The 56,615-nt window shown below is 69.4% G+C and carries 48 protein-coding genes, 3 tRNA genes and 1 pseudogene (1 of these 52 running past the window's edge); 24 read left to right on the forward strand and 28 right to left on the reverse strand.

All coding sequences use genetic code 11. The features are described from left to right. The first annotated feature begins 133 nt into the window (after positions 1-133). The 4 genes from ESO89_RS06875 (at position 134) to hisH (ending at position 4,063) form a co-directional block, all read left to right on the forward strand. A complete protein-coding gene (locus ESO89_RS06875; RefSeq protein ID WP_128904830.1) occupies positions 134-1,303 on the forward strand; it encodes a PhnD/SsuA/transferrin family substrate-binding protein in 1,170 nt (389 codons plus the stop codon). 28 nt (positions 1,304-1,331) lie between these two features. Then, positions 1,332-2,117, forward strand: a complete 786-nt coding sequence (locus ESO89_RS06880) for a phosphonate ABC transporter ATP-binding protein (protein ID WP_128904831.1) — start codon at positions 1,332-1,334, stop codon at positions 2,115-2,117. 22 nt (positions 2,118-2,139) lie between these two features. After that, positions 2,140-3,228, forward strand: coding sequence for a phosphonate ABC transporter, permease protein PhnE (phnE, locus tag ESO89_RS06885; RefSeq protein ID WP_128904832.1), 1,089 nt, complete (start codon positions 2,140-2,142; stop codon positions 3,226-3,228). A gap of 121 nt (positions 3,229-3,349) precedes the next feature. Then, positions 3,350-4,063 carry an imidazole glycerol phosphate synthase subunit HisH gene (gene hisH / locus ESO89_RS06890; protein ID WP_128904833.1) on the forward strand — a complete coding sequence of 238 codons (714 nt, stop codon included), beginning with the start codon at positions 3,350-3,352 and terminating at the stop codon, positions 4,061-4,063. Between the two features lie 27 nt (positions 4,064-4,090). Here hisH and ESO89_RS06895 read toward each other — a convergent pair whose 3' ends face one another. Next, complete coding sequence (locus ESO89_RS06895) at positions 4,091-5,104, reverse strand: aldo/keto reductase (RefSeq protein ID WP_128904834.1); 1,014 nt, start codon at positions 5,102-5,104, stop codon at positions 4,091-4,093. Positions 5,105-5,246: 142 nt separating this feature from the next. Further along, a pseudogene (locus ESO89_RS18945) lies at positions 5,247-5,408 on the reverse strand (cation:proton antiporter); the annotation flags it as partial. 75 nt (positions 5,409-5,483) lie between these two features. Here ESO89_RS18945 and ESO89_RS06905 point away from each other — a divergent pair. From ESO89_RS06905 to ESO89_RS06920, 4 genes are all read left to right on the forward strand, one after another. Beyond that, positions 5,484-5,792 carry a DUF7562 family protein gene (locus ESO89_RS06905; protein ID WP_128904835.1) on the forward strand — a complete coding sequence of 103 codons (309 nt, stop codon included), beginning with the start codon at positions 5,484-5,486 and terminating at the stop codon, positions 5,790-5,792. 46 nt (positions 5,793-5,838) lie between these two features. Beyond that, positions 5,839-6,702, forward strand: coding sequence for a hypothetical protein (locus ESO89_RS06910; RefSeq protein ID WP_128904836.1), 864 nt, complete (start codon positions 5,839-5,841; stop codon positions 6,700-6,702). A gap of 89 nt (positions 6,703-6,791) precedes the next feature. Continuing rightward, entirely contained in the window at positions 6,792-8,093 is a 1,302-nt protein-coding gene (locus tag ESO89_RS06915) for a ribonuclease catalytic domain-containing protein (protein ID WP_128904837.1), read from the forward strand. 90 nt (positions 8,094-8,183) lie between these two features. Continuing rightward, positions 8,184-9,563 (forward strand): MmgE/PrpD family protein, encoded by a 1,380-nt coding sequence (locus ESO89_RS06920; RefSeq protein ID WP_128904838.1) that lies wholly within the window; start codon positions 8,184-8,186, stop codon positions 9,561-9,563. A 51-nt stretch (positions 9,564-9,614) separates the two neighbouring features. Here ESO89_RS06920 and ESO89_RS06925 read toward each other — a convergent pair whose 3' ends face one another. The 3 genes from ESO89_RS06925 to ESO89_RS06935 form a co-directional block, all read right to left on the reverse strand. After that, positions 9,615-10,067, reverse strand: coding sequence for a universal stress protein (locus tag ESO89_RS06925; RefSeq protein WP_128904839.1), 453 nt, complete (start codon positions 10,065-10,067; stop codon positions 9,615-9,617). Positions 10,068-10,114: 47 nt separating this feature from the next. Continuing rightward, complete coding sequence (locus ESO89_RS06930) at positions 10,115-11,401, reverse strand: MFS transporter (protein ID WP_128904840.1); 1,287 nt, start codon at positions 11,399-11,401, stop codon at positions 10,115-10,117. Positions 11,402-11,506: 105 nt separating this feature from the next. Further along, positions 11,507-12,700: an MFS transporter gene (locus tag ESO89_RS06935; RefSeq protein ID WP_128904841.1), complete on the reverse strand. Its 1,194-nt coding sequence runs from the start codon at positions 12,698-12,700 to the stop codon at positions 11,507-11,509. 164 nt (positions 12,701-12,864) lie between these two features. On the opposite strand from ESO89_RS06935, the gene ESO89_RS06940 reads away from it, so the two are divergent. Beyond that, positions 12,865-14,127, forward strand: a complete 1,263-nt coding sequence (locus ESO89_RS06940; RefSeq protein ID WP_128904842.1) for an acyl-CoA dehydrogenase family protein — start codon at positions 12,865-12,867, stop codon at positions 14,125-14,127. Positions 14,128-14,312: 185 nt separating this feature from the next. Here the strand turns inward: ESO89_RS06940 and ESO89_RS06945 are convergent, their stop codons facing one another. The 9 genes from ESO89_RS06945 to ESO89_RS06985 all read right to left on the reverse strand — a co-directional run bounded on the left by ESO89_RS06945 (position 14,313) and on the right by ESO89_RS06985 (position 24,646). Next, positions 14,313-14,966, reverse strand: a complete 654-nt coding sequence (locus ESO89_RS06945) for a 30S ribosomal protein S7 (RefSeq protein WP_128904843.1) — start codon at positions 14,964-14,966, stop codon at positions 14,313-14,315. Beyond that, a complete protein-coding gene (locus ESO89_RS06950; RefSeq protein WP_004048726.1) occupies positions 14,963-15,391 on the reverse strand; it encodes a 30S ribosomal protein S12 in 429 nt (142 codons plus the stop codon). The genes ESO89_RS06945 and ESO89_RS06950 overlap by 4 nt, the downstream gene beginning before the upstream one ends. Positions 15,392-15,614: 223 nt before the next feature. After that, positions 15,615-16,427: a DUF7537 family lipoprotein gene (locus tag ESO89_RS06955; RefSeq protein ID WP_128904844.1), complete on the reverse strand. Its 813-nt coding sequence runs from the start codon at positions 16,425-16,427 to the stop codon at positions 15,615-15,617. A 44-nt stretch (positions 16,428-16,471) separates the two neighbouring features. Beyond that, entirely contained in the window at positions 16,472-16,891 is a 420-nt protein-coding gene (locus ESO89_RS06960; protein WP_128904845.1) for a NusA-like transcription termination signal-binding factor, read from the reverse strand. Then, on the reverse strand, positions 16,891-18,105 hold the full coding sequence (rpoA2, locus tag ESO89_RS06965) for a DNA-directed RNA polymerase subunit A'' (RefSeq protein ID WP_128904846.1): 1,215 nt from the start codon (positions 18,103-18,105) through the stop codon (positions 16,891-16,893). Before rpoA2 ends, ESO89_RS06960 begins: the two co-directional genes overlap by 1 nt. Beyond that, positions 18,098-21,019 carry a DNA-directed RNA polymerase subunit A' gene (locus tag ESO89_RS06970; protein WP_128904847.1) on the reverse strand — a complete coding sequence of 974 codons (2,922 nt, stop codon included), beginning with the start codon at positions 21,017-21,019 and terminating at the stop codon, positions 18,098-18,100. Before ESO89_RS06970 ends, rpoA2 begins: the two co-directional genes overlap by 8 nt. Positions 21,020-21,025: 6 nt before the next feature. Then, positions 21,026-22,855 carry a DNA-directed RNA polymerase subunit B gene (rpoB, locus tag ESO89_RS06975; protein ID WP_128904848.1) on the reverse strand — a complete coding sequence of 610 codons (1,830 nt, stop codon included), beginning with the start codon at positions 22,853-22,855 and terminating at the stop codon, positions 21,026-21,028. A 1-nt stretch (position 22,856) separates the two neighbouring features. Further along, a complete protein-coding gene (locus ESO89_RS06980) occupies positions 22,857-24,422 on the reverse strand; it encodes a DNA-directed RNA polymerase subunit B'' (protein ID WP_128904849.1) in 1,566 nt (521 codons plus the stop codon). Continuing rightward, a complete protein-coding gene (locus ESO89_RS06985) occupies positions 24,419-24,646 on the reverse strand; it encodes a DNA-directed RNA polymerase subunit H (RefSeq protein WP_128904850.1) in 228 nt (75 codons plus the stop codon). The genes ESO89_RS06980 and ESO89_RS06985 overlap by 4 nt, the downstream gene beginning before the upstream one ends. A gap of 353 nt (positions 24,647-24,999) precedes the next feature. Here ESO89_RS06985 and ESO89_RS06990 point away from each other — a divergent pair. Both ESO89_RS06990 and ESO89_RS06995 read left to right on the forward strand, forming a co-directional pair. Beyond that, positions 25,000-25,072: transfer RNA gene (locus ESO89_RS06990), tRNA-Asp, on the forward strand. A gap of 29 nt (positions 25,073-25,101) precedes the next feature. Next, a tRNA-Asp gene (locus ESO89_RS06995) sits at positions 25,102-25,174 on the forward strand. Between the two features lie 229 nt (positions 25,175-25,403). Here the strand turns inward: ESO89_RS06995 and ESO89_RS07000 are convergent. From ESO89_RS07000 to ESO89_RS07010, 3 genes are all read right to left on the reverse strand, one after another. Continuing rightward, on the reverse strand, positions 25,404-26,408 hold the full coding sequence (locus tag ESO89_RS07000; protein WP_128904851.1) for a histone deacetylase family protein: 1,005 nt from the start codon (positions 26,406-26,408) through the stop codon (positions 25,404-25,406). Next, a complete protein-coding gene (locus tag ESO89_RS07005) occupies positions 26,409-26,840 on the reverse strand; it encodes a histone (RefSeq protein ID WP_128904852.1) in 432 nt (143 codons plus the stop codon). A gap of 159 nt (positions 26,841-26,999) precedes the next feature. Further along, positions 27,000-28,511: a single-stranded DNA binding protein gene (locus tag ESO89_RS07010; protein ID WP_128904853.1), complete on the reverse strand. Its 1,512-nt coding sequence runs from the start codon at positions 28,509-28,511 to the stop codon at positions 27,000-27,002. Between the two features lie 337 nt (positions 28,512-28,848). Here ESO89_RS07010 and ESO89_RS07015 point away from each other — a divergent pair. After that, a tRNA-Arg gene (locus ESO89_RS07015) sits at positions 28,849-28,921 on the forward strand. A gap of 597 nt (positions 28,922-29,518) precedes the next feature. Here the strand turns inward: ESO89_RS07015 and ESO89_RS07020 are convergent. Further along, positions 29,519-31,360, reverse strand: coding sequence for a cation:proton antiporter (locus ESO89_RS07020; protein WP_128904928.1), 1,842 nt, complete (start codon positions 31,358-31,360; stop codon positions 29,519-29,521). A 303-nt stretch (positions 31,361-31,663) separates the two neighbouring features. On the opposite strand from ESO89_RS07020, the gene ESO89_RS07025 reads away from it, so the two are divergent. Beyond that, complete coding sequence (locus tag ESO89_RS07025) at positions 31,664-32,410, forward strand: DUF309 domain-containing protein (RefSeq protein ID WP_128904854.1); 747 nt, start codon at positions 31,664-31,666, stop codon at positions 32,408-32,410. 12 nt (positions 32,411-32,422) lie between these two features. Here ESO89_RS07025 and azf read toward each other — a convergent pair whose 3' ends face one another. From azf to mutS, 3 genes are all read right to left on the reverse strand, one after another. Continuing rightward, complete coding sequence (azf, locus tag ESO89_RS07030; RefSeq protein ID WP_128904855.1) at positions 32,423-33,325, reverse strand: NAD-dependent glucose-6-phosphate dehydrogenase Azf; 903 nt, start codon at positions 33,323-33,325, stop codon at positions 32,423-32,425. Between the two features lie 70 nt (positions 33,326-33,395). Beyond that, positions 33,396-33,746 (reverse strand): cell division protein SepF, encoded by a 351-nt coding sequence (locus ESO89_RS07035; RefSeq protein ID WP_128904856.1) that lies wholly within the window; start codon positions 33,744-33,746, stop codon positions 33,396-33,398. Between the two features lie 61 nt (positions 33,747-33,807). Then, positions 33,808-36,603, reverse strand: a complete 2,796-nt coding sequence (gene mutS, locus ESO89_RS07040; RefSeq protein ID WP_128904857.1) for a DNA mismatch repair protein MutS — start codon at positions 36,601-36,603, stop codon at positions 33,808-33,810. A gap of 163 nt (positions 36,604-36,766) precedes the next feature. Here mutS and ESO89_RS07045 point away from each other — a divergent pair, with 163 nt between their 5' ends. Continuing rightward, positions 36,767-37,564, forward strand: a complete 798-nt coding sequence (locus ESO89_RS07045; protein WP_128904858.1) for a ZIP family metal transporter — start codon at positions 36,767-36,769, stop codon at positions 37,562-37,564. Positions 37,565-37,611: 47 nt separating this feature from the next. Here the strand turns inward: ESO89_RS07045 and thiD are convergent, their stop codons facing one another. Continuing rightward, entirely contained in the window at positions 37,612-38,466 is an 855-nt protein-coding gene (gene thiD / locus ESO89_RS07050) for a bifunctional hydroxymethylpyrimidine kinase/phosphomethylpyrimidine kinase (RefSeq protein WP_128904859.1), read from the reverse strand. 85 nt (positions 38,467-38,551) lie between these two features. Here thiD and ESO89_RS07055 point away from each other — a divergent pair, with 85 nt between their 5' ends. After that, entirely contained in the window at positions 38,552-39,226 is a 675-nt protein-coding gene (locus ESO89_RS07055; RefSeq protein WP_128904860.1) for a DsbA family oxidoreductase, read from the forward strand. Between the two features lie 28 nt (positions 39,227-39,254). Here the strand turns inward: ESO89_RS07055 and ESO89_RS07060 are convergent, their stop codons facing one another. From ESO89_RS07060 to ESO89_RS07075, 4 genes are all read right to left on the reverse strand, one after another. Continuing rightward, positions 39,255-40,109 (reverse strand): phosphatase PAP2 family protein, encoded by an 855-nt coding sequence (locus tag ESO89_RS07060; protein WP_128904861.1) that lies wholly within the window; start codon positions 40,107-40,109, stop codon positions 39,255-39,257. Continuing rightward, positions 40,106-42,106 (reverse strand): ABC transporter substrate-binding protein, encoded by a 2,001-nt coding sequence (locus ESO89_RS07065; protein ID WP_128904862.1) that lies wholly within the window; start codon positions 42,104-42,106, stop codon positions 40,106-40,108. The genes ESO89_RS07060 and ESO89_RS07065 overlap by 4 nt, the downstream gene beginning before the upstream one ends. Before the next feature lie 119 nt (positions 42,107-42,225). Then, entirely contained in the window at positions 42,226-43,440 is a 1,215-nt protein-coding gene (locus ESO89_RS07070; protein WP_128904863.1) for a hypothetical protein, read from the reverse strand. Positions 43,441-43,527: 87 nt separating this feature from the next. Beyond that, the gene (locus ESO89_RS07075; protein WP_128904864.1) at positions 43,528-43,830 is read right to left on the reverse strand and encodes a DUF7091 family protein; all 303 of its coding nucleotides are present in this window, start codon (positions 43,828-43,830) and stop codon (positions 43,528-43,530) included. A 290-nt stretch (positions 43,831-44,120) separates the two neighbouring features. Here ESO89_RS07075 and ESO89_RS07080 point away from each other — a divergent pair, with 290 nt between their 5' ends. The 7 genes from ESO89_RS07080 to lpdA all read left to right on the forward strand — a co-directional run bounded on the left by ESO89_RS07080 (position 44,121) and on the right by lpdA (position 51,779). Further along, positions 44,121-45,047 carry a replication factor A gene (locus ESO89_RS07080; protein ID WP_128904865.1) on the forward strand — a complete coding sequence of 309 codons (927 nt, stop codon included), beginning with the start codon at positions 44,121-44,123 and terminating at the stop codon, positions 45,045-45,047. Further along, entirely contained in the window at positions 45,048-45,740 is a 693-nt protein-coding gene (locus ESO89_RS07085) for an RPA family protein (RefSeq protein WP_128904866.1), read from the forward strand. 103 nt (positions 45,741-45,843) lie between these two features. Continuing rightward, on the forward strand, positions 45,844-46,248 hold the full coding sequence (locus tag ESO89_RS07090; protein ID WP_128904867.1) for a CopG family transcriptional regulator: 405 nt from the start codon (positions 45,844-45,846) through the stop codon (positions 46,246-46,248). A gap of 286 nt (positions 46,249-46,534) precedes the next feature. Then, entirely contained in the window at positions 46,535-47,638 is a 1,104-nt protein-coding gene (gene pdhA, locus ESO89_RS07095; RefSeq protein WP_128904868.1) for a pyruvate dehydrogenase (acetyl-transferring) E1 component subunit alpha, read from the forward strand. Beyond that, positions 47,639-48,625: an alpha-ketoacid dehydrogenase subunit beta gene (locus ESO89_RS07100; protein ID WP_128904869.1), complete on the forward strand. Its 987-nt coding sequence runs from the start codon at positions 47,639-47,641 to the stop codon at positions 48,623-48,625. 2 nt (positions 48,626-48,627) lie between these two features. Then, entirely contained in the window at positions 48,628-50,352 is a 1,725-nt protein-coding gene (locus ESO89_RS07105) for a dihydrolipoamide acetyltransferase family protein (protein WP_128904870.1), read from the forward strand. After that, a complete protein-coding gene (gene lpdA / locus ESO89_RS07110; RefSeq protein WP_128904871.1) occupies positions 50,352-51,779 on the forward strand; it encodes a dihydrolipoyl dehydrogenase in 1,428 nt (475 codons plus the stop codon). The genes ESO89_RS07105 and lpdA overlap by 1 nt, the downstream gene beginning before the upstream one ends. A 29-nt stretch (positions 51,780-51,808) precedes the next feature. On the opposite strand, the gene ESO89_RS07115 is transcribed toward lpdA, so the two are convergent. Then, complete coding sequence (locus ESO89_RS07115) at positions 51,809-52,006, reverse strand: CopZ family metallochaperone (protein ID WP_128904872.1); 198 nt, start codon at positions 52,004-52,006, stop codon at positions 51,809-51,811. A 131-nt stretch (positions 52,007-52,137) separates the two neighbouring features. Here ESO89_RS07115 and ESO89_RS07120 point away from each other — a divergent pair, with 131 nt between their 5' ends. Both ESO89_RS07120 and ESO89_RS07125 read left to right on the forward strand, forming a co-directional pair. Further along, on the forward strand, positions 52,138-52,737 hold the full coding sequence (locus ESO89_RS07120) for an AsnC family transcriptional regulator (protein ID WP_128904873.1): 600 nt from the start codon (positions 52,138-52,140) through the stop codon (positions 52,735-52,737). 546 nt (positions 52,738-53,283) lie between these two features. After that, positions 53,284-56,076, forward strand: a complete 2,793-nt coding sequence (locus ESO89_RS07125; protein WP_128904874.1) for a heavy metal translocating P-type ATPase — start codon at positions 53,284-53,286, stop codon at positions 56,074-56,076. Here ESO89_RS07125 and ESO89_RS07130 read toward each other — a convergent pair. Continuing rightward, a protein-coding gene (locus ESO89_RS07130; protein WP_128904875.1) for a hypothetical protein crosses the window boundary here: on the reverse strand, positions 56,049-56,615 show its 3' portion. It continues 162 nt past the right edge of the window; 567 of the gene's 729 nt are visible here — the last part of the coding sequence; the start codon falls outside the window, past its right edge; its stop codon occupies positions 56,049-56,051. The two genes, ESO89_RS07125 and ESO89_RS07130, sit on opposite strands and share 28 nt — an antisense overlap.

Here is a 56,615-nt window from a genome sequence, read left to right on the forward strand (position 1 = left end):
GAGGATGTAGACTGACTCCCTGCTGGCAGACCATGTGTCTGTCATAGGCCACCACCTACGAGATAGTGACGAAATCAGACGGGGCTAAACACGTACGAAAATAATATACCATGCGAGTCGAACGCACAACTGTATGTCCGACAACAGGTGGTCGGCGAATCGGCGAACATTTGTCAAGACGGCCGGTGCGGCCGGGGTAGTCGGACTCGCCGGCTGTTCCGACAGCAGCGGCGGGGACAGTGGCGATGGCGGCGACGGCAGCGATGGCGGGTCGGGCGACGGGAGCGACGGTTCGGACGGCGGCACGGCGGGGGACTCCGGGAACTCCGCGACGGAGGTTACGTGGGTGTTGAACCCCGCGGAGGAGGAGATCGACATCCAGGTGCAGTACCAGCCGCTGTTCGAGTACCTCGAGTCCGAGCTCGACGTGGAGATCGTCGAACAGCCGACCGCGAGCTACTCCGGCACCGCACAGGAGCTCCGACGCGCCGCGGAGGGCGACCGGCTCTTCGCGGACGTGTCGCCGGGCGCGGTCGCGCAGATCCCCGGCGAGCTCGACGTGACGGGGATGCGGGTGGCGTACGGCGCGGAGCAGTACTTCTCGCTCATCACGACGACGACCGACAGCGGTATCGAGTCGCTCTCGGATCTGGAGGGCGAGGTCGTCGCGTCGGCCGCGCCCACCTCGGTCTCCGGGACGCTGTTCCCGCTGTACATGCTCAGCAACGCCGGGATCGACATCGGGAGCGCCCCCTCCGGCTCGCCCGAGGACTTCGAGCTCCGGACCTCCGACCACACCACGGCCCGCGAACAGCTCATTCAGGACGACCGGATCGCGGCCGCCGGGACGGGCGCGTTCTCCACCGCGGCGCACGTCCCGCAGGAGCAGTTCGACGAGATGTCACAGGAGTTTGTCGAGGTCTCGGCCGAGTACGACGGTGCGGGCGAAAGCGACCCCGAGATGCAGCTCCTCGCGGTCTCCGACCCGATCCCGCGCGCGCCGATCGTGAGCAACGCCGCGTGGGAGGAGTCGCTCAAAGACGACCTCCGCCAGCTGATGATCGACGCGCCACAGGAGGCGTTCGAACACGAGTCGCAGGCGGACATCGCCGAGGCGCTCAACGTCGACCCCGCGATCCTCGACATGGACGAGTCCGAACTCAGCGAGGACCAGCAGGACGACTTGGAGCTAGTCGAGGCGCACGCGCTCTGGTTCAGCGGCGTCGTCGAGGCGAGCGTCGAGGACTACGACCCCGTCGCGGAGCTCGGTCAGGAGCTCGGCTTGGAGTGGAGCACGCTCTAGGCTGAGCGGCTACTCACACGCTTTCTTTATGACTCACATCGAAGTAGACGGCCTTACGAAACGGTTCGGCGACACAGTCGCGCTCGACGACGTGTCCTTCGAGGTCCCCGCCGGCGAGTTCGTCATCGTGCTCGGGGTCTCGGGGTCCGGGAAGTCGACGCTGCTGCGAACGCTGAGCGGGCTGCTCTCGCCGACCGAGGGCGAGATCCGGATCGACGGCGAGCCCATGATCGAGCCGCGCCCGTCCGTCGCGATGATCTTCCAGCAGCACAACATCATCGGCGACATGACGGCGTACTCGAACTCGCTTTCCGGCGGCGTCCACCGCTCGGGATTCGTCTCCAGCGTGCTGCAGCTTCAGGATACCGAGGAGAAGCACCGCGCCCTCGACGCCCTCGACACGGTCGGGCTCTTGGACGAGGCCGAACAGAAGGCACGGAGCATGAGCGGCGGCCAACAGCAGCGCGTGGGGATCGCCCGCGCGCTCGTCCAGCGGCCGGAGGTCTTGCTCGCCGACGAGCCGGTCGCGAGCCTCGACCCCGGCAGCGCACAGAGCGTGATGGGGTACCTCCGGACCGCCTCCGAGGACCGCGATCTGACGACCTTCTGTAGCCTCCACCAGGTGAACATCGCCCGGAAGTTCGGACACCGGTTCATCGGGCTGCGAGACGGCAAGAAGGTGTTCGACGGGTACCGGGACGACCTGACGATCGACGTCATCGACGACCTCTACGGCGACATCGACACCGAGGGGATGTTCGTCCGCGACGACGGTGACGGTAGCGGCGCGACCGACGAGGTCGCGACGACGTGACGAGAACGGAGCTGATCTACGAGTGACAACAGACACCACGGATTCCGACGGGACGCGCTCGGAGGCGGTCGGCGTCGACGACGCCGCCGACGTTCCGGACCGCATCGCCGAACAGTTCGAGAACATCAAACGGACCCGTCGCCGTCGGGCGCTCGGGTGGCTCGGGCTCGCGGCCTTCCTCGTGTTCACGACGCTGCAGGCGTTCGCCGCGACGGAGCTTTTGAACCCCGACGCGCGCCTCGAAACGTTCACCGAGTCGTTGACCGGGTTCTTCCCGATCACGGACCACTTCGGCGTGCTCCCGTTCCTCGACATCGGCCAGTACGTCGGGTTCATCAGACAGGAGAACCTGCTGTACGACCCCGCGATCGGCGGGCTGCTGTTCCAGTTCCCCCCGAACCCGACGGACATCTACGCGTTCTTCTTCCAGGAGCTCGGGATCTTCCAGATATTCGGGGAGGCCGGCATCACGCTCGCGATGGGGTTCGTCGGGACGATCCTCGGGTTCCCGTTCGCGCTGATCTTCGGGACGCTCGGCTCCGAGCGCGTCACCCCGTTCCCCTTCAACTTCATCTTCCGCGGGACGATGTCCTTCATCCGGGCGATTCCCGCGATCATCTGGACGCTCATCTTCATCCCGTTCCTCGGGCTCGGTCCCGCCTCCGCCGCGCTCGCGATCGCGTTCGATACGATCGGGAACCTCGGCCGGCTGTTCGTCGACGAGCTCGAAGAGATCGAGGACGGGCCGATCGAGGCGATGCGAACGACCGGGGCGAGCAAGCCCCAGATCGTCTTCTTCGGCATGCTGAGTCAGGTCCGGACCGGGTTCATCGCGTGGACGCTGTACATCTTCGAGATCAACGTCCGCGCCGCCGTCACCGTCGGCGTCATCGGCGCCGGGGGGCTCGGCTACGTCCTCACCTCCCAGCAGAACCTGCTGCGGTTCACCGAGATGATGGCGACGCTGCTCGCCATCTTCCTGCTCATCATCTCCGTCGAGCTGTTCAGCCAGCGGCTCCGGTCGCGGCTGCGCTCCGACGACGTGGAGATGAGCATCTGGGAGCTCATCACCGGCTTCCCGCGCCGGATGATGGAATCGGCGATGAAGTGAACGCGGGAGCGCTCCGCCCGCCGCGCCCCGTTCGAGGCGGACCGCGGCCGTCGGAGTGGACGACCGCCCATCGAACTGTCACAAGGGAAACCGACTTTTCCGTCCCCCTCCGAGGGGACGTATGAGCACCTTCGAACCGCCCGCGGAGACGCTGGCGGACGTGGTTCTTGTCGACTACGGCCTCGGGAACCTCCGGTCGGCGACCCGCGGGTTGGAGCGCGCGGGCGCGTCGGTCGAGATTACCGACGATCCCGAGGCGTTCGCGGCCGCCGACGGCGTCGTCCTCCCGGGCGTGGGCGCGTTCCGCGAGGGGATGGAGAACGCCGGCCCGCTGCGCGAGGCGCTGACCGACCACGCCGACGCCGGCCGCCCCCTGTTCGGGATCTGTCTCGGGATGCAGATGCTCCTCACCTCCAGCGAGGAGGCCGACCACGAGGGGGAAGGCGAGGTGACCGGCCTCGATCTGGTCCCCGGCACCAACGTCCGGTTCGACGTGGACCGCAAGGTGCCGCACATGGGGTGGAACGAGCTCGAAGTCGCGCGCGATCACCCGCTGGTCGAGGGCGTAAACAGACGGGGGTCGGAGACCCCGCAGGCAGACGGACCCATGGGAGGGTCCGTCGACGGCGAGTACGCCTACTTCGTCCACTCGTACTACGCCGAGCCCGACGACCCGGACGCGGTCGTCGCCACCGCGGACTACGGCGTCGACTTCCCCGCGGTCGTCGCCAACGAGGCCGGCAACGTGTTCGGCACGCAGTTCCACCCCGAGAAGAGCGGGGAGACCGGGCTCCGCATCCTCCGGAACTTCGTCGAGTACTGCGCGGAGCGGTAAGCCCCCCGAGTCAGCGGTCGGGAGGATTCACAGCCCGTCGTACGGGCCGGGCTTCGCGGCGGTGAGCCGGTCGACCTGCTCGTCGGAGAGGTCGATCGAGGCGGCCGCGAGGTTCTCCGCGAGCTGGTCGGTCGTGCGCGCGCCGACGATGGGCGCGGTGACGCCGTCGCGGTGGGCGAGCCACGCGAGCGCGGTCTGTGCGGGCGTCGCGTCGACTTCGTCGGCGACGGCGTCGAGCTCGTCGTGGAGGTCGAAGTTCTCCTCGGTGAGGTACGCCTCCTGGAAGCGGCTGGACTCGGCGGCCTTCGACTCCTCGGGGAGGTCCTCGTCGCGGTCGTACTTCCCGGTCAGGAACCCCTGTCCGAGCGGGCTCCACGGGGAGACGGCGAGGTCGCGCTGGCGCGCGAACTCCAGGTAGTCGCCCTCGACCTCGCGGTCGACGAGGTTGTAGCGCGGCTGGAGCACTTTGAACGGCTCCCAGCCCTCGTTGCGGGCGATCTCGTTGGCGCGGGCGACCTTCCACGCGTTCGGCCGGAGCGTGGAGGCGCCGAGGTAGTGGACCGTGCCGGACTCGACGAGCCCGTTCAGCGTCTTCATCAGCTCGCGGGCCGGCGTCCCGTCGTCCCACCGGTGGATGTAGAGGACATCGATGTAGTCGGTGTCGAGCCGGTCGAGGAGGGCGTCGACGCGGTGGCGGACGTTCTTGCGGTTCGTGCCGCGGCTGTTCGGGTCGCCGTCGCGGATCTGCCAGTACACCTTCGACGCGATCGTGTAGCGCTCGCGGTCGCGCTCGGCGAGCCAGTCGCCGATCCAGCGCTCGCAGTCGCCGCCGCCGTACACGTCGGCGGTGTCGATGTAGCGCCCGCCGGCGGCCTCGTACCCGTCGAGCAGCTCGCGGGCGCGGGCCTCGTCGATCTCCACGTTGCCCGCCTCGGTGACGCGGCCGAACCGCCACGTGCCGAGCTGCAGCTCGCTCGTGCGGAGGCCGGTTCGACCGAGGGGGACCGTACCGAGGTCGATCTCGTCGAGTTCTGGAGCCATCGGTCGATCGGTAGTGCCCGTCGCCGCAAAAACTTACAGCAATCGGATGCGACGTGTGAACGCGTGTCGGACAACGGTGGCGGTCCGACGGTGAGCCGGAGTGGGGGAGCCGGACCGGCGTCCTCGGCGACGCCGACGCCGACGACACCCAGTCGCCCGCCGCGTCCGGTCGACCCGGCCACGAGGCCGCGGTCGACTCGAACGGCTCGGAGTACTGCATCAGCGTCGTGCCGAGGATCGCCATCACGAGCACGTACCCGACGGCGAAGGCGTTGATCGTCTCCGCGAGCGCCGGGTCGTACGCCTCCGAGCGGGACACCGTCCGACGGGCGTCTGCCGCGCACCAAACGCTAAGTGCGCCCGGTCCGAGGGAACGGGTATGTGGCGCTCCCGGAAGAGCCGGGACCGGCGAACGGTGATCTGCATCGCGTGTGGCGACTCGGTGCTGCGCGAGGACGCGCGCGAGTACGACAAGGAGGGGAACCGCTGGGACCGGCGCGACAAGGCGTTCGAGTACCCCTGTACCGACTGCGACGACGAGATCTGTCACCAGCCGCGCGACGGGCTCGAATCGATGATCCTCTCCATCGAGTCGGACGGGCTCTCCCGCGAGGAGTTCCTCGACCGCTACGCCGACGCGGTCGCCGACGCCGGCGAATCGCCCGGTCGTTCGGAGCGCGACCGGTAACGCAACCGACACGCCTTCCTCCCGCGGTTCGAAACCCGACTGACACATGCTCCTCCGTTCGACGCCCGCCGCCCCTTCGGCTCCGATCCAGACCGCGATCGATCCCCTCCCGACCCTGATCGGCGTCGCCGCGCTGCTCGTCGGCCTCGCGTTCCTCGCCCACGGCGGGCGAGGCTCGCTTGACGCGGTCCGCATCGCCCGCGCGGCCGCGACCGACCCTCGGTCGCTGCACGCCGGCGACCGCCGGGTGCGAATCACCGGACGCGCCGAGCGCGCGTCGGACGCTCACGGCGGATCTGCCGTCGATGAAGACGGGTCCGAGACGCTCCCCGCCCCGTTCACCGACGAGGGGTGCCTCTGTTGCGCGTACGACGTGTCGGAGTACCGGAGTCAGGGGAAGGGCCGGTCGTGGGTGTCGATCGACTCCGGCGAGGCGGGGGTCCCGTTCCGCGTCGTCGTCGACGGCGTCGGCGTCCGCGTCGACCCCGCGGCCGCCGACTTCGCGTTCGGCGTCGACGAGGACGTCGAGGTCGCGGCTGACGAGACGCCGCCCGAGCGCGTCCGGCGGTTCACGGACGCGGTGGAGGCCGTCGACGAGTCCGAGACCGGGTGGGAGCTCGGCCCGCTCACCGTCGGCAACGATCCCAAGCGCCGGTACCGCCAGCGCGTTCTCCGTCCCAGCGACGACGTGACGGTCGTCGGCGACGCGACCGCCTTCCCGGACGCGCCGGTCGGCGAGGTGAAAGCGCGGATCGACGGTGGCTCCCCCTTCGTGGTCGGCGACGCGAGCGCGCGCCGCACCGCGCTCCGGCTGGTCGGCCGGTCGGCGGTGCCGGTCGTCCTCGGCCTCGTCTCGCTGACGGTCGCGGCGTTCGCGCTCTCGCCAGTCCTCGGTGCGGTCGTCGGGTGAGACCGGGGACGCTTCGTCTCGCCCTCGGTCGGTCGCCGCCGCCTCTCCGCCCCGACAGGCCTTTCTAACGGACACGCGTTGGTCACCGTATGTCAGACGACGAGCCGAAACCGGGGTCCGCGGAGGACCAGGGTCCCGTGACGATCACGCCGGAGCTGGCCGACCGCCTCGCCGAGAAGCGGGCGGAACTGTTCGAGGAGTTCGAGATCCGCGACGAGTTCCCGAGCGAGGTCCTCCGCGAGGCCGAGGCGCGGACCGAGGGCGTGTACGACGAGATCGAAGCCGAGATCGACGAGCGCGAGGACCTCCGCGACCTGACGACGTGGACCACCGACCCGATCGACGCGCAGGACTTCGACGACGCCATCTCGATCGAGCGGGAGGAGGGCGCCTACCGGTTGTGGGTCCACATCGCCGACGTGACCCACTACGTCACCCCCGACACCGCGATGTGGGAGGAGGCGGTCGAGCGGGCCAACACCGTCTACCTGCCCGACTACACGATCCACATGCTCCCGCCGGTGCTCGCGGAGACCGTCTGCTCGCTCGTCCCGAACGAGGACCGCCTCGCGCACACCGTCGAGATGGAGATCGACGACGAGACGCTCTCCTTCGAGAACATCGAGATCTACAAGTCCGTCATCAACTCCGACGAGCGGCTCACCTACAACGAGTGTGAGGAGCGGCTGGAAGACCCCTCGCTCCCCCTCGGCGAGGAGAACGCCCTCGCCTTCGAGCTCGCCGACCGCATGCACGAACAGCGCAAGGCGGACGGCTCGCTCGTCCTCAATCCCCGCCGGGACCGCGCGCACACCATCATCGAGGAGTCGATGCTGAAGGCGAACAAGGCGGTGACGCACACCCTGATGTGGGACCGCGGCGTCGAGGCGATGTACCGCGTCCACCCGCAGCCGACCCCCGATCAGTGGAGCAAGGCGTTAAAAGAGATCCAGGAGCTCGACTCCGTCTCCATCCCGGGCGACGCGTGGGGCGACGACCCGCGGAAGGCGGTCAACGCCGCCCTCGAAGAGTCGCCCGGCCGCCAGCTCAACAAGATCCAGCGCGCCGTGCTGAAGGTGATGCCCCGCGCGAAGTACATGAACGACCCGTTCGGCGGCCACCACGCGCTCAACTTCGACATCTACGGCCACTTCACCTCGCCCATCCGCCGGCTCTCGGACACGATCAACCACTGGATCGTCCACGAGAACGACGTGCCGGAGAACCTCATCGAGCTGTGCGACCACGCCAGCGACAAGCAGAAGGACGGCGAGACCGCCGAGCGGCACTACAAGCAGTTCCTGCAGGAGGTCGGGCTCGACCCCCACGCCGTCAACAACCGCGGCGTCGAGATCGTCGACGACCCCGAGGAAGCGAAACACACGGTCTGAACCTCTCGGACATCTCTTTGCGTTCGCGTTCTCGCGCCTCCCGCCTGCCGTCGGCCGAACCTTGATGCGGTCGGCCGTCCATCCGCCGGCATGGTAATCGACCGCATTGTCGATCGCTGCGAGACCGTCGACGGCGACCGCCCCGACCTGCCGGCGCACCTCCTCGACTGGTTCGCCGTCGCGATCGGCGGGGCGGCCCACGCCGACTCCTCGCCCGCGATCCGCGACGGGATCGACCGGATCGCCGGGCCGACCCCCGACCCGGCGACGGACGAGACGGCCACCGTCATCCCGACCGGCGAGCCGATGACGCCCGCGGACGCCGCGTTCGCGAACGGCGCGTTCGCGCACAGCCTCGACTTCGACGACACGCACCTCCCCTCCTCGCTGCACCCGGGCGCACCGACGATCGCGGCCGCGCTCTCGGCCGCCGAGGCCGCCGAGGCGAGCACGGACCGGTTTCTCGCGGCGGTCGCGGCCGGCTACGACGTGGCCTGCACCGTCGGCGAGGCGGTCGGCCCCGACTCCCACTACGACCGCGGCTTCCACGTGACCGCCACCTGCGGGACCTTCGGCGCGGTCGCGGCCGCCGGCGTGGCGCGCGGGCTCGACGCCGACGGGCTCCGGAACGCCCTCGGGATCGCCGGGAGTCAGGCGGCCGGCTCCCTCCAGTTCCTCGCGAACGGCGCGTGGAACAAGCGGCTCCACCCCGGGCTCGCCGCCCGCCGCGCGATCGAGGCGACCGATCTGGCCGCCGCTGGCGTCGTCGGCGCGGCCGACCCCCTCGACGGGGAGCACGGCTTCCTCGCGGGGTACAGCGACGACCCGAACCCCGCGGCGTTCGACCGGCTGGGCGAGCGCGACGCGGTCGCGGAGACGGGGCGCAAGCCGTACCCCTGCTGTCGGTACCTCCACTCCGCGATCGACGGGCTCCGGGAGATCGCGCCCGCGGTCGACCCCGCCGACGTGGAGTCGATCCGGATCGCGATCCCGAGCGCCGGCGTCCGGCTCACGGGCGACCCGATCGAGGCGAAACGGCGCCCCGAGAGCTTCGTCGACTGCCAGTTCTCGGCGCCCTTCGCCGCCGCGCTCACCCTCATTGAAGGGTCGGCCGGCGCCGAGTCGTTCCTGCGGGCCGTCGGTCGGTTCGACGACCCGCCGCGCTGGGACGACCCCGAGATCCGGCGGCTGATGGAGGCGACGACCGTGACGACCGACGAGGCGATCGAGCGCCGGTTCCCCGCAGAGTGGGGCGCCGACGTGGCCGTGACCGCCGCGGGCGAGACTCGCGAGCGCTCCGTGAGCATCCCGCTCGGCGAGCCCGCAAAGCCGATGTCCGACGCCGACGCGCGGGCGAAGGCCGAGGGATTGCTCGCCGGCACCGGCGTCGACGCCGACCGCCTGACGGCGGTGATCGAGTCGCTCGACGGGCGATCGGTCGCGGAGCTGGTGGACGCGGCGACGGTGTGAAAGGAATGAGGTCTAGCGGTTCTGTCGGCGACCTCGCGGTCAGCCGGAGCGCTACTCGTCCTCGCTCGGCTTCCCGACGATCACCGGGCGGTCGGCGTTGAGCAGGACGGTCTGGCTGACGCTGCCGAACAGCGCCTTCCCGACCGGCGAGCGCTTGCGCATCCCGATGACGATCGCGTCCACGTCCCGGTCGTCGGCGACTTCGAGGATCGCCTCGGCCGCGTCCCCGACGTGGAGCTCCCGGTCGTGAACGATCCCGAGCTCGTCGAGCCGCGCCTCCACGTCGGTGAGTGAGTCGGGAATTCCGCGGAGCTCCTCGATCGACTCGTTGACCTCGTCGATGACGGACGACCCGGCCTCGTCGGCCGGCGCGTCGACCGACTCGTACACGTGCAACAGGGTGACCTCGATCTCCGCCGGCTCGACGGGGAGCGATTCGAGGATGCCGGCCTGCGAGAGCGCGCGCTTCGACTCGATGTCGACCGGCAACAGGACGTGGTACATACCCCACGATTCAGCACGGCTTCCCTTAAAAGCGACCGTCGGAGCAATCAGTCCCGCCGCGTCGCGAACCGGGTGACGGCGGCCGCCGAGAGCGCGCCCATGACCGCGATGCCCGCGAGGACGACGAACAGCTCGCGCGGCCCGGCCCGGGTGAGGACCGCGCCCGAGAGCGCGGCGCCGAGCGACCCGACGCCGAAGATCCCGAGGTACGTGTAGCCGAACGAGATGCCGCGCGCCTCGCTCGGGGAGTAGGCCGCCACCGTCGCCTGCGAGAGCGGCTGGACCGTGAACAGCGCGACGCCGAGGGCGAGCGAGGCCGCGAGGAACGTCACCGTGGTCCGCCCCGCGGGAACGAACAGGAGCGCGAGGGCCGCCAGAATCCCCATCAGCGCCATCAGTCCGCGCTCGGGCGGCACGCGGTCGGCGATCCGCCCGCCGAGGTATTGCCCGAACACGCCGACGGTGAGGACCGCCACGTACAGGTACCGGCCCACGTCGAACTCCTCGGCGTACGGGCTCTCCGGATCGATGAGCTGCACGTCGATCAGCCCGCCGAGCACGTCGCTGAGGAGATCCGGCAGGAACGTGAGGAACGTTCGGTAGTAGAGTCCGCTGAACGTGACGAACGCGAACACGATCAGGAACCCGCCGGCGAGCAGCACGCGGGTGTCGTCGACGATCGTCGCCGCCGAGATCTCGCCTTTGGTGCCGCCGCCCTCTCCGTCACCGTCGCCGTCACTGTCACCGTCGCCGTCACCGGCCTCGGCCCCCCGGTCGGTCATCGCGGCGCCGACGTCGACGGTCGCCCCGTAGGCGGCGACGACGACCACGGGAGCCGTGAGCGCGGCGGCGACGATCCGCCAGTCGAACGCCAACAGCAGGAGCGCGGTCGCCAGCGGTCCCAGAGCGATCCCGAGGTTCCCGCCGATCCCGTGGTAGCCGAGCGCGGTCCCTCGCTGGTCCACCGTCTTCGAGAGCAGCGACAGCCCCGCCGGGTGGTAGACGCTCGCGGTGATCCCCCACGCGCCGATCGCGACCGCGAGCGTGAGGAGGTTGGGCGCGACGCTCACGAGCAGGAACGAGCCGGCCATCCCCGCGAGACACGCGAGGATGAGCGGCTTCGATCCGAAGCGGTCGACTAGGATTCCGCCGGGCAGCGCCCCGACGCCGAACAGCCCGTAGCCGACCGTCACGACGAGCCCGAGGGCGGCCGCCGTCGTCGAGAACTCCCCGATCCACACGGTCAACAGGATCGGGATCGACAGCTCGTAGGTGTGGACGAGCCCGTGCGAGCCGGCGGTGAAGGCCACGATCCGTCGTTCGGCGCGGTCCATTGGGGACGGGTTCTCTGTCGGCCGGCATAGGTCCGAGGGTACCCGCCGCGGTTGCCGCGAGACGGGAGGCGGCGGGTGCGGGTGCGAGGGGCGCCAGGAGCGGGATCACTCCGCCATCGCCGTCTCCCCGACGGGCGGGTCCGACCGGATGACGGCGACGACGAGGACGGCGGCGACGAGACACACCCCGGACAGCAGCGTCCAGCTCGCCCGGTAGTCGAAGGCGTCCGCGAGGTAGCCGAAGGCGGGCGGCGCGAACAGCGCCCCCGAGGTCAACGCGAGCTGGCACCCCGCGGTCGCGCTTCCCATCTGCTCCGAGGGGACGAGCGTCGCCATACAGGAGTAGTAGACGCCGGTGAACCCGAGGACGAAGAAGCCGAGCGCCGCGAACGCGATCCCGGCGTTCGTCTGCGTCGAGGTCCGCGCGACGACGAGAAACAGGGCCGCGCTGGCGACCGTCTGTACGAGCAGGATCGCCCCGATCCGGGTCTGCGGGTCGCCGGGGAGGTGATCGGAGAGCCAGCCGCCCAGCAGCCGCCCGCCGCTTCCGAACAGCTGGACGATCGCGAGCACGACGCCGCCGAACGCGACCGACGCGCCGATCGACTCTTCGACGTAGAGCACGGTGTACCCCGTGGTCGTGAACAGCGCGGCGCCGAGAAACAGCCCGGAGACGGCCAACAGCACGTACGGCCGGTTCGACGCCAGCCCGCGGAGGTCCGGATAGCTGCTCGTGCCGCCCCCCGCGCCGCGGTAGAGGACGTAGAAGCCGGCCGCGACGACGACGCCGACCCCGGCCGCGATGAGGAACCCGATCTCCCAGAAGAAGTAGCCCGCGAGCCCGGTGACGAGCAGGGCACTGATCCCGCTGCCGCCGGTGACGCCGACCTGCTTGATCCCCATTGCGGTGTTCTGGCGGCCGGGCGCGATGCTGTCGTACACCGCCTTGTTCGTCCCGGGCATCGCGGTGCTGTACACCGAGCCGAGCAGGAAGACGGCCGCCAGAAGCAGCGCGTACGTCGGCGCGCCGGCGACGAGCACCATTCCGGCGGCGAGCCCGACGAGCCCGAGCGAGAGCGTTCGCCGCTCGCCGAACCGGTCCGTGAGCGCGCCGACCGGCAGCAGGAACACCGCGTAGCCGAGCGTGAGCGTCGTGACGACGATGCCGACCCTGAACCGTGAGAGCCCGAACTCGTCCCGGAAGAAGGGGGTCGCCGCGAAGACGGTGTAGTAACAGATGCTCGCCGACACCTGCCACAGCGTGACCAGCGACACCGTCCGCCAGTAGGCGCGATCCATTCACCGTCAGCCACCGCATCCCGATCCATAAGCGGTCCGCTCTCGGCAATCGGCGGTCGCCGCGGCGGCCGGCGGAACTACGGGACCCCAGTCCCCCGCCACCGGTCCGAGCACGGATCGCCACGACGCGAATCCTTATGCGACGCGGCGGTGCACGTCAGCGTATGCCACGAGACTGGCGCGATTCGGTCGATCTCACCGAACGGCAGGCGCTCGTTCGGCGGAGCATCCGCGACCTCTGTTCGGAGTTCGACGACGAGTACTGGCGGGAGCGCGACCGCACGGCCACCTACCCGCAGGAGTTCGTCGACCGGCTCGCCGCCGACGGCTGGCTCGGCATGCTGATCCCCGAGGAGTACGGCGGCGTGGGGATGTCGACCAGCGAGGCGGTCGTGATGATGGAGGAGATCGCGGCCAGCGGCGGCGGGTTCGCCGCGCCCCAGTCGATCCACGGCGGGATCTACAACTCCGTCCCCATCGTGAAGTACGCCGACGAGGAGCTGAAGGCGGAGCTACTTCCGAAGGTCGCCGCGGGCGAGGAGACGATCCAGGCGTTCGGGCTGACCGAGCCGAACGCCGGCTCCGACTCGACGGCGATGACGACGCGAGCGGAGCGCGAGGCGCGGAGCGCCTCGGACCGAAGCGCCTCGGAACGGAGCGGCACCGCCGCGGAACGCGACGGCGACGAGTACGTGATCAACGGCGAGAAGGTGTGGATCTCCCGCGTGGAGGACAGCGACTACCTCGTGTTGATGGCGCGGACGACCCCCCGCGAGGAGGTCGACAAGCGGACCCGCGGCATCTCGATGATCCTCGTCGACCTGGAGGACGCCTACGCCGACGGGCTGGAGATCGAGCGCATCCCCAAGACGGCGAGTCGAGCGGTCCACTCCTACCAGCTCTACTTCGACGACGTGCACGTGCCGGCGTCGAACCTGATCGGGGAGGAGGGCGAGGGGTTCTACCAGGTCCTCGACGGACTCAACGAGGAGCGGCTGGTGATCGCCGCGGAGTGTCTCGGCCTCGGCGAGACCGCGCTGGAAAGCGGGATCGACTACGCCACCGAGCGCGAGGTGTTCGGCGGGCCGATCGGCGCCAATCAGGCGATCCAGCACCCGCTCGCGGAGGCGTACGCCGACCTGCTCGCCGCGAAGAAGGTGATCTACGACGCCGCCGACCGACTCGACGACCTCGACCGGACCGAGGCCGGCGCCGAGGCGAACGTCGCGAAGTACCTCGCGGCCGAGGCCGCGTTCGAGGCCGCCGACGCCGCGGTCCAGACCCACGGCGGGTTCGGCGTCGCGCGCGAGTACGACGTGGAGCGGTACCTCCGCGAGGCCCGGCTGACCCGGCTCGTCCCGGTGACCCAACAGCTCGCGCTCAACTACCTCGGCGAGCGCGTGCTCGGGCTCCCGCGGTCGTACTGACCCGGCTGTTAGCCCAGAGTCGTCGAGCGCGTATAAACAGCCGCCGGCACCACTCGATCGCGTATGGACACCAACCCCAATCGCGCACAACACCCACTCCCGATCTCAAGCCGTCGCTCCGCATCCCCGGTCGAAACGAGAGAACCGCGAAAACGCGTCCCGTCGGTCCGAGGTCGAAACCGGCGTTAGCGGGCCGCGGCGGCGACGCGCTCGCGCTCCTCCTTCTGCGAGATGGAGTAGGAGCGCTCGGGGTCGTAGTCCGCGGCCGTGACGAGCTCGTTGGCGAGCGCCTCGGCGGCGGCGGTGCTCGACTTGTACGTCGCGTTGGCGACGCCGTCGGAGATGAACAGCAGGGCCTGATCGACGCGGCGCTGGGGAGCGACGTCGACCGCCTTGGGGACGGAGATCCCGCCGTACTTCAGCCGAACGGTCTCCTCGCGGGGCGCGGCGTTCTCGACGGCCGTCACGAGGATCTGGACCGGGTTCCCCTCGGTCCGCTCGTGGATGATGTCGAAGGCGTCGCGGACGATCCGGGTCGCCTGCTGTTTCTTGCCCGTGTTCTCGTCGGTCTGCATCAGGCGGTTGATCATCCGCTCGACCAGGGAGATCTCGCTTTTCTTGAACTGTTTTGACGCGTGACGGCCCATGGTGTGGGCGATGGGCGTCACGGTCATGTAGCGCTTCGTCGAGGGGTCCTCGTAGGCGATCTCGGTGACGTCCCAGACGCCGAACAGCTTGGCGTTCTCGTTGGCTGCCTCGCTGGACGCGGGCGCGTCCGGCTCCGGCTCGTCGGCGGCGACGTCCTCGTCGGACGGCGCCTCGGTCTCCTCACCGCTCATCTGACGGGCTTCTCCGCGTTTCCGCGAACCAGTTCGATCATGGAGACGCCGTTGACTTTCTCGACCTTGTAGTTGACACCGGAAAGGTCGCCCATCGCGCGACCCTTCGCCCCGCCGATCCCGGCGATCGTGACCTCGTCGTGCTCGTCGATGAACGAGATGGCGCCGTCACCGGGACAGAACGCGGTGACCTGCTTCCCGTTCTTGATGAGCTGCACGCGGACGCACTTTCGGATCGCCGAGTTCGGCTGCTTTGCCTCGATCCCGACCTTCTCCAGCACGATCCCGCGGGCCTGCGGGGCGCCTTCGAGGGGGTCGGACTTCTTCTTGAGCCCGCGCTCTCGCCGAGCGTACTCGGAGTCGGACCAGCGGCGCTTCTGCCGGTCCTGTTTGAGCTTACGGGCCGCGTATTTTCCGTTCGCCATCGTACATCCACTTCCGAACGGAGCTACTTAAGCGTCGTCTTTCGACGCGGAGAAACGCCCTCAGATCGCTCGAACGGTACCTCTCGTCCGTTCTGAGAGTGTTTTGCGAAACGAGACGATCGAAAACGACGGGCGCTCTCGCCGGCTTACCGGCTCAACGGTTTCGAGCGCCCGTCGTTTCGTCTGGAACCGAACCGGAACGATTCAGAAACGCGTCCGCAAGTCAGGCGCTCGTCTCCTCGCGCGCCTCCTCGACCCACTCCGGTTCCGACACCGTCGCGCCGAGGTCGCGGTAGTCGATGTCGACGTCGACGGTCGCCTCCTGGTCGTCGTGCGGGCCCGCCCACGACTGTTCGAGTCGCGGCACCACGCCGGACTCGTACACGTGAACCGTCGCCGACGCCGTCTCGACCGTCTCGGGGACGTTCCGGTCGCCCTCGAAGGCGTCGGCGGTGAACCGCGCGGTCGGCTCGCCGCGCACCTCTCCCTCGCCGTCGCTCGTCGGGTTCCACAGGTTCAGTCCCTCGTACTCCGTCTCGCCGCTCGCCGTCTCTCCTTCGACGCGAATCCCGGTCACGACCTCCGAGCGCATCGCCCCTTCGAGGCCGTCGACCGATCGGTCGACCGACTGGCGGCCGTACTGCGTCTCGCCGCCGATCCGCTGGCGGACCAGCGCCTCGCCGTCGGCGACGTACAGCTCCGACACGTCGGTCTCCTCGGTCTCCGTCAGCTCCTGTCGCACGTACTGGCGCCCGTTCTCGAGGTCGTAGGCGGACTCGTACTCCTGGGAGGGAAGCCACCGGCTCGGCTCCGCGTCCCCGTCGTGGGTCGTCTCCGCCGTCGAGAACAGCGTGGCGCCCCCGGCGTCGACGAGCGCCTCGACGTGGCTCTCCGAGAGGGCCGCCACGTCGAGGCCGTCCTCGTCCCGCCAGTCGACCTCGGGAAACGGGCGGTCCGGTCCGCCGCCGTCGAGACAGCCGGCGATTCCGACGGCGACTCCGGTCCCGACTCCGGTGAGAAAGCCTCTGCGGTCCATGCCGCGACAAACGAGCGCGTCGGCAAAAGGGCGTGGGTTCCGCGTCAGGTGAGCTGGATGTCGTCGATGTCGAAGTGCCGCTCCGCCAGCGTCCGCGCCGTCTCGATGTTGGCGCCGTCCGCGCCGATGGCGACGCCGCGGTCCGGCTCCGGCACCTCGACGTACGCGACCCGGTCGTTCTGCTCGGAGATCGTCACGGCGTTGACCGCCGCGGGCGAGAGCGCGCTCGCGACGAACGCCTCTGCGGTGTCGGCGTCCTCCACCAGTTCGACGGACTTGCCGAGTCGGCGCTCCGCCTCCTCGACGGTCTCGCCGGCCTGTCCGATCGCGGCGGCCATCTCGCCGGCCGGCACGAGGAACACGAGCCGGTCGCCCTCCACGAGGCAGTCCTTCGGCGCGACCCCGGTCAGCTCGTCGAAGCGACCGATGTAGCGCCGGGCCTCGTCGGAGAGCTCGACGTACATTAGTCGTCGCCCACGACGCGCGACCCCATCCGGAGGTCGACGTCGCCGGTACCGAGCGAGATCGGCTTGCCGGCGATGACGTTCTCGATGACCCCGTCGAGCTCGTCGTACTCGCCGTGGATCGCGGCGTCGAGCAGGTGATTGACCGTCACCTCGAACGCCGCGCGCGCGAGCACGGAGTCCTTCGAGCCCGAGATGCCGTGGCGACCGATCGACTCGATCTCGCCGTTGTTCGTCATGATGTCGGCCACCAGCATCAGGTGGCGGACGTTCACGTCGTCGAGCCCCTGCTCTTCGAGCGTGTTCTTCGTCTCGTCGATGATCGTCTCGCGGGCCGCCTCGACCCCGAGGTTGCGGTAGATCTCGTGGATGTTGTTACACGTCGTGCGCGAGGCGTCGACGCCCTCGATGTCGAGGGCGTCGCCGAACGCCGACCCCTCGGTGTAGAGGACGAACTCCTCGTCGCCCTCGATCTCCTCTTTCCGGATGACGACGCGTTCGATCTCCTCGATCCCCTTGAACACGATCTCCCGGAGCCGCTCGACGAGCTGGAGCAGCTCGCGGTAGCTCGGCTCGTTCGGGCCGAACTCCACGACGGTCCCCGACTGCCGGGCGTCGACGCCGAGCGAGTCCTCGATCGTCTCGGCGATGATCCCGGCGACCTCGGACGGGTCCGACTGGGTCGGCCACCGTTCGAGGAGGGTGTCGTCGTTCAGGTCGATCCGCACCAGCATGTCCGCGACGTTCGTCGACACGTCGCCGAGCGCGAGGATGCGCGTCGCCTCGATGGACCAGACGACCTCGTGGGCCTTCTCGCGGTCCGTGGCGTGCTCGCCTTCGAGGTGAACGGTCATCATCGGCGTGTCCGGCGTCTTCCGGGCGTCCACCAGCTCGATGAGCCGGGGAAGCCCCTGCGTGACGTCGATTTCTGCAACCCCAGCGTAATGGAACGTATTCATTGTCATCTGGGTCCCGGGTTCACCGATCGATTGGGCAGAAACAGTGCCCACAGGGTCCAGAGGATCAACCCGCGTCTCGCGGTACCGGTTCTCGACGCCCGTCGCGATCTCGGTCGCCTGCTCGACGGTGACCCCGCCGGCCTCCCCGGCCTTCCGGTCGATCGCCTCGTACACCTCGCCTTTGAGGCGGGTGGGAAGCTCCGTGGCCTCCACGACCGCCTCGATGTCGTCGGTGACGTGGTCGTACTCAGTCATCCGACTCCACCCCCGAGGCCTTGTTCAGGCCCGGTCCGGAATGCTCCGAGAGGTTCGTCGGCGGCGCGCGCTCGCCGAGGAACCGCTCCTTCTCGTCGTCGGACTCGAACTCGGAGTCGACGACGCGGTCGACGATGTCGTCGACGTCGATGCCGTCGCCCTCGCCGGAGGAGACCTTCACCGGCGAGGTGCCGTCCTCGCCGAACTCGAACTGGATGATCCGGCCCGAGGTGTCCCGGACCGTGCCGTCGTACTGCGCCTCCAGCTCGGAGAGCGCGTTGATGAGCCGGCGCTGGAGGTAGCCGGACTTGGAGGTCCGGACCGCCGTGTCGACCAGCCCCTCGCGGCCGCCCATCGCGTGGAAGAAGAACTCCTCGGGCGTGAGCCCGCCGCGGTAGGAGTTCTCCACGAAGCCGTGCGCCTCCGCGGACAGGTCGTTCTCCTTGTAGTGCGAGAGCGTCCGGTCCTCGTAGCCGCGGTTGATCCGCTCGCCGCGGACCGCCTGCTGGCCGACGGAGCCGGCCATCTGCGTGAGGTTCAGCATCGAGCCACGCGCGCCGGAGCGGGCCATCACGACCGCCGGGTTGTCGTCGCCGAAGTGCTGGTCGGCGATCTCACCGGCCGAGTCGCGGGCCTTCCCGAGCGTCTGCATGATCTTCATCTCCAGCGTCTCGTCGACGCCGCGGCCCGGGAGCGACTCCAGCTCGCCGGCCTCGTACGTCTCGATCAGCTCCTGAACGCGGTCGTAGGCGCTCTGGATCGCGTCGTCGACCTGCTCTTCGGCCTCCGGCGGGATCGACTCGTCGTCGATCCCGATCGAGAACCCGAAGTGCATGATCGCGCGCATCGCCAGCGACGCGATCTCGTTGATGAACACGCGCGAGCGCGTCTCGCCGTACTCCTTCGTGAGAGTGTCGACGACCTCGCCGCCGAACGCGCCGACGGCGTCCTCGTCGATCGTCCCCTCGACCAGCTGACCGTCCTCGATGAGCACGTCGTCGCCCGTCGAGGAGGTGAACTCCAGCGAGAGGTCGTCGGGGAGCAGCTCCGAAAACAGCGTCCGGCCGGTCCAGTACTCGCGCCCCTCGTCGTCGACGCCGTCCGCCTCGGGCAGCTCGTCGACGCGGGTCGCGCGCAGCAGGTCCAGCGCCTGCGTCTCGGTGAACTCGGGGTTCGAGTGCGTGAGCAGGTACGTCCCCGAGATGTGGTCCTGAATGGCGCCGATGATGTTCCCGCCGAACCGCGGCGAGAGGATCTGCTCTTGAACGCGCATGAGGACGCGCGCCTCGGCGCGGGCCTCCTCGTTTTGCAGCGCGTGCATGTTCATCTCGTCGCCGTCGAAGTCGGCGTTGTACGGCGGACAGACGACGGTATTGAGCCGGAACGTCTTGTACGGCATCACCACGACCTCGTGGGCCATGATGGACATCCGGTGGAGCGAAGGCTGCCGGTTGAAGATCACGATGTCGCCGTCGACGAGGTGGCGATTCACCTCCCAGTCGGCCTCGACCTTCTCGGCGAGCTCCTCGCAGTTCTTCTCGGTCACCTTCAGCCGGCGACCGTCGGGACGGCGAACGTAGTTGGCGCCGGGATGGGCCTCCGGCCCGTTCCGGACGTACTGACGCGCCTCGTCGACGTTGCGCTCGGTGACGTTGAGCGTCTGGGTCATCTCCATGGCGACCCGGTCCGGGACGCCGACTTCGTTCAGCGAGAGGGTCGGGTCCGGCGAGATGACGGTCCGGGCGGAGAAGTTAACGCGTTTGCCCGAAAGCGAACCGCGGAAGCGACCCTCCTTGCCCTTCAGCCGCTGGCTGAGGGTCTTGAGGGGGCGGCCGGAGCGGTGTCGCGCCGGCGGCGTCCCGCTGATCTCGTTGTCGACGAACGTGGTGACGTGGTACTGGAGCAGCTCCCAGAGGTCCTCGATGATCAGCTGCGGAGCGCCCGCCTCGCGGTTCTCCATGAACCGCTGGTTGATCCGGATGATGTCGACCAGCTTGTGGGTGAGGTCGTCCTCGGAGCGCTGGCCGTTGTCGAGCGTGATCGATGGGCGCGTGGTGACCGGCGGGACCGGGAGGACCGTCAGGATCATCCACTCCGGTCGGGAGTGCTCGGAGTCGATGCCGAGGACCTCCAGGTCCCCGTCCGGGATGTCCTCGAACCAGTCGCGGATGTCCGAGGGCATCAGCTTGTTCATGTCCTCCTCGGTGAGGTCGATGTCGAGCGCCGTCTCGATGGCGCGGCGGTCCTCCTTGCGCGGGCGGAACTCGCCGGCCATGATCTCGTTGACCCGGTCGACGGCGATGTCGGTCTTCTCGGCGAGTTCCTGCGGCGAGGTGCCCGGGTCGTCCTCCTCCTCGTCGGGCTGCATCGCCGCCGCGATGCGCTCGGAGTAGTCGCCCGAGAGCACGTCTTGGACCTCGTAGTAGGTGGTCGGCTTCTCGTGTTTGATGTCCGCCTGCGGCTCGCCGCAGAACGGGCACGTCGACGCCTTCCGAGCCTGCCGGACGGCGGCCTTCAACACGTCGTGTTCGTCGTCGCCGAGCTCCTGCGCCCGCTCGTAGCGGTCGCGGAACTCGTCGCGCTGTGCCTCGTCCAAGGCGAGCTTGCCGCACTCCCGGCACGTCGAGCGGAGCAGCCGCCGGATGAGCTTCGTGAAGCCCACGTGGATGACGGGCGCGGCCAGCTCGATGTGGCCGAAGTGGCCGTTACAGGAGCCGGAGTGAGAGCCGCAGGTCCGGCACTCCAGCCCGGGGTCGATAACGCCGAGTCGCGGGTCCATTAGCCCCATATCGATCGGGTAGCCGTCGTCGTCGTACGTGTCGGCCGTGATCACCTTCGTCGCGGACATGTCCCGGTACGTCTCCGGGTCCATGAGGCCGAAGTCGATGCCGCCGAGCACTTTCGGTGTTTGCATTGACATTTAAATCGCGTCCTCCAGTTCGAGCTTCGGTCGGATGCCCAGGGCGATCATCTCGTCGAGCAGCAGCTTGAACGCGTAGCTCACTTCCAGCTCGTGGATGTCGTCCTCGTCGCCAGTGACCGGGTCGTACACCCGGCGCTGTTCGCGGTCCTCGACGGCGACGAGCCCGGTCTCCGCGGAGACGTGCACCGTCTCGGCGTCAGAGGACTCCAAGAGCCGCTCGTTGAGCACCATCGACGCGCCGTGGCCGATGATCGTGTCGCGCTCCATCTCCCCGACGCGCAGGCCGCCCTCGCGGGCGCGCCCCTCGGTCGGCTGGCGCGTGAGCACCTGCACCGGTCCTCGCGAGCGGGCGTGGAGCTTGTTCGACACCATGTGGTACAGCTTGTGGTAGAAGATCGTCCCGACGAAGATCTCCGCCTCGATCTTCTCGCCGGTGACGCCGGAGTACATGACCTCCTTGCCGGAGGATTTGAAGCCGTGCTCCTCCAGTCCGCCGCGGAGTTCCTCCTCGTCTTCGCCTTGGAACGGCGTGCCGTCGACCCGCGAGCCGCGCAGCGAGCCGACCTTGCCGCCGAGCATCTCCAGCACGTGGCCAACCGTCATCCGGGACGGGAGGGCGTGCGGGTTCATCACGAGGTCGGGGACGACCCCCTCCTCGGTGAACGGCATGTCCTCCTGGGGCGCGAGGTGGCCCACGACGCCCTTCTGGCCGTGTCGGGACGCGAACTTGTCGCCCAGTTCGGGGACCCGCTGGTCGCGCACCTTCACCTTCGAGAGCTTGGAGCCGTCCTCGCCCTCCATCAGCGTCACCGTGTCGACGACGCCGGATTCGCCGGAGCGCATCGTCACGCTCGTCTCACGCCGCTTCTGCGGGGAGAGCCCGCCCATGTCGTCGGGCTCTTCGAGGAACCGCGGCGGGCTGGTCTTGCCGAGCAGCACCGAGGACTCGTCCACCTTCGTCTCGGGGTTGACGAGGCCGTCCTCGTCGAGGTGGGTGTACGCGTCCTCGCCGCGCGCGCCGCGCACGTCCTGCTCGGGAATCTCGAAGCGGTCCTCTTGGCCGCCGGGGTACCGCCGCTCCTCGCCCTCGTAGGTCCGGAAGAAGTGCGAGCGGGTGAGCGCGCGGTCGACGGAGCCCTGGTTCATCACCAGCGCGTCCTCGATGTTGAAGCCCTCGTAGGACATCACGGCGACGACGAAGTTCTGCGCCGCCGGCCGCTTGTCGAAGCTGATCTGGTCGGACGTCTGCGTCTTCACCATCGCCAGCTGCGGGTAGTGCAGCAGGTGCTGACGCGTGTCCGGCCGGATGCGGTAGTTGGCCGAGGGGAGTCCGAGCGACTGCTTCATCATCCCCGCGCCCATCGTAATTCGCGGGCTCGCGTTGTGTTCGGGGTACGGGATCATCCCCGCGCCGATACCGAACACGAGCTGCGGGTCGATCTCGAGGTGCGTGTGGTCCTCGGTCACGTCTTCCTCGTCGACGGCGACGAGGATGTCCTCCTCCTCCTCGGCGTCGATGAACTCGACGTAGCCGCGCTCGACGAGGTCCTCGAACTCGACCTCGCCGCGTTCGAGCGCCTCGATCTCCTCGTCGCCCAGCAGGGGCTCGCCGTTCTCGACGACGATCAGCGGACGGCGGGCGCGCCCCGCGTCCGCGTTGACGATCACTTCCTGGGTCCGGTCCTTGACCGAGACGTTCACCATCTCCGAGACGTCGCCGCGTCGGCGGGCCTCGCGGATCTGTTCGGCGAGGGCCTCGGGGTCCGGGTGAGTCCCGACGAGGCTCCCGTTGACGTACACCTTCGCTTCGCGTTCTGCCTGAGCCATGTTAGTCGTCCGCCGTCTGTCGTTCGACGCCCTCGATGCCGGGAATCCCCTCGACACCCATCGACGCCAGTTCTCGTTTCAGCCCCTGTTCGTCGTCCACGGTCTGTGAGAGCTCCATCGCCTGCGCGAAGTTCTTCACGAGTCCGCAGTTCGGCCCCTCCGGCGTCTCGGAGGGACAGATGCGACCCCACTGGGTCGCGTGGAGGTCCCGCGCCTCGAAGTGCGGCTGCGAGCGCGACAGCGGCGAGCGCAGGCGCCGGAGGTGCGAGAGCACGCCCATGTAGTCGGTCCGGTCGACGAGCTGGGAGACGCCCGAGCGGCCGCCCACCCAGTTCCCCGTCGCGATCGGGTGTTCGAGCCGCTCGGTCAGCACGTCGGAGCGGACGACCGTGTTGACGGTGAGCTCGCGGTTCCGCATGTTCGCGCGTTCGAGCTGGTACTTCACGTCGCGAGCCAGCTTGTTCAGCGCGGTCCGGAAGAGGTCGCGCATCAGGTCCCCGGAGACCTTCAGGCGCTTGTTGGCGTAGTGGTCCTTGTCGTCGGCCTCGCGGCGGTCCAAGGCGAGCTCGAAGCACGCCTCGGCCATCCGGCAGAGGTAGTACGCCTTGTTGATCCGCACGTCCTCCTCGTCGACGCCCTCCTCGTGGAGGTGCGGGAGGAGGTATCGGTCGATGACGTAGTTCGCCCGCTTGAGCTGGTAGTTCTTCCCCTGACCGGAGGCGACGCGCTCGCCGAGGGTCTCGATCGCCCCCTCGGTCGTCTGCACGTCGGCCTCCTCCAGATTCTCCAGCATGAACTTCACGATCTCGGGGTCGTCCGAGACGCGGTGGACGATCTCCTCGTCGGACTCGAGTCCGAGCGCGCGGACGAGGGTCACGAAGTCGATCGAGCCCGAGACGGACGGGAACGACACTTCGAGCAGCCCCTCGCGGTTGCGCTCGCAGAGCACCAGCGCGCGGTAGCCGCGGCGCTGGGAGAACGTCTTCGCGACCTGGATCTCGTCGCCGTACTTCGAGTCGTACTCCGCGAGGATCTTGTTGGGCGCCAGGTCCTCCGAGGTCATCAGCACGCGCTCGGAGCCGTTGACGATGAAGTAGCCGCCGGGGTCGACGGGGTCCTCGCCGATATCGATGAGCTCCTCGTCGGAGAAGCCGGCCATGTTACACTTGTCCGAGCCGACCATGATCGGCATCCGGCCGACCTTGGTCTCGGTCGTGTCGACGACCTGTTCGGGTTCGTCCTCGCCGCCGCGCACGATGGACATCTCCATGAACACGGGCGCCGAGTAGGTGATGTTGCGGAGGCGCGCTTCCTGTGGGTACAGCAGTTCCTCGGACCCGTCGGCCTCGCGGACGCGCGGGGTGACCATCCGCACGTCGCCGAGCTCGACGTAGACGGGCTCTTGCCCCTCCTTGTCGCCGATGTCGGTCTCGATCGTCTCCTTCTCGTCGACGACCTCCTGCATGCCGCGGTCCAGGAAGTTGTTAAAGGATCGGAAGTGGTGTTCGGCGAGCCGTTCGTCCGAGAAGTACTCGCGTGACACCACGCGTCGGTCTTGCCTGTTCATGAGACGACTAGTCGGTACACGACCGCTTCCTCGGTCGTGCGAGAGTTTCGAACGATCTTCACCACGTCGCCGACCTCGGCCTCGTCGGGGATCGCGGGATCAGTGCGTTTGATCTTCGGTAGGTTCGTCCGTTTCACGTCGTACTCCGCCAGAACCTCGTCGACCTCTTCGGGTTCGAGGAGGACGTGGTCCGGGACGAGTTCGTGTTGGCTTACGTCTACCATGGGTGGTGGTTATTGAGAGAAGCTATCACGAGATACTACAGATCGCTATATGCGCCAACGTCATAAGGCTTGCCAAGCGGCTCCGCCACGCGCGGCTCACGGCGACGGGGGCGTGCGATACTCCTACTCATGCGGGTATCACACAAAAGGGTACCGCCGCGATCGACCGCGCCGGTTCATCCGATCGGCCCCATCGATCGAGTTCAGACGGCCAAAATCCCGGCGTCGCGTCGACCTCGTCGGGGATCGCGATCGGCTCATCGGCAACCCCGTCTCTCCCTGTCACCGGTCACCACCGTCGCCGGGGATGACAAGCCTTATTTGCCAGACAGGGGTACGAATGAGTGCGACAAGCCCGGATGGTGTAGTGGCCCATCATACGACCCTGTCACGGTCGTGACGCGGGTTCAAATCCCGCTCCGGGCGTCCCCACGCTTCGGGGTCTGTCGCTGTTTGCCCGGATGGTGTAGTGGCCCATCATACGACCCTGTCACGGTCGTGACGCGGGTTCAAATCCCGCTCCGGGCGTTTTCGACGAACAACTCGGCGAGCGCAGCGAGCCGTTCGTCGGAAACGCTCGCACAAGGGTTTGAACCCTATCAGTCGCGCGCAGCGAGCAACGCGAGCGAGCCGTCTGATTCCGGTTCAAATCCCGCTCCGGGCGTATTCTGTCGCCGCCAATCGACGAGCGAGGAGCGGCGCGACGAGCTCTCCTAGAAAGTCGACTCCGCAGGCGATCGATCGCGGCCGTCCGGATTCACAGGTCGAGCAGCTCCCGCAGCTCCGCCACCAGCGACTCCGTTTTCTCGTCCGGATCGTCGTCGTCGTCGACGGGGGTGCGCCCGTCGAACGTCTCGTGGACCATCGAGACGCCCTCGGCCAGCGTGTCGAGGCCGTAGCCGCCTTCGAGGACGTAGGCGTTCGCGGCCCCGATGGCGTCAGTGACCGAACGGAGCCGGTCGGTCATCAGCGCGTACCCCTCCGAGGAGACGCGCATCCGCGAGATGGGATCGTGCCGGTGGGCGTCGAACCCGGCCGAGACGATCACGAGGTCGGGGTCGAACCGTTCGAGCGCCGGCGCGACCGCCTCGTCGATGGCGTACAGGTAGTCGGCGTCGCCCGCGCCGGCCGCGAGCGGGAGGTTCACGGTCGTCCCCTCCCCCTCGTCGCGGCCGGTCTCGTCGAGCGCGCCGGTGTCCGGGTAGAGCCCCTCCTCGTGGATCGACGCGTAGAACACGTCGCCGTGCTCGTAGAACACGTCCTGGGTGCCGTTCCCGTGGTGCACGTCCCAGTCGAAGATGGCGACCCGGTCCGCCGCCCCGTCGTCGAGGACGGTCTGGGCCGCGACGGCGGCGTTGTTGAAGAAGCAAAAGCCCATGGCGTCGTCGGGCACCGCGTGGTGGCCCGGCGGGCGTCCGAGCGCGAAGGGGGTGTCCCGACCGTCGTCGCCGTCGAGCGCGGACCGAGCCGCCCACTGCGAGAGGCCGGCCGAGGCGAGCGCGGCGTCCCACGTCCCCTCGCTCGCGACTGTGTCGGGGTCCCAGCTCCCGCCGCCGTCGGCGACGAACGCCTCCAGCTCGTCGACGTACTCGGCGTCGTGGACCGCGACGATCTCCTCGCGGCTCGCGGGGTCCGCCTCCGCGTACTCGACCCCGTGTCGCTTCGCCAGTCCGCGGCGGATCGCGCGCAGCCGGTCCGGGTTTTCCGGGTGCCGTTCGCCGGTGTCGTGTTCGAGACACCGCTCGCTGTAGCCGAAGCGCATCTACTCGAACAGCGCGAAGTACGTCTCGATGTCCTCGGCCTGTACGGTCCGTCTGTCGGCGTGACGCGCGAGCGTCGCGGCCGCGCTCGCGACGTTGTCGGCGTAGTCCTCCAAGATGTCGGCCAACGCGATCCGCGCGTCGACGCCGACTCGGTATCGGTCGTCGATCCGGAGCCGCGCGATGCGGTCGATGGGGGCGACGGGAAGGGTGAGATCCTCGCGGCTGATCACCTGTTCGACGCCGAAATCAGATGCCATCAGCGTCTTCCGTCCGTCCTCGGTTGCCCGTTCGGCCGCGTTGATCGCCAGCTCCGCGCCGTGCGCTTGGATCCGGCGAGCCAACTCCTCGGCGGCGTCCGCGCTCACGCGGAGGTCCCCGGCGTTCCACCGGATGATCCCGTCGACCGGCGCGAACGGCAACTCGACACTCATACACACAGTCGCGTCCGTGCAGCGTAAAACGTTTCCGTTACCCACTCTCCGCCGCCGAGCGACTGCGTCGTCGCTACTCGCGCCGTTGCTGCCGTCGCCCGTCGCGCTGCCATCGCCCGTCGCGCTGCCATCGCCCGTCGCGCTGCCGTCGCCACCCGATCAGAACACGTCGTCTGCGTCGATCGTCCCGTCGCGCTCCGTTCCCCGCACCGTGATCTCCTCGCCGAGCCGGAGGCTCGCGTCGGTCTCGACGCTCTTCGTGCGCTGGCCGTCGTCCAACACGACGGGGTCGCCGGTCTGAACGACCGTTCCGGTGAACTCGACGTCCTCGGCCGACCGCTCCGCCGTCGCGGCCGCGGCGCCGCCGGCTCCGCCGGCTCCGCCGCTCTCGCTGCCGGCCCCGCTGCTCCCGTCGTCTCCCCCGGTCTCGCCGGCGACGGCCTCGGTGGCCGCCTTCTGCCCGTCCTCGGCGAAGGCGCCGAGCCCGGTGTCGCTCGCGCCGCGGTCGTCACCCTCGGTGCCGGCGCTTGACGTCCCACCCGCGCCCCCGCCCGCCGCGTCGCTCCCCTCGTCGAGGACGGTGACGGTCGAACGCCAGTTCGCGGAGGCCTCCAGATCGTCCTGCCAGCCGTCTTGGACCTCCACGTCGGTGAAGACGACGCGGTCGGCCAGCTCGATATCGCGGTCGGCCTTGTCGCCCCACAGCGCGACGCGGATCTCGCCGGTGTCGTCCTTGATCCGGACGTTCCGGACCTGCCCCTCGGAGCCGTCGTCGCGGTCGAACGTGCGCTTCGGGTCGGTTTCGATGACGCCCCCACCGATGTCGACGGTCTCGTCGATCTCCAGCTCGGCGATGTCCGTCGCCTCCGGGACGTACTCCACGTCCTCGTCGACGCGCTCGACGGTGCCGCGGTCGCCGACGTGAAGCTCTAAGTCGCCGTCGCGCTCGCGGACGTAGCCGTCGCCGACCTCGACGACCTCGCCGGCCTCGAACTCCTCGGCGAGATCGGCCTTCCCGTCCCACAGCGTCACGCGCACGCGACCCGTCTCGTCGCCGACGGTGAGATTGGCGACTCGCCCCTCGGAGCCGTCGTCGCGGTCGAACGTGCGGATCGAGTCGGTGTCGAGCACCTGCCCGACGAGGTCCACGTCGGAGGCACCGAGCGAGAGGTCCTCCACCCGGTAGGTGTCGAGCACCTGTACGTCGACCTCGGCGTCCTCGTCCGGCTCGATCTTGTCCGCGCTCACTTCGAGCCCGCTGTACCCTTCTTTCGGGCGGCCCATGACGCGGAGCACCTGTCCGACCTCCAACTGCTCTTCGGCCGCCGCGGCCATGTCGTCCCACAGCGCGACTCGCACGGAGCCGGAGGCGTCCGCGATATCGACGTTGCAGACGCGGCCCTCCTCGGCCTCCTCGTCGTCGCGCTCGAACGTGCGGATGTCGCCGATGGAGGTCACCTTCCCGAGGAACTTCACGTCGTTCATGCCGGGCTCGATGTCGGCGATCGTCTCGGCCTCCTCGTCGCGCAGCTCGTGGGCGATGAGCATCGCGGCCGTCTCCTCGTCGGCGAGTCCGCCCATCTGCTCGACCTTGTCCTCGACGGCCGCCTCGAACTCCTCGAACTCGACGTCGGTGTCGAGATCCTCGTAGACGTCCTCTATCACTCCCATACGCGTACCTCTTCGGTTGTCGAGTCCGCGGATAAGCGTTGTCCTTGCGGGGGTCTCGCGGTCGAATCGGCGCGCTCGTTCCGCGGGCGCCGCGGCGTCGCCGTCGCGGGTCGGGACGTCGTCATACCCGTCCATCGGTCCCGTCGATACAAAAGGTGTGCAATCCGGATCGGCGCCGGCGGATCTCCTCGCTCTTCCCCTTCTGATCCGTCCTCCCTCGGCACGTATCGTCCGGTGATCAATCGCGACCGTTCCTCGATCGCGCCGTGTGCGACCGACCGCCACGCGTCTCGCGGACCGTAACCGTCTTAAGTACTAGCGCGGTACGTCTATTCGAGTCCTGGTAGGGTAGTGGACTATCCTCTTGGCTTGCGGAGCCAGGGACCGGAGTTCAAATCTCCGTCAGGACGTTTTCGGATGCACCAAACGGCGAGCATCGCGTGCCGTGCGCATGTCCAAAAACTCCGCGGAGATTTGAGCAGGAAAGTCGCAGCGGCCGAGCGAAGCGAGGCCGACCGTCTTTCCGAGTTCAAATCTCCGTCAGGACGCTCACTTTGCGGCTGCCTCACTTCGTTCGGCAGCCGCGGCGTTCGGTCCTGACGTGCCTCACGCTCGTTTCACTCGCGTGAGACTCCGTCAGGACGTTTTCGGATGCACCAAACGGCGAGCATCGCGTGCCGTGCGCATGTCCAAAAACTCCGCGGAGATTTGTGCAGGAAAGTCGCAGCCCGGGAAGCGAACGAAGTGAGCGACCCGGACCGTCTTTCCGAGTTCAAATCTCCGTCAGGACGCTCACTTTGCGGCTGCCTCACTTCGTTCGGCAGCCGCCGCGTTCGCGCCCTGACTTGCCCTGCGCTCGCTTCGCTCGCGGCGTCGCCGCTCGCAACGAGGGCTCCCTGCGGTCGCCCTCGCACCGCTCGCGCAGGACTCCGTCAGGACGTTTTCGGATGCACCAAACGGCGAGCACCGCGAGCCGTGCGCACGTTGACGACCGCAAAACACGGTGGTCAGTCGTGCGGGTGGAACCGCTCCATCGCGCGCTTGACCGCGTCCGTGTCGCCGATGAAGGTGACGTGGTCGCCGTACTCCAGCACGCTGTCCGCCGACGGTACGCGGTTCTCGCCGTCACGGCTGACGACGGCGACGAAGGTGCCGTCGGGGATCTCCGCGTTGAGGTCGCGGATCGTCTTCCCGGCGAGGGTCTCCGCGGTCACTTCGACCTCCTGTATGTCGTGGCTGTCGCCCAGTTCGTTCATCCAGTGGGTGATCGCCGGGCGCTCGATCTCGTCGTCGATGGCGACGGCGGTGGCGGTCGGCGAGTCGATCGCCTCGACACCGATGCTCTCGAAGGCCTCGACGTTGTCCGGTTCGTTCACCCGCGAGTACACCGCCTCGACGCCGAACTTCGTGATCGCGAGCTGGCACGCGAGGAGGTTGATGTCGTCGTCGCCGGTCACCGTGATCACCCGCTTGGCGTCCCCGATGCCCGCGCCGCGCAGCGCCTCCGTGTCGCTGCCGTCGCCCTCGTACACGGTGAACCCCTCCGAGCGCGCCCGTTCGACCGCTTCGTCGTCGCTCTCGACGATGACGACGTACTCTCCCCGCCGCTCCAGCCGTGTGGCGAGCGCCCGGCCGACCCGGCCGCCGCCGATGATCATCGTGCGCATTGGTGACACTCCGAGAACGTCGCCGATCTGCCGCGCCAGCCCGGCCTCGATCGCGACCGTCGCGAAGATGACGGCGAACACCGTCCCGACCAACAGCTCTCCCGCAGCCACGTTCCCCGCCAGCTCCAGCTCGATCGCGAACAGCGTCGCCACGCTCGCTGGGATGATCCCGCGGGGACCGACGCTGGCGATGAACAGCCGCTCCGGCCGCGTGAACCGCTCGACGCCGGCGGTCGCGATGAGCGCCCCGAGCGGCCGCAACACGAGCATGACCGCGAGCACGATCCCGACGGCGCCGACGCCGAGTTCCGCGATCGCCTCGACGTCGATCAGCGCGGCCAACGAGATGAACACGAACGAGAGGACGATGAGCGTCGTGTTCTCGGCGAACCGCTCGATCTCCTCTCTGTTGTCGATATCCAGGTTCCCGAGGATGATCCCGCTCGTCGCCGCCGCCGCGATTCCCGCCTCGGCGGCGACGGCCTCGGCGGCCGCGAACGCCCCCACCGCCGCCGCCAACACGAGGAACTGCGACGCCTGCACGTCGCGCTCGGGGACGTAGTCGCTGTTCAACAGGAGGTAGATCGCCGCCGCCGCGAACACGCCGGCGGCCACGCCGACGCCGAACCGCCGGAGGAACGAGAGCACGGTCGCCGGGACGCCGAGGTCGTCGAGCAGCAGCGTCTCGAAGATCACCACGGCGACGATCGCGGCCGTCACGTCGTTGATTATCCCCTCGGTCTCCAGCGCGGCCGCGACGTGGTCCCTCACCCGGACGACGTTGAGTATGGGCGTGATCACGGTCGGTCCCGTCGCCACGAGCAGCGCCCCGATGAGCAGCGCGATCTCCCAGTTTGCCCCCTCGAAGAACCGCACCGCCGCCGCCGTTCCGAGGAACATCACGAGGGCGCTGACCGTCACCAGCCGAAGCGACACGGTCGACGCGCCCCGGATACGCTCGATCCGGAGCGCGAACGCCCCCTCGAAGACGATGATCGCCACGCTGAGCCCGACGATGATCTCCAGCCCGTCCCCGAACGTCTCGAGGGTCACGAGCCCCAGCACCTCCGGCCCCAACACGACCCCAATGAGGAGGTAGAAGATGACGCTCGGCACCTTCAGCCGGTGAGCGACCAGCTGCACGGCGAGCCCCGACACGAGAATCGCCGCGACGGCCGGCAACAGACTACTGGACACGTCTACCGCTCGTAGATTCCCCGCCCTTCTTAGTGTACTGGTGCGGCGACCGTCCCGTCACCGACCGCGTTTCCCCTCCGCCCTCCGACCCACCGGCACTCCGCCCTCCGACCCACCGGCACTCCGCCCTCCGACCCACCGGCACTCCGCCCTCCGGCCCACCTGCACTCCGCCCTCCGGCCCACCTGCACTCCGGCCCACCTGCCCTCCGGCCCACCCGCCCTGTCCTCCGGGGGACCGTCGCCGTCGGTCTCGCCGCTTATGTGTCGGGAACGTCCACGGACCGGTATGACCGATCGCGAGCCCGCCCCCGGCGACCGAGAGTGCCCCGCCGAGGGCCCCGCAGAGGACGCCGTCGAGGGCGACGACGACGAGCGCGCGGACGACGGTCGGCGCGCGGACGTTCCCCCGACCGTTCCCGCCGCGCTCCGCGCCGGCGTCGCCCTGTTCAACGAGGGGCACGTCCTCGCGGCGCATGACCCGTGGGAGGCGGCGTGGCTCCCGCTCGGCGAGGGTCCCGACGAACGTCCCGACGAGCGTCTGCTCCACGGGCTGATCGCGACCGCGGCGGCGACCCATCACGCTTCTGGCCGCAACTGGTCCGGAGCGGCCGGCTGCGCGAGCAACGCGGTCGAATACTTCGACGGGATCGGGTCGGCGCCGCGGAGAGTCGACATCGACCCTGTCCGGGACTGGTGTCGCCGGCTCGCGGCCGACCCGGAGACGAGCGAGCGCGCGGCCCCGCCGACGCTCCGAATCGACGGGACGGCCCCGCGGTTCGGCGACCTCGACCTGTCGGCCGCGCTGCTCGCGGCACCGGCGTTGGCCGGCGCGGTCGCTTCCGGCGACGAGGAGACCTTCGAGACCGCGGCGGCGCTCGCGCGCGAGGAGCGCGGCACCGGCCGGACGACCTTCGCGGAGTTGCTGTTCGCGTTCCTCCGCACGCCCGACGCCCGCCCGCAGGTGGCCGCGCGGCTCGCGGATCATGTGGAACTGGCGGAGCGAAAGCGGCGGGACGTCAACGACCTGTTTTGAGCGGTCACCCGGTCAGGCGCCGTCGGTCGGCGTGTCGGGGTCCGTGGGGAAGTTTGGATCGGCCGGGGGGTCGTCGAGGCCCGGGTGGCCCCCGTCTCTGACTGGTTCGTCGCCCTCGGTGGTGCCGTCGGTTCCGGCCTTCGGCTCCCCCTCGAACGTGTAGTCGCCGGAGTTGTCGGCGGGGTCGTAACCGAGGGCCTCGCGGGCGCGCTCGAGCGAGTAATAGCGTCGGTCGTTGTTCGAGATGCCGTAGACGATCTCGTAGCCGTAGTCGGCCTGCAGACACCGGTTGAACAGGTGCGCGCAGTCGCGGTGCGAGAGCCACATCGCCTGCCCGCGCTCGTACTCCCGCGGCGGGTGGTCCTTCGTGAGGTTGCCGACGCGGACGCAGACGACGCTCATCCCGTGTTCGTCGTGGTGGAAGCGCCCCAGCGACTCCCCGGCCGCCTTCGAGACGCCGTAGAGGTTCCCGGGGCGGGGGAGCTCGGTGCCGTCGAGCCGGTAGCCGTCGTCGGGGCGGTACAGGTCCGGCGTGCGGTCCTCGGTCTCGTAGCCGCCGACGGCGTGGTTCGAGGAGGCGAACGCGAACTTCTCGACGCCGGCGTCGACCGCGGCGCGCATCACGACCTGCGTCCCGTCGATGTTGTTCCGGAGGACGGAGTCCCACGGCGCCGTCTTCCGCGGGTCGCCCGCGAGGTGGATCACCGCGCCGACGCCGTCCACCGCCTCCCGGACGGCGTCCGCGTCGGTGATGTCGGCGACGTACCGGTCGGCGTCGGTGACCCCGTTTGGAACCTTCGCCGCCGGGAGCGGCTCCCTGTCGAGGAGTCGCCACTCGTAGTCGTCGCCGATGCCGCGGAGGATGGCCTGCCCCACCCGTCCGCCGGCGCCCGTCAGCAGGACCGGCTCGTCCATTCGGTCGTACGTGGGCGCGAGACGGGCATATATGCCACGGTTCGGTCGCGGCGCGGTGGTCGTCCCCTCGCTACAGCTTCTCGCGCGAGACGCTCACGCCGGTCGGGGTGACGACGATCTGGTCGTCGCCCTTCTGGACGATGTCGCCGTCGACCTCCTGGGCGACCTGCCGCAGTTCGTCGATGATGTGTTCGATCGTCCGGTCCGATGTGGAGTGACGGGTGATGTCCGCGATGACGAAGTCGCCGTCGTAGACGGCGTCTTTGATCGGGATCACGTCGCCCTGATCCCCGATCTCCGCGATGTGTACTTGCATGCCCGTGTCCGCGTGCGCCTCGGCGAAGTCGTCGAGGTCGAGCTCGACGTAGTCGTCGACGGAGCGGTTCCCGCCCCCGCCGAGGATCTTGCTCATAATACCCATACACACCACACGACGAGGTCGGACATTAGTTCTTACGTCAGACGCTACGTCGCACTGGCCGTCATCGGTTCTCGCCGAGCCGCTCCTGCCACTCCTGTACCCGCGACAGCAGCTCCACCGGCGCGGTCTCTGCGACGTCGACATCGCTCAGCTCCTCGATCACGGCGCGGATCTCGGTGTCAAGCCGGTCGGTCTCCGCGGTCTCGCCGGGCTCTCCGGCGCGGGGTGACACCGACTCCGGCTCCGCTCCGTTCCGGTTGTTTTCGGGCTCGGCCGCACCGGGTACCCCGGAATCGCCGTCGCCCTCCCCCGCGAACGACCCGGACGAGAGGTCGAAGACGACCTGTTCCGGGTCACCGTTGGCGGTGCCGGCGGAGCTCTCGCCCCCGCGGTCCCCGCCCCGCGATCCCCCCTTCGCCTCGATCGCCTTCTCCTCGCGGAGCCGGTCGAGCACCGTGTCGGCGCGGGAGACGACCGGCTCCGGGACGCCGGCGAGGTCGGCGACGTGGACCCCGTACGACCGGTTCGTCGGGCCGTCGCGGACGGTCCGGAGGAACGTCACCTCCCCGTCGCGCTCGTCGACGGCGACGTGGACGTTGGCGACTCGGGGGAGGTGGTCGGCCAGCGTCGTCAGCTCGTGGTAGTGCGTAGCAAAGAGCGTTCGCGCGCGCACCTCGTTGTGGAGGTACTCGGTCGCGGCCCACGCGATCGAGATGCCGTCGTAGGTGGCGGTGCCGCGCCCGACCTCGTCGAGGATGACGAGGGAGTCGGCGGTCGCCGAGTGGAGGATGTTCGACAGCTCCTGCATCTCCACCATGAACGTCGAGCGCCCCTGCGCCAGCTCGTCGAGCGCGCCGACGCGGGTGTAGATCCCGTCGACGAGCCCGACCGCGGCCGCCCGTGCGGGGACGAACGACCCCGCCTGCGCGAGCAGCTGGATCAGCGCCGCCTGCCGCATGTACGTCGACTTCCCGCTCATGTTCGGGCCGGTGACGATGAGGAAGCCGCGCTCCCCGTCGAGCCGGAGGTCGTTCGGCACGAAGTCGGTCGTCCGCTCGACGACGGGGTGGCGCCCGGCCTCCACGTCGAGCCGGCGCTCGTCGGTCAGATCGGGGCGCGTCCAGTCGTTGCCGGCGGCGTGGGTCGCCAGCGACGCGAGCGCGTCGATCTGGGCGACCGACCGCCCCACGTCCTGCAGCAGTTCGGCGTCGGCCGCGACCCGCTCGCGCAGCTCCTCGAACAGCTCGTACTCCAGCTCGCCGCGGGCCTCCTCCAGCCGGAGCACCTCGCGCTCCCGCTCTTCGAGCTCCTCGGTGACGAACCGCTTCGAGTTCTTCAGCGTCTTGATCTCGCGGTAGTGCTCGGGGACTCCGTCGGCCGCGGACTTGCCGACCTGAATGTAGTAGCCGTCCGTCTTGTTGCGGTCGACGGTGACGTGGCTCAGACCGTACTGCCGCTTCTCGCGCTCCGCGAGCGTGTCGAGCCACCCCTCGACCTCCTCGTGGCGCGCGATCAGCTCGTCGAGCTCGTCGTCGTACCCCTTCCGGAGCAGTCCGCCCTGCGTCTTCGTCTTCGGCGGGTCCTCCGCGAGCGCGTCCGCGAGCTCGTCGTGGAGGGTCGCGGCGCGCTCGCGGTCGATTTCTTCCAGCACCGCGGCGACCGGCGAGTCGGCGAGCGCGGTCCCGGAGACGGCGTCCGAGAGTTCGGGAACCAGCGCGAGGGAGTCCCGCACCGAGAGGAGTTGGCGGGCACCCGCGCTCCCGCTCGTCGCCCGCGCCGCGAGGCGTTCGAGGTCGTACGCGTCTCCGAGCGTCTCCCGCAGGCGGTCGCGCGCGAGCGCCGCCGACGCCAGCGCCTCCACCGCGTCGAGCCGGCGGTCCAGCTCCTCACGGTCCCGCCGCGGGCGCGTGAGCCACTCTCGGAGCAGCCGCCCGCCGGCGGCCGTGACGGTGTGATCGACCGTCTCGAACAGCGAGCCGTCGGCGTCGCCGCGCATCGTCTCGGTGAGCTCGAGGTTGCGCTGGGTCGTGGCGTCGACGGCGACGTGGTCGTCGTCGCCGTAGGCGGTGAGGCGGGTGATCGACGCCAGCACGCCCGCGCCCGTCTCTTCGACGTAGCCGAGGACCGCGCCCGCCGCGCGCAGCGCCAGCTCGGAGTCGATCCCGACGCTGTCGGCGGTCTCGCGGCCGAACTGCTCGCGGACCGCGTGGGTCGCGCGCCCCGGCGCGAACGCCTCCGCGTCGAAGACGGAGACCGACCCCGACAGGTCCTCGCGGACCGCCCCGAGCAGCCCGTTGTCGTTGCGGACGCGCGGCCCCGGAAGCACCTCCGCGGGGTCGAAGCGGTACAGCTCCGCGCGGAGGTCGTCGGCGGTCTCGACCTCGGTGACGAGAAATCGCCCGGTGGTCACGTCGGCGAGCGCGAGCCCGTAGGGGCCGTCGGCGTCGTCGCCTTCGGTCGCCGACGCGCCAGCGCCCGGCCCGTCCCCCTCGCGGACGACCGCCGCGAGGTACCGGGCGTCGTCGTCGGCGGTCTCCAGCAGGGTGCCGGGCGTGACGACGCGGGTGATCTCGCGGGCGTGGCCGTCGTCCGTCTCGTACTGGTCGGCGACGGCGACCCGGTAGCCGCGCTCGACGAGCGCCTTCACGTAGGGGGTGAGCTCCGAGAGCGGCACGCCCGCCATCGGGTACGACGAGCCGTGCGAGGACTTCTGCGAGACGGTGAGATCCAGCTCGTCGGCGACCAGTTCGGCGTCGTCCGCGAAGAACTCGTAGAAGTCGCCGCACTGCATGGCGAGGACATCCGCGTCGGTCTCCGCCTTGAGATCGAGAAACTCTCCGACGATCCCCGTTGGCATATGTCCGTACTCCCGCCGTCGGCGGGTAAAACCCTACGGGTGTGCAGCCGCGCGCGGCGGTCGGCGTCGCTCGGCTTCCCGGACCTTGGCATCGCTCGGCTTCCCGGACCCTGGCATCGCTCGGTGGGATTATGTGCGTTATCCGCGTACGCTCACGCGATCGATGGTCGCGCTCGACGCGTTCGCGTTCGTCTTCGTCGCGGGGCTGATCACGGCGCTCGCGACGGGCGTCGGCGCGCTCCCGTTCTTCTTCTTCGACTCGATCAGCGACCGCGGCAACGTGGTGCTGTGGGGGTTCGCTTCCGGGATCATGCTGGCGGCGTCCCTGTTCGGCCTCGTCGACGAGGGGCTCGCCGAGGGGACGCCGGCGGAGATCGGGATCGGCGTGCTCGCCGGCGTGGCCCTCGTCGTCCTCGCCCACGACGTGCTGATGGACGCCGAGATCGACCCGCAGGAGTACGAGGAGGCCGACTTCAAGAAGCTCGTCCTGATCCTCGGCGTGCTGACGGTCCACAGCTTCCCGGAGGGGATCGCGGTCGGCGTCTCCTTCGCCGACCTCGGACTGGAGGGCGTGACCCAGCTGTTCGGGTTCACGGTCCCGCTTCTGGCGGTGTTCATGACCCTCGCGATCTCGATCCACAACGTCCCCGAGGGGACCGCCATCTCCATCCCGCTGCGGTCGATGGGCGTCTCGAAGTGGAAGATGGTGTGGTGGTCGGTGTTCTCCAGCCTGCCGCAGCCGATCGGGGCGGTCGTCGCGTTCGCGTTCGTCCGCTACGCCCGCGAGTTCCTCCCGTACGGTTTCGGGTTCGCGGCGGGCGCGATGATCTACCTCGTCCTCTCCGAGTTCATCCCCGAGGCGCTCGAAACCGGGACGGACCTGCCGAGCGGCGGGAAGCCGGTGCTCGCCGGCGGGATCGCGCTCGGCGTCCTGCTGATGGTCCCGCTCAACTTCATCTGACCCGGCGGGCCGCCTGACCGCGGACGAAACCCTAGCCCCCGTCGAACTTACGCGCCCCCGTCGAACGCGGTCGGGTTGACCGCGCCGGGGCCCTCGCCCACGTCGTAGCCGCGCCGGATCGCGGGACCCATCCCGTCGACCGCGGCGGCGACCGCCTCGCGGAGCGGTTCGTCGCGCGCCAGCCGGGCCGTGATCGCGCTCGACAGCGCACAGCCCGAGCCGTGGGTCGCGTCGGTCGCGACGCGGGAGTTCTCGAACCGGAGCGCGGTCGGCGAACCGGAGCCGTCCGCTCCGTCGTCTCCTCCCTCGCTCCCGACAACGAGCGTGTCGGTCACGCGCTCCCCGTCGCCGAGGTGACCGCCCTTCACGAGCGCGGCGTCGGCGCCGGCCGCAACCAGCTCCCGGCCCGCGCGCTCGGCGTCTGCCGGCGTCTCGACCGGCCCGTCGACCAGCACCTCGGCCTCGTCGGCGTTGGGCGTGACGAGCGTCGCCGCCTCGATCAGCCCCTCGTAGGCGGCCTCCGCCTCCGGGGACAGCAGGCGGTCGCCGCTCGCCGCGACCATCACCGGGTCGACGACGACCGGGGCCTCGACCGCCGCGACCAGTCCGGTCACGGTCTCGACCGTCTCGGCCGCCGCGAGCATCCCGGTCTTGACCGCGCCTACGTCGAAGTCGTCGACGACGGCGTCGTACTGGCTCGCGACGTGCGCCGGCGGCACCGCGTGCACGTCGCGGACGCCACGGGTGTTCTGGGCGGTCGTCGCCGTCACGACCGCGGTGCCGAAGACGCCGTGCGCGGTCATCGACTTCAGGTCGGCCTGTATCCCCGCCCCGCCGCCGGCGTCGCTGCCGGCGATCGCGAGCGCGACGGGCGGCGAAACGGGGTCGCGTCCAGATGGCATATTCGGGTGGTATCACTCGGTTATCTTAAACCGTGGCGATCGCCGCCGCCGAACGGCCTTTGCCCCTCGCGGCCGAACCGGCGGTATGTCGAACACCGACGCCGCGGACGCCGCGGATGCCGCGGACGAACCGGATCGCGACGCGCCCGAGTCGATCACCGTCTACTCCGACTACGTCTGCCCGTTCTGCTACCTCGGCCGGCAGTCGCTCGCGCGGTATCAGGAGACGCGCGAGGAGCCGCTCGCGATCGACTGGCACCCGTTCGATCTCCGGGCGGGCCAGCGCGGGCCGGACGGCGAGATCGACGAGTCCGCGGACAACGGGAAAGACGAGGAGTACTACGAGCAGGCCCGTGAGAACGTCCGGCGGCTACAGGAGGAGTACGACGCCGAGATGGCCCAAGAGCTGCGGTCCGACGTGGACTCGCTCCCGGCGCAGATCGTCTCGGTGCACGTCCGGGAGACCGCGCCCGACTCGTGGCTCGCGTTCGACGAGGCGGTCTTCGCCGCGCTGTGGCAGGATGGCCGCGACATCGGCGACCGCGAGGTGCTCGCCGACATCGCGGAGCGCGTGGAGGGGTTCGACCCCGCCGTCGTCGACGAGGCGCTCGGAGACGACGACCTCCGCGACCGCGTCACCGACCTGTTCACCGCGGCGCGGGAGCGCGGGGTCACCGGCGTCCCGACGTTCGCGTACGACGGCCACGCCGCCCGCGGCGCGGTGCCCCCGGAGCAGCTCGAACGGCTCGTCGAAGGGTAGTCACCGCCGCTTTCGACTGAGAACCGGACTACTCCTCGCCGTCGCCGCCGTCTTCCTCCCCGCCACCGCCTCCAGCTCTCCGCTCCCCCTCTTCGTCGACGAGCCGATACGACAGGGACACCGCGCCGAGCGCGAGTGCGATCCCGCCGATCACGTCGGTGAGCCAGTGGATTCCGAGGTACATCGTCGCGATCACCACGCTCGTCGCGAGCCACGCGGCGATCGGCGTCCACAGCGGGTACTCCCGCCGGGTCAGGACCGCGAACGTCCCGACGGTCACCGACAGCGACGTGTGCAGCGAGGGGAAGACGTTCGCCGGCTCGTTCACTTCGCCGGTCAGCGCCATGAACTCCGGGTTGTGGGTGAAAAGCAGCGAGGTCACCATCTCGGGCATGACGTTGCGCGGCCCGTGCGCGAGCACGACCGTGTACAGCACGAGCCCGATCGCGTAGTTGAGGGCGTACGCGACGATGAGCCGCTTCACCGTCGTCGTCCGCGGCAGGGCCAGATACGCGAGGAACGGGAACGCGAGCAGGAACACGTACCCGTACACGTACACCGACGAGAAGTACATCGTCAGCTGCGGGGAGCCGAGCGTCGCCTGCACCCACGCGACGAAGTTCCCCTCCAAGGCGTAGATAGCCCACGTCAGCCGCAGGCCGAACAGCCCGGAGATCGTCTGGAGCGAGCTCCGCCCGACCGCGCTCGCCAGGAGCACCACCACCAGCGCGGCGAGGGGTCTCCGGATCTCCCACAGCCGGTCGCCCAGGTCGTTCCAGAGCGCGTACAGCCGCCGCGGGCGGATGATGGCGACGCTCGCAGCGAGCAGCGCCGACCCAACCCACAGCACGAGCGAACTCACGACCGACAGAAGCGGATTCATGTGCTCGGCGCGAGCAGCCGCCCCTCCTCGTCGAACCGGTACCCGGCCTCGCGGAGCCGGTCACGGGCCGTCTCGGCGTCGAGCGAGCCGGACTCGCCGATGAACGGGTGGACGGGATCGGTCTCTCGGTCCTCCCACCGGAGGTCCGAGGGCACCCACTCCGGAGTGGCGGCGAGCGGCGAGGCGGCGGGCTCGGCGTACCCGTCGAACGCGACGTCGACGAGGGTCTGTTTGTCGATCAACGACGCGAGCACCCCGCGGAACCGCGGGTTCGACAGCGGCGCCCGCCGGGTGTTGTATCCAACGTGATAGAACCCGCCGGACCGACCCGCGACGAGCCGCGCGTCGGCCTCGCGCCCGATCCGCGGGACGGCATCCGGGCCGAGGTTCGAAACGGTCGCGTCAGCGAACCCGTCGCCGACCGCCTGCACCGCGGCGATGTCAGACCCCATCACCTCGATCTCCAGCCGGTCGAACGCCGGCTTCCCGCGGAATCGCTCGGGGATCTCCGCCAGCGGGTCCGTCTCGTCGCCGCCCTGCCCGTCGTCCGTGCCGTCGGCCGACCCGTCTTCGCCGTCCGCCTCGCGCACGAGGAAGTGGTCCGGGTTGCGCTCGAAGGCGACCGACTCCTCGGGGGCGGCCTCGACGAAGCGCACCGGGCCGCTCCCGATCGGATTCTCGTTGTTCGTCACCACGGCCTCGGTCGTCTCCGCGTCGAACTCGAACCCGGCGATCGTCGCCACCCCGGTCCGCTCCTCCCAGACGTGCTTCGGGAGGATCGGGACCTGGAGGGCGCGCACGCCGACCGCGTCGTTGACGCCGTCGAGCGTCAGCCGAACCGTCATCTCGTCGACGGCGGTTGCCGACTCGACGGCCGAGACGCGGCCGCGGAACGTCGGCGTCGGCACCGACGACTCGGTCGTTCCCATCGAGGTGTCCCGGAGGAACTCGTAGGTGAACACGACGTCGTCGGCCGTCACCGGCTCCCCGTCGTGCCAGTTGGCCTCTCGAAGCGACACCTCGATCACCGACTCGCCGACCCGGTCCCAGCGGGCGGCGAGCCACGGGATCACCTCCCCGTCGTCGATCAGCGCGAGCCGGTCGTACAGCAGGGAGGTGAAGGTGCCGTAGCGCCGGTACTCGGCGGCGATCGGGTTCCAGTTCTGCGTGATGCGCTCGTCGGTCGTCACGAGCCGGAGGGTGTCGGCGTCGTCCGCGTCGTCGCCGTCCGTGAGCGGGTTGTCGTCGATCAGCCCCCCGTCGGTCTCGTTGCCGGCGGTCCCGTCGGCGGCGGTCTCGTTGCCGTCGGCGGTCTCGTTCCCCCCGTCGTCGATCGTTTCGCTCCCGGACCCGCCTCCGTCTGTGCCTCCGTCCGCGCCGTCGACGCGCTCCAGCCCGAGCAGCCCTCCCACCGAGAGCGGCTGGCGGTTCGTCCAGTTCTCGAAGCGGTCCTCGCGGACCGCGGTGAGTGGGTCGGGAAACGCGACGACGGTGAACGGCTGTAGCTCGCAGAGGGTCCGCTGAAGGTCCGCAACGACTTCGCGCCGCTCGCCCCCGTCGGCCCGCCGCTGGCTCGCGAGCAGTTCGTCGACGCCGTTGACGTCGGTGAGACCGAACGGGTTCTGCCACCCCGACTCCGCGGCGAACCGGGAGTGGATGTACCCGTACATCGCGTCGGGGTCGAACGGCTCCGCCTCCCGGAACTGTCCGACGTACACGTCGAAGTTGTGGTTGATGAGTACCTTCCGCCGGAGGTCGGTGTGTCCGAGCGTGTTGATCCGGGCGTCGACGCCCACCGCGTTCAGGTTCTTCGCGAGGTGTCTGGCGATCCGGATCGCGTTGGGGTCGCTGTCGGCGGGCGGGGCGTTGATCTCTACGGTTAGCTGCGAGGACCGATCGCGCCCCGCGATGTTCCGCGTGCGGCCGAGACAGCCGGCGCTCAGGGCTGCGATCCCCGTTCCGGCGAGCAGCTCTCGCCGACCGATCTGCCGCGTCATGCGTTCGTCGACTGTTTCGCCCCTCGCGTATATCTCTTCTGTGGTGTCGCCGCCGGATCGAACCGCCAGTACGTCCGTCACTCCGCCAGAGACGACCGCGAGAGCCCTCAAGCCTCCGTTCAGATCACGTCGGCGAGCGGCAGCGCCAGCCCGATCGCCCACCCCGCCAGCCCCGCCGCGAGCACCGGGCGATCCGCGGCGGCGCGCCCCGTCGCGGCGACGCCGAGCGCGGCGAGCAGGGCGACCCGGTGGACGAGGAGGTCGGGCGGCACCGCCACGCCGAGCGCGGCGAAGTCGATCACGAACCCCGCGCCGAGCCCGACGACGACGCCGAGAAGCGCCGCGCTCGGCTCCGACTCGGGCGTCCGAGCCACGACGAGCGCCGGAATCCCGACCGCGATGACGAGGTACAGCGGGGCGGCGATGAGCTTCGGTCCGGCCCCGGGGTACGCGGTCTCCAACGCGACCCCCGCCACCCGGACGCCGACGATGACGGCCGCGAGCGCGGCGCCGAGGACCGCGGCGTCGGCGTGTCGAACCGCCTCTCGCCGCGTCCGCTGCGCGAGTTCGACCGCCGCGGCCCGGGTCCGGCGTCGGAGCAGCGCGCCCCCTAGGGCCGCCAGCGACGCCAGTTCGATCACCGAGACCCAGCCGTCGCTCCAGCCGCCCTCGATACCGCGGTACTCGCGGCTGACCTCGGCGTCGACCGCGCCGTGGATGAACTCGTCTTCGAGCCGCACCGACGGGTCGTCGATGCCCGGCACCGTGTGGCGGAGCCGGAACCAGTCGTAGTATTCCTCGTGTGCCTGCACCGCGGTGTAGGCGCCGTCCGGCGACTCGTACGCCCGGAGGTGGTCGCGCACGCCGAGGTACGCCCCGTCGTGGAGCTCGAACGTCTCCTCCAGCCAGACGCCGCCGTCCGGTCCCTCCACGTAGCTGTAGCGGTCGGAGCTGTGCGCGTCCGCCCAGTCGCGCTCGACGAGCGCTTCCACCTGCTCGACGTCGGCGGTCGCCGCCGCCTCGGCCGCCTCGGTCTCCTCCCAGTCGGCCCCCGACCGCCCCTCGATCGCCCGCCGCGTCGTCTCCGCGTCGGCGTCGAAGAGGACGTTGATCGCGAGCGTCCGGCCCTCGACCGAGGTGCTCCGGCTCGTGTACGGCCAGAGCCGGTAGTCGCCGTCGACCGCGATGAGCGACGCCTCGTCCACCGCCGCGGGCGCCGGCTCGTCGACGGTCGGCGGCGGCGCCTCGTCGCCCGCGCCGGCGAAGAAGCCGGAGGCCGCGAGCCCGACGCCGACCGCGACGAGGAGCGCGACGACGACCGTCGTCCGTCTCATGCGTCGTGTGAGGACGCCGGGAGAGAAACCGCTTTGGGTGTTTCTCGCGACCCCTTCCGCGTCTCCTCACCCACCAATCCTCCCCGCTTACCAGGTCTCGACGAACCCCTCCCGCACGTCCTCCGCGCACCCCTCGCAGTCGGGGTGGCCGCCCTCGAAACACGACGGCCGCCCCTCTTCGTCGACGGGGACCGTCCGACGCTCCGCGTGCCGACGACAGACGATCCGGGCGCGCCCGTCGTCGTCGGTCGGGAGGTCGTACCGCTTCGCCCCCGCGCCGTCGCCCGCCGGGTCGTCCTTCGCCTCGGAGTACGCCCGCTTTGCCTCCTCGAACTGCTCGCCCGCCTTGCGGAGCTGCTGGCGGATGACGCGTTCGAGTCGGTCGTCCATAGAGGCCGTACCGGCGCGTCGGATATAGGTCCGTTGGCGATAGTGTCGCGCGTGGACACTTCGCGTGGTACGGTTCCACTCGAAACGGCGCCCGCGCGTGGCTGACGGGCGTCAGACGCCACCCCGATCGATTGCGTCCGTGGATCTGCCGAGAGCTGAGAAAAACGCGGTTCGAGGCGCCAGAGTGGCTAATTCGTCCACTTTCACCGTGGTTGCGGGATTTTTAATACCGTGAGGAACCAACCGTCGTACGCCTCCCATTGAAACACGACCGGAGGCGGAGACACCCCATGAGCGAACTGCGACAGGAAGCGGAAGCGATGGCGGAACAGTTCTCGGACCACCTAGACGTGGATACCGACGAAATCGAGGAGCGACTGGAGAACCTCGTCAACGAGTACCGCGTCCCCCTCGACGAGGCGCGCCGGAGCGTCACCAACAGCTACCTCGAAGACGCCGGGATGGAGCGCGACGAGCTCGGCCGCGGCGGCAGCGAGTCCGTGCTCGTCGACGAGATCGACGAGGACGAGCAGTGGGTCGACCTGCGCGTGGAACTGGTCGACCTGTGGGAGCCCCGCAGCGACTCGATCTCGCAGGTCGGGCTCTTCGGCGACGAGTCGGGCACGATCAAGTTCGTCGCCTTCGAGACCTCCGACCTCCCCGAACTGGAGGAGGGACAGGCGTACGAACTCTCCAACGTCGTCACCGACGAGTACGAGGGGAGCTACTCGGTGAAGCTCAACCGGACCACCGGTATCACCGAAATCGACGAGGAGATCGAGGTCGGCGACAACGCCGACACCGTCGAGGGCGCCCTCGTCGACATCCAGTCCGGCTCCGGGCTGATCAAGCGCTGCCCAGAGGACGACTGCACGCGCGTCCTCCAGAACGGGCGGTGTTCCGAGCACGGACAGGTCGAGGGCGAGTTCGACCTCCGGATCAAGGGCGTCCTCGACGACGGCGAGACCGTCACCGAGGTCATCTTCGACCGCGAGGCCACCGAGGAACTCACCGGGATGGGCTTGGAGGAGGCCAAGGACATGGCGATGGACGCGCTCGACACCACCGTCGTCGCCGAGGAGATGGGCGACGACGTGCTCGGGCGGTACTACCGCGTCACCGGCCCCACCTTCGGCCGGTACGTCCTGGTCGACGAGATGGAAGACCCCGGTGCCGTCGACGTTGAAAGCGCGCTGATCGAAGCGAGGTCGATCTAAATGAGTCAATCCGCACCCACCCGAGAGGTCGCCCGGCGCGTGTTCGCGAGCGAGTTCAACGACGCCGGCTACACGTTCACCGAGTCCGACGACGAGCGCGCCCCCGTCTACGCGCTGTTGCCGACGGGCGAGTCATCGAACCGCGTGTTCTTCGTCGGCACCCTCACGGAGAAGGAGGACGTGGGCGAGGACGCCGAGTACTGGCGCGGCCGCATCGTCGACCCGACGGGCACGTTCTTCGTGTACGCCGGCCAGTACCAGCCCGAGGCCGCCTCCAAACTCCGCGATCTGGAACCGCCCGCCTACGTCGCAGTCGTGGGGAAGCCCCGGACGTACGAGACCGACGACGGCACCGTCCGGGTCTCGGTCCGCCCCGAGTCGATCACCGAGGTCGACGTCGACACCCGCGACCGCTGGGTCGCCGAGACGGCCACGCGAACGATCGAGCGCGTCGCCGCGTTCGACGACGAGGGGAACGAGTACGCGCGGATGGCCCGCGAGGAGTACGACCTCGACCCCGAGACGTACAAGGCCGCCGCGCTGTCGGCCCTCGAAGACCTCGACGAGGGTGACGGCGACGAACTCGCGGGCGACGGCGACGAGTTCGCCGACGGCGGGTCCGCGAACGACGGGTCCGCGGGCGGCGACGCCGCCTCCGACGGGACGGAGCCGACCGGCGCGCCGGAGCCCTGACGCGATCGGCGCGCCCTGGCTCCGTTTCGATCCCCGAGACGAGTCTCGATCTTGCGACCGTCTGACAAACGCTTAAGTAGTCGGCGCGCCGATCGGTCCGATAATGGGCAACAAGAACAAGACGATCTCGTTCCGCGTCAACGAGGACGCGTTCGAGACCCTCCGCGACATCGCCGAGGAGCGAGACATCTCGCTGTCGGCCGTCTTCCGGGACTACGTGGATACGCTCGTTGCCCACGACGGACAGGTCCGGGTCGTCCCGGAGGCGGAGCTCGACAGCATGGGCGAGAGCAGGGAGTCGTTCCCCCCGAAGATCGAGGTCCCGAAGAGCTTCGTGCGCGAGCACGAGCGGCTGGAGCTCGAGGCCGACCACCTCCGCGAGCAGCTGGAGGAGCACAAACGCTACGTCAACTACCTCCGCGAGCAGTTGGAGGACGGCGACGAAGAGGTGATCCAGCTCGAGGACCTCGACGGCGAGCCCGACGAGCCTTCCTTCCGGCTCGGGTAGTTGAGGACGAAACGTCTCGTTTCCTTTCGGTACTCTCTTCGCCGGTTAGCCGTGGCCCCGATCGGCGGAGAAACCTACCCGATCGTTCGGTACTGTTCGCCGAAACGACGATATTGGCGAAAATATTGCCGAACGCAGCTTGGATTGTTCAAAAACGTCCGATTCTTCTCCAATCTGATGGACAGTTCCTCATCGCTCCTACCGATTTCTGACTATAATAAACTATTTACGAAAACAATAATACCCGGGCGGCGAACCGTTCGTGTATGAAGAGGTTGGTCCGACCGTGAGCGTGTTCGACAGGGCGTACGACGATCCGGTCCGCGTGCTCGACGAGGACGGGGAGGTCGTCGGCGACGTGCCGGACCTCGGCGGCGAGGAGTTCGTCGAGATGTACCGGCACATGCGGCTGGCGCGGCACTTCGACGGGCGCGCCGTGAGCCTCCAGCGGCAGGGGCGGATGGGGACGTATCCGCCGCTGTCGGGACAGGAGGGCGCGCAGATCGGCTCCGCGCACGCGCTCGACGAGGACGACTGGATCGTCCCCTCGTACCGCGAGCACGGCGCGGCGCTCGTGCGCGGACTCCCGCTGAAACAGACCCTGCTCTACTGGATGGGCCACGAGGCGGGCAACGCGACCCCGGAGAACGTGAACGTCTTCCCGGTCGCGGTGCCCATCGCCTCGCAGGTCCCCCACGCCACCGGCGCGTCGTGGGCCTCGAAGCTCCGGGGTACCGACGAGGTGTTCCTCTGTTACTTCGGCGACGGCGCGACCAGCGAGGGCGACTTCCACGAGGGGGTCAACTTCGCCGGCGTGTTCGACACGCCGACCGTCTTCTTCTGTAACAACAACCAGTGGGCCATCTCCGTGCCCCGCGAGCGGCAGACGCGGAGCGCGACGCTGGCCCAGAAGGCGGAGGCGTACGGGATCGACGGGGTGCAGGTCGACGGGATGGACCCGCTGGCGGTGTACAGCGTCACGAAGGCGGCCGTCGAGAAGGCGCGCGACCCGGAGACCGACCGCCCGCGCCCGACGCTGATCGAGGCGGTCCAGTACCGGTTCGGCGCCCACACGACCGCCGACGACCCGACGGTCTACCGCGACGAGGACGAGGTCGAGCGGTGGAAGGCGAAGGACCCGATCCCGCGGCTGGAGCGCTACCTCCGGTCCGAGGGGGTGCTCGACGACGAGCGCGTCGCGGAGATCGAGACCGCGGTCGAGACGCGAGTAGCGGAGGCCATCGAGGCGGCCGAGTCGGAGGCGCGGCCGACGCCAAGGGAGATGTTCGAGCACGCGTACGCGGAGCTCCCGCCGGAACTGGAGCGGCAGTACGAGGAGTTCGCGGCGTTCCGCGAGGCGCGCGGCAACGAGGCGTTCCTGGAGGAGTGAATGAGCGAGACACAGAACCTCACCGTGGTACAGGCGGTTCGAGACGGATTGTACACCGAGATGCGCGAGGACGACGACGTCCTCGTGTTGGGTCAGGACGTGGGGAAGAACGGCGGCGTCTTCCGCGCGACGGAGGGCCTGTTCGACGAGTTCGGCGGCGACCGCGTCGTCGACACCCCCCTCGCGGAGTCGGGGATCGTCGGCGCCGCGGTCGGCATGGCCGCGATGGGGCTCAGACCCGTCCCCGAGATCCAGTTCTCCGGGTTCATGTACCCGGGATTCGACCAGATCGTCTCCCACATGGCCCGCTTCCGCACCCGGAGCCGGGGGCGGTTCACGCTCCCGTTGACCTTACGCGCCCCGTACGGCGGGGGAATCCGGGCGCCCGAGCACCACTCCGAGTCGAAGGAGGCGTTCTACGCCCACGAGGCCGGGTTGAAGGTCGTCATCCCCTCGACCCCGTACGACGCGAAGGGGCTGTTGGCCGCGTCGATCCGCGACCCCGATCCGGTGGTCTTCCTCGAACCGAAGCTCATCTACCGGGCGTTCCGCGACGAGGTGCCCGAGGAGCCGTACACCGTCCCCATCGGCGAGGCGGCCACCCGCCGCGAGGGCGGCGACGTGGCAGTGTTCACCTACGGCGCCATGACGCGCCCGACGCTGGAGGCCGCCGAGACGCTCGCCGAGGAGGGGATCGACTGCGAGGTCGTCGACCTCCGAACCGTCTCGCCGCTCGACCGCGAGGCGATCGTCGAGGCGTTCGAGGCCACCGGGCGCGCCGTCGTCGTCCACGAGGCCCCGAAGACGGGCGGGCTCGCGGCCGAGATCACGGCGATCATCCAGGAGGAGGCGCTGCTGTATCAGGAAGCGCCCGTGAAACGGGTCACCGGGTTCGACGTGCCGTACCCGCTGTACGCGCTGGAAGATTACTACCTCCCGACCGCGGCGCGCATCGAGGAGGGTATCAGGGAGGCGGTGGAGTTCTGAGTATGCCGGTCAAAGAGTTCAAACTGCCGGACGTGGGCGAAGGGGTCGCCGAGGGCGAACTGGTCACCTGGCTGGTCGCGCCCGGCGACCGCGTCGAGGAGGACCAGCCGGTCGCGGAGGTCGAGACCGACAAGGCGCTCGTCGAGGTCCCCTCGCGGTACGACGGGGTCGTCGAGGAGCTGTTCGCCGAGGAGGGCGACATCGTCCCCGTCGGCGACGTGATCATCTCGTTCCGCGTCGGCGAGGACGTCGAGGGCGGCGAGGCTGGCGGCGGAGAGGCGGCCGACTCGGCGACCGCGGAACGCGACGCCGACGCGGCGGAGACGGAGGCAGACGCGACAGACCCGGACGCCGACACCGGCGACGCCGATGTCGAGGCCGACACCGACGCGGGGGAGCCCGAAACCCCGTCCGGCCGGACCTTCGCGCCGCCGTCGGCCCGCCGGCTCGCCCGCGAACTGGGCGTCGACATCGGCGCCGTCGACGGGAGCGGTCCCGGCGGCCGGATCAGCGAGGCCGACGTGCGGGCGCGGGCGGAAGGCGGCGACGGCGACGAGGCCGGCGACAGCGACGGCGACGGCCCCGCCGTCGTTTCCTCGTCCGACGCGCCCGAGCCGAAGCCCGCGCCGACCCCGACCGACTCCGGGTCCGGCGGTCGTACGTCGGCCGTGAAAAAGCGCGGTGCCGACGGGGCGGACTCGGTAGCGGAATCGGGAGCCGCGGACGCCCCGTCTGACGCCCCCGAGCCCGCCGGCCGCGAGACGACGCTCGCGACGCCCGCGACCCGGAAGGTCGCTCGCGATCTGGGCGTCGACGTCGACGACGTGCCGACCGACGAGACCCGGGACGGCGAGGCGTTCGTCACCGGCGAGGACGTTCGGGCGTACGCGGAGGCGCTGGAGTTGGGGGCGGAAGCGGACGTTGACGACTCCGCACCCGAACCGAAGTCCGTCGACGCCTCGTCGACCTCGGCGAGCGCGGAGGCCGGCGGAGCTGCAACCTCCGCGGCCGAGGCGGACGCGCCCGGCGCGACCGACGAGACCGTCCCCTACCGCGGCGTGCGGCGCACCATCGGGAAGCAGATGGAGCGGTCGAAGTACACCGCCCCCCACGTCACTCATCACGACACCGCCGAGGTCGACGCCCTCGTGGAGGCGCGAGAGGCGCTGAAGCCGCGGGCGGAGGAGCGGGGGGTGACGCTCACCTACATGCCGTTCGTGATGAAGGCGATCGTCGCGGGGCTGCAGGAGTACCCGTACCTCAACAGCGAGCTCCGCGAGGACGACGAGGAGATCGTGTTGAAGGGCGACTACAACCTCGGGATCGCCGTCGCGACCGACGCCGGGCTGATGGTGCCGGTCGTCGAGGACGTCGACGAGAAGGGGCTCTTCGAGCTGGCCGCAGAGGTCAGGGACCTCGCCTCTCGCGCCCGCGAGCGCAAGCTCAAACCGGCGGAGATGAAGGGGGGCACGTTCTCGATCACCAACTTCGGTGCCATCGGCGGGGAGTACGCCACGCCGATCATCAACTACCCCGAGACCGCGATCTTAGGGCTGGGCGCCATCGAGGAGCGCCCGGTCGTTCGCGACGGCGAGGTCGTCGCGGCGCCGACGCTCCCCCTGTCGCTGTCGATCGACCACCGCGTGATCGACGGCGCGGTCGCGGCCGAGTTCGCGAACACCGTGATGGAACACCTTGAACACCCGCTGCTACTGTTGACTCAATAATGGTCGTCGGAGACATCGCAACCGGAACGGAGGTACTGGTGATCGGGGCGGGACCGGGCGGCTACGTCGCCGCCATCCGCGCCGCACAGGAGGGGCTCGACACGACCTTGGTCGAGAGGGACGCCTACGGCGGCGCCTGCCTCAACCGCGGCTGTATTCCCTCGAAGGCGCTGATCACGGGCTCGGGGCTCGCCCACGAGGCCGGCAACGCCGAGTCGATGGGTATCCACGCGGACCCCGCCGTCGACGTGGGGAAGATGGTCGAGTGGAAAGACGGGGTCGTCGATCAACTGACTGGGGGCGTCGAGAAGCTCTGTAAGGCGAACGGCGTCAACCTGATCGAGGGGACCGCCTCGTTCGTCGACGAGCACACCGCCCGCGTCGCCCACGGCGGCGAGGGACAGGGCTCCGAGTCGATCGAGTTCGAGCACGCGATCGTTGCGACCGGCTCGCGCCCGATCCAGATCCCCGGCTTCGACTTCGCCGAGGACCACGTCTGGAGTTCCGCCGAGGCGCTCGACGCCGAGGCGGTCCCGGGCCGGCTCGGGATCGTCGGCGGCGGCTACATCGGGATGGAGCTGGCGACGACGTACGCGAAACTCGGCGCCGACGTGACGGTCGTCGAGATGCTCGACGACATCCTCGACCCCTACGAGGACGACGTGAAGCGGGTCGTCCGCAAGCGTGCCGAGGAGCTGGGCGTCGAGTTCAACTTCGGCGAGGGCGCGAGCGAGTGGTCGGAGGCCGCCGACGGCGGCTACCTCCTCCACACGGAGACGGAGGAGGGCGAGGAATCGACGTACGGCGTCGACAAGATCCTCGTCGCGGTCGGCCGCCAGCCGGTCACAGACGGACTCGATCTGGCGAAGGCCGGGATCGAGACCGACGACCGCGGGTTCATCGAGACGGACGACCGGACGCGGAGCGCGGTCGAGCACGTCCACGCCGTCGGCGACGTGGCGGGCGACCCGATGCTCGCGCACGCGGCCTCGAAGGAGGGGATCGTCGCCGCCGAGGTGATCGCGGGCGAACCGGCCGCGATGGACCAGCAGGCGATCCCCGCGGCCGTCTTCACCGACCCCGAGATCGGCACGGTGGGGCTGACCGAGGCGGAGGCCGAGGCGGAGGGGTTCGACCCCGTCGTCGGTGAGATGCCGTTCAACGCCTCCGGCCGCGCGATGACGACCGGCCACACGGAGGGGTTCGTCCGACTCGTCGCCGACGGGGAGACCGGCTTCGTGCTCGGCGGGCAGATCGTCGGGCCGGAGGCCTCGGAGCTGATCGCCGAGGTCGCGCTCGCGATCGAGATGGGCGCGACGCTGGCGGACGTGGCGGCGACGGTCCACACCCACCCGACGCTCGCGGAGGCGGTGATGGAGGCCGCGGAGAACGCCCGCGGACAGGCGATTCACACGCTGAACCGGTAGTCGAGAGCCGAGTCGACTGCTGCGTCTTTTTAAGCCGACGCGTCGTAGCCCGCCTCGCTCACCGCGCTCACGAGCGCGTCCGGATCGGCGTCGCCCTCGACGGTCGCGGACTCGCTTTCGCGGTCCGCGGTCGCGCTCTCGACGCCGTCGACGCCTTCGAGCGCCTCCGTGACGCTCTGTTCGCAGTGCCCACACGACATTCCCTCGACCGTGATTGTCTGGCTCATGACGGTTGTCAGTAGGGCCGGGGAACGTTTGTCGTTTTCTGCTTCGAGATCGGGGTTCGCGATCCCGTCTGGCTTTCGAATCCGAACCGTACCGCCCAACCGTCTTATATATCGGAGCCGTACCGGACCCCATGCGCGACCTCGACGAGACGGACTTGGAGATCCTGTCGCTGCTGGCCGAGGACGCCCGCCGCCCGTTCAGCGAGATCGCCGACCGGGTGGGGCTGTCGGGGCCGGCGGTCTCCGACCGCGTCACGCGGCTGGAGGAGACCGGCGTCATCGAGGGGTTCACGGTCGACGTCGACCGGACGAAGCTCCGGGCTGGAGTTCCGGTGCTGGTGGACGTGGAGCTGCCGCCGAACCGTCCCGAGGCGCTCGACGCGGCACGGGATCGGGTTCGGGAGGCCGACGCGGTAGAGCACGTCTTCGTCACGGCCGAGGGCGACCTCCGCGTGTACGCCCGCGTCGAGGGCCGCAACGCGCGGGAGTGGGTAACCGGACTGTTCGAGGGGGTCGCCGTCGAGGACTACACCGTTACGCTGGTCGACGAGTTCGAGTGGACGCCCTCGATCGAGGGCGTGGAGTTCGCGCTGACGTGTGCGGAGTGTTCGAATACCGTTGATAGTGAAGGTGAGACGGCCCGGATCGACGGCGAGGTGTACCACTTCTGCTGTCCGTCCTGTCTGTCGCGGTTTCGCGAGCGGTACCAGCGATTGGAGGAGGGGATGTGACTCGGTGGAGCGGTTTATAAACCGCTTTTGTGGGTAACTAGCGCCAAAGCCCCGGCCGTTCGGTAGTACGTGATTGATGAGTCGGCGGTGAACACCTCCAAAGCCCCAGCCGTTCGGTAGTACGTGATCGGCTTTTCTGCGGTGAACACCTCCAAAGCCCCAGCCGTGAGGGCGGCGCACGCTCGCTGCGCGCTTCGGTCGTTCGCTTCGCTCACTCGCTTCAGTGCTTACGTCGCCTGCGCCGCCCTCACGGCTGCCCCTTTGAGCCCCACCCCGCCCCGCACCTCACACCTCCCCAGCCTCGTCGGTGGTCCTCCGCTTCGCTCCGGACCACCGACTCCCTCGCGCGTGCGACTCGCGCCCCACGGGCGCTCGTCGGCACGCGCCACCGCCCCCATTCACATCGAGCTCATCGATCGCTTCCTTTTCTTGTCGCTCCCAGCCTCTCGGGGATGCCGGCCGCTTTGGATTCGAAGGTTTCGACCTGCCAAGAACCACGGTCTCGAAGCAGAAAACCGCCTAAGGGGGGAACACGTAGTAGTAGGTATGCCAACGAGAACAGCCCACCTGAACGTCACGGGAATGTCCTGCGCCAACTGCTCGGCGACGATCGAGGACGCGCTCGGCGACCTCGACGGGGTGGCATCGGCGAACGCCAACTACGCCACCGACGAGGGATCGGTCGAGTACGACCCTGAGGCGGTGTCGCTCGGCGAGATATTCGACGCGATCGAGTCGGCCGGCTACGGCGCGGTCAGCGAGACCGTCACGGTCGCGATCACGGACATGTCCTGTGCGAACTGCGCGGAGACCAACGCGGAGGCCCTCGAATCGACGCCGGGCGTGATCGACGCCGACGTGAACTACGCGACCGACGAGGCGCGGGTCCGATACAACCCCGCCGACGCCACCCTCGGCGACCTCTACGACGCGATCGAGTCCGCGGGATACTCGCCGGTCCGGGAGGGCCGCAGGAGCGGCGGGGGCGGCGGGGGCGGCGGGGGCGGCGGGGGCGCCGGCGACGACGCGGGGTCCGGAGGGACAGCCGAAGGCGACGCCGGACAAGACGCCCGCGACGCCGCCCGCGAGGAGGAGATCCGCAGACAGCTCCGCCTGACCCTCTTCGGGGCGGTCCTTGCGGTGCCACTGCTGGCGTTCATGGCCGACCACCTGCTGTTCGGCGGCGAACTCTTCCCGGAGAGCGTCTTCGGCGTCTCGATCGGGTGGGTCCAGTTCCTGCTCGCAACGCCCGTGCAGATCGTCTTGGGCCGGCCGTTCTACAAGAACTCCTACAAGGCGCTCGTGACGAACGGGCGCGCCAACATGGACGTGCTGATCGCGCTCGGCTCCACGACCGCGTACGTTTACTCGGTTGCGGCGCTCTCGGGCGTGATCGCCGGGAGCCTCTACTTCGACACGGCCGTGCTCATCCTCGTGTTCATCACGCTGGGCAACTACCTAGAGGCCCGCTCGAAGGGACGCGCCGGCGAGGCGCTCCGGAAGCTACTGGAGATGGAGGCCGACACCGCCACGCTCGTCGACAGAGCGGCGTCGGAGACGCCGCATGCAGACGGCGAAGCCGTCGACGGTGACGGGACCGAGCGAGAGGTCCCCGTCGACGAGGTCGAAGTCGGCGACCGGATGAAGGTCCGTCCGGGCGAGAAGATCCCGACGGACGGGGTGGTCGTCGACGGCCAGAGCGCGGTCGACGAATCGATGGTGACCGGCGAGTCGGTCCCCGTCGAGAAGGAGGCGGGCGACGAGGTCGTCGGATCGACGGTGAACGAGAACGGGCTACTCGTCGTCGAAGCGACGAAGGTCGGCGCCGACACCGCGCTCCAGCAGATCGTCCGCACGGTGAAGGAGGCGCAGTCGCGCCAGCCCGACATCCAGAACCTCGCCGACCGCATCTCGGCGTACTTCGTCCCGGCGGTCATCGTCAACGCCCTGCTGTGGGGGACCGTCTGGTTCCTCTTCCCCGAGGCGCTCGCCGGGTTCGTCGACGCCCTCCCGCTGTGGGGGCTCGTCGCGGGCGGACCGACCGCCGCGGGCGGCGCAATCTCGGTCTCGGAATTCGCGATCGTCGTCTTCGCCTCCGCGGTGCTCATCGCCTGCCCCTGCGCGCTCGGGCTGGCGACGCCCGCCGCGACGATGGTCGGCACGACGATCGGCGCCAGACACGGCGTCCTGTTCAAGGGCGGCGACGTGCTCGAACGCGCCAAGGACGTCGACACCGTCGTCTTCGACAAGACCGGGACCCTCACCGAAGGGGAGATGGAGCTGACCGACGTGGTCGCCTTCGACCGCGAGGGCGACCCGCTGCCCGACGGGGGCGCGGCGCAGCGGCGGGAGGGCGACGACGACCTTCCGGCTCCTGACGCAGCCCTCGACGCCGACCGCGACGTCGAAGACGAGGTGCTCCGGCTCGCCGCGACCGCGGAGCGCGGCAGCGAACACCCGCTCGCCCGCGCCATCGTCGACGGCGCCGAGGCCCGCGGGATCGACGTGGAATCGCCGGACGACTTCGAGAACGTCCCCGGTCACGGGGTCCGCGCGACGGTCGCGTCGGACGGGTCGGACGGATCCGACGGCGGCACCGAGGTGCTGGTCGGTAACCGGAAGCTGCTGCGCGACAACGGGATCGACCCCTCCCCCGCCGCGGAGACGATGGAACGCTTAGAGAGCGAGGGGAAGACGGCGATGCTCGTCGCCCGCGTGCCCGCTGGCACGAACGAGGGACGGCTCGTCGGGATCGTCGCCGACGCCGACACCGTGAAGGCGAGCGCGGCGGACGCCGTGGCGGCCCTCCGCGACCGCGGCATCGACGTGATGATGATCACCGGCGACAACGAGCGCACCGCTCACGCGGTCGCCGAGCAGGTCGGAATCGACCCCGAGAACGTCCGGGCCGAGGTCCTCCCCGAGGACAAGTCCGACGCGGTCGAGGCGATTCAGGCCGGCGGCCGGCAGGCGATGATGGTCGGCGACGGCGTCAACGACGCCCCGGCGCTCGCGGTCGCGTACGTCGGCACCGCCATCGGCAGCGGCACGGACGTGGCCATCGAGGCCGCGGACGTGACGCTGATGCGCGACGACCCGCTCGACGTGGCGAAGGCGATCCGGATCTCGGACGCGACGCTCCAGAAGATCAAACAGAACCTCGTGTGGGCGCTCGGCTACAACACGCTGATGATCCCGCTCGCCTCGCTCGGCCTGCTCCAGCCCGCGCTGGCCGCCGGGGCGATGGCGCTGTCCAGCGTGAGCGTGCTCACCAACAGCCTGCTGTTCCGCCGGTACGAGCCCGACCGCGACTACCGGCTGCTCGGCCGGCTGCGGTGAGCGAGGCCGGACCGTCCGCCGTCACGGCTCGCCCTCGTCACGCGGTACGCCTGATCGCCGTACCGGAATCGGGTCGTCTCGGCGTCGTCAACGATCCAGTCGGCCGTTCGCTCGTCCGTTCGGAGGACTACCCGTTCGACCGCTTCGTCCACGAACACGAGCAGATTTCGGTAGCCGCGATTCCGCCGACGCATCACCTGTTCGGCGATGATCGCGCGGTCGGCCGTCTGCGCCCGCTCCAGCGTGAGGATGGCCCGGTCTCCGTCGTCCACTTCACCGGTCGTCGCCGCCGCCGCCATCGTCCACGTCTCGCTCTCGCCTGCCGAGATGTTGAAACAGACACCGTCGTGAGCCGACGGGCCGATGTGGAACCACCGGTCGCCCCGCAGCTTGTAGAGGTTCCAGTGGCTGCAGCCGGTCGATTCCTCCGATCGATTGTGATACGTGAACTCGACGCGAGCGGGCAGCTCCGCCGTCTCGGTGCTCGGACGGACGAACCCTCGGGTCGTCTCGTCGGACTCGTGGTACCAGGTGACTTC

This window comes from Halorubrum amylolyticum (genome assembly GCF_004114995.1).
GTDB lineage: Archaea > Halobacteriota > Halobacteria > Halobacteriales > Haloferacaceae > Halorubrum > Halorubrum amylolyticum.

What these genes read in the sequence shown, in the direction of transcription:
- ESO89_RS06875 (WP_128904830.1), top strand. Translation starts at nt 134, where the DNA reads ATGTCCGACAACAGGTGGTCGGCGAATCGGCGAACATTTGTCAAGACG.
- ESO89_RS06880 (WP_128904831.1), top strand. Translation starts at nt 1,332, where the DNA reads ATGACTCACATCGAAGTAGACGGCCTTACGAAACGGTTCGGCGACACA.
- hisH (WP_128904833.1), top strand. Translation starts at nt 3,350, where the DNA reads ATGAGCACCTTCGAACCGCCCGCGGAGACGCTGGCGGACGTGGTTCTT.
- ESO89_RS06895 (WP_128904834.1), bottom strand. Translation starts at nt 5,104, where the DNA reads ATGGCTCCAGAACTCGACGAGATCGACCTCGGTACGGTCCCCCTCGGT.
- ESO89_RS06905 (WP_128904835.1), top strand. Translation starts at nt 5,484, where the DNA reads ATGTGGCGCTCCCGGAAGAGCCGGGACCGGCGAACGGTGATCTGCATC.
- ESO89_RS06910 (WP_128904836.1), top strand. Translation starts at nt 5,839, where the DNA reads ATGCTCCTCCGTTCGACGCCCGCCGCCCCTTCGGCTCCGATCCAGACC.
- ESO89_RS06915 (WP_128904837.1), top strand. Translation starts at nt 6,792, where the DNA reads ATGTCAGACGACGAGCCGAAACCGGGGTCCGCGGAGGACCAGGGTCCC.
- ESO89_RS06920 (WP_128904838.1), top strand. Translation starts at nt 8,184, where the DNA reads ATGGTAATCGACCGCATTGTCGATCGCTGCGAGACCGTCGACGGCGAC.
- ESO89_RS06925 (WP_128904839.1), bottom strand. Translation starts at nt 10,067, where the DNA reads ATGTACCACGTCCTGTTGCCGGTCGACATCGAGTCGAAGCGCGCGCTC.
- ESO89_RS06930 (WP_128904840.1), bottom strand. Translation starts at nt 11,401, where the DNA reads ATGGACCGCGCCGAACGACGGATCGTGGCCTTCACCGCCGGCTCGCAC.
- ESO89_RS06935 (WP_128904841.1), bottom strand. Translation starts at nt 12,700, where the DNA reads ATGGATCGCGCCTACTGGCGGACGGTGTCGCTGGTCACGCTGTGGCAG.
- ESO89_RS06940 (WP_128904842.1), top strand. Translation starts at nt 12,865, where the DNA reads ATGCCACGAGACTGGCGCGATTCGGTCGATCTCACCGAACGGCAGGCG.
- ESO89_RS06945 (WP_128904843.1), bottom strand. Translation starts at nt 14,966, where the DNA reads ATGAGCGGTGAGGAGACCGAGGCGCCGTCCGACGAGGACGTCGCCGCC.
- ESO89_RS06950 (WP_004048726.1), bottom strand. Translation starts at nt 15,391, where the DNA reads ATGGCGAACGGAAAATACGCGGCCCGTAAGCTCAAACAGGACCGGCAG.
- ESO89_RS06955 (WP_128904844.1), bottom strand. Translation starts at nt 16,427, where the DNA reads ATGGACCGCAGAGGCTTTCTCACCGGAGTCGGGACCGGAGTCGCCGTC.
- ESO89_RS06960 (WP_128904845.1), bottom strand. Translation starts at nt 16,891, where the DNA reads ATGTACGTCGAGCTCTCCGACGAGGCCCGGCGCTACATCGGTCGCTTC.
- rpoA2 (WP_128904846.1), bottom strand. Translation starts at nt 18,105, where the DNA reads ATGACTGAGTACGACCACGTCACCGACGACATCGAGGCGGTCGTGGAG.
- ESO89_RS06970 (WP_128904847.1), bottom strand. Translation starts at nt 21,019, where the DNA reads ATGCAAACACCGAAAGTGCTCGGCGGCATCGACTTCGGCCTCATGGAC.
- rpoB (WP_128904848.1), bottom strand. Translation starts at nt 22,855, where the DNA reads ATGGCTCAGGCAGAACGCGAAGCGAAGGTGTACGTCAACGGGAGCCTC.
- ESO89_RS06980 (WP_128904849.1), bottom strand. Translation starts at nt 24,422, where the DNA reads ATGAACAGGCAAGACCGACGCGTGGTGTCACGCGAGTACTTCTCGGAC.
- ESO89_RS06985 (WP_128904850.1), bottom strand. Translation starts at nt 24,646, where the DNA reads ATGGTAGACGTAAGCCAACACGAACTCGTCCCGGACCACGTCCTCCTC.
- ESO89_RS07000 (WP_128904851.1), bottom strand. Translation starts at nt 26,408, where the DNA reads ATGCGCTTCGGCTACAGCGAGCGGTGTCTCGAACACGACACCGGCGAA.
- ESO89_RS07005 (WP_128904852.1), bottom strand. Translation starts at nt 26,840, where the DNA reads ATGAGTGTCGAGTTGCCGTTCGCGCCGGTCGACGGGATCATCCGGTGG.
- ESO89_RS07010 (WP_128904853.1), bottom strand. Translation starts at nt 28,511, where the DNA reads ATGGGAGTGATAGAGGACGTCTACGAGGATCTCGACACCGACGTCGAG.
- ESO89_RS07025 (WP_128904854.1), top strand. Translation starts at nt 31,664, where the DNA reads ATGACCGATCGCGAGCCCGCCCCCGGCGACCGAGAGTGCCCCGCCGAG.
- azf (WP_128904855.1), bottom strand. Translation starts at nt 33,325, where the DNA reads ATGGACGAGCCGGTCCTGCTGACGGGCGCCGGCGGACGGGTGGGGCAG.
- ESO89_RS07035 (WP_128904856.1), bottom strand. Translation starts at nt 33,746, where the DNA reads ATGGGTATTATGAGCAAGATCCTCGGCGGGGGCGGGAACCGCTCCGTC.
- mutS (WP_128904857.1), bottom strand. Translation starts at nt 36,603, where the DNA reads ATGCCAACGGGGATCGTCGGAGAGTTTCTCGATCTCAAGGCGGAGACC.
- ESO89_RS07045 (WP_128904858.1), top strand. Translation starts at nt 36,767, where the DNA reads ATGGTCGCGCTCGACGCGTTCGCGTTCGTCTTCGTCGCGGGGCTGATC.
- thiD (WP_128904859.1), bottom strand. Translation starts at nt 38,466, where the DNA reads ATGCCATCTGGACGCGACCCCGTTTCGCCGCCCGTCGCGCTCGCGATC.
- ESO89_RS07055 (WP_128904860.1), top strand. Translation starts at nt 38,552, where the DNA reads ATGTCGAACACCGACGCCGCGGACGCCGCGGATGCCGCGGACGAACCG.
- ESO89_RS07060 (WP_128904861.1), bottom strand. Translation starts at nt 40,109, where the DNA reads ATGAATCCGCTTCTGTCGGTCGTGAGTTCGCTCGTGCTGTGGGTTGGG.
- ESO89_RS07065 (WP_128904862.1), bottom strand. Translation starts at nt 42,106, where the DNA reads ATGACGCGGCAGATCGGTCGGCGAGAGCTGCTCGCCGGAACGGGGATC.
- ESO89_RS07070 (WP_128904863.1), bottom strand. Translation starts at nt 43,440, where the DNA reads ATGAGACGGACGACGGTCGTCGTCGCGCTCCTCGTCGCGGTCGGCGTC.
- ESO89_RS07075 (WP_128904864.1), bottom strand. Translation starts at nt 43,830, where the DNA reads ATGGACGACCGACTCGAACGCGTCATCCGCCAGCAGCTCCGCAAGGCG.
- ESO89_RS07080 (WP_128904865.1), top strand. Translation starts at nt 44,121, where the DNA reads ATGAGCGAACTGCGACAGGAAGCGGAAGCGATGGCGGAACAGTTCTCG.
- ESO89_RS07085 (WP_128904866.1), top strand. Translation starts at nt 45,048, where the DNA reads ATGAGTCAATCCGCACCCACCCGAGAGGTCGCCCGGCGCGTGTTCGCG.
- ESO89_RS07090 (WP_128904867.1), top strand. Translation starts at nt 45,844, where the DNA reads ATGGGCAACAAGAACAAGACGATCTCGTTCCGCGTCAACGAGGACGCG.
- ESO89_RS07100 (WP_128904869.1), top strand. Translation starts at nt 47,639, where the DNA reads ATGAGCGAGACACAGAACCTCACCGTGGTACAGGCGGTTCGAGACGGA.
- ESO89_RS07105 (WP_128904870.1), top strand. Translation starts at nt 48,628, where the DNA reads ATGCCGGTCAAAGAGTTCAAACTGCCGGACGTGGGCGAAGGGGTCGCC.
- lpdA (WP_128904871.1), top strand. Translation starts at nt 50,352, where the DNA reads ATGGTCGTCGGAGACATCGCAACCGGAACGGAGGTACTGGTGATCGGG.
- ESO89_RS07115 (WP_128904872.1), bottom strand. Translation starts at nt 52,006, where the DNA reads ATGAGCCAGACAATCACGGTCGAGGGAATGTCGTGTGGGCACTGCGAA.
- ESO89_RS07120 (WP_128904873.1), top strand. Translation starts at nt 52,138, where the DNA reads ATGCGCGACCTCGACGAGACGGACTTGGAGATCCTGTCGCTGCTGGCC.
- ESO89_RS07125 (WP_128904874.1), top strand. Translation starts at nt 53,284, where the DNA reads ATGCCAACGAGAACAGCCCACCTGAACGTCACGGGAATGTCCTGCGCC.